Genomic DNA, 57284 nt, shown 5'->3' with positions numbered 1-57284 from the left:
TTAGCTTCGAATAAGGGATGACAAGACGACCATCCGCTCTTAGACAGCTGGCCGTGCCGAATCGTCGATCTTGGAATAGCTTTCGTTCTTTCAGACAAGCAAGCGTCGGCTTGCTTGTGCTGATCGCGACCATGTTTGGCGGCGCAATTGAAGCCACCGCCTGTGGTACGGAACTCGAAATGTCGATTTCGGTCGAATTCGTTGATCTGCAGTCTCCGACAAAAGATGAAAATCGCTCGGCCGATCAGCACGGGGTTTGCGCCCACGGGCATTGTCATCACGGACAACAAGCCACGGCGACACCTACGAAAGCATCGCAGACGATGGCTGGTTCGATTGGTGTCTTGCTCTCCAATGATGACTATCTAACCGATACCGATCCCAATCTTCTAAAGCGTCCTCCACGCGCCTGATCAATGACGTCCGTGCTGCTTGATGCGGCGCGTTCCTTTGTTGATCAGGAGTTTCCCAAATGTCAGTAATACGCGCGTGTCAGCGCCCCTTATTGGGTGCGCTACTCGCAATAGTCGTGGCACCTGCCGCATCCGCGCAGGATGAATCTCTTACACTTTCCCAAGCCTTGGAGCTTGCTGGCGCATCACCATCCGTCGATGTGGCCGAAGCGCAGGTCGATATTGCACGCGGCAACCAGGAGCAGGCGGGACTGCGGCCAAATCCCGAAATTTCTTTGGAAATCGAAAATGTAGTCGGAACCGGCCCGTTCCGAGATTTTCGGTCAACTGAAACCACGCTGGCCATTGGTCAGCGGCTTGAACTTGGCGGTAAGAGAAGCACGCGTGTCGAAGCGGCACGCGCCGAAACGAGCGTCGCGGCGATCAGGGCAGAGATCGCGCGGGCGGACCTGATTCTGTCGGTCCGGCAGCGCTTCGTCGATGCAGTCGCTGCCCGGCAGCGACTGCGGCTCGCTGAGCAGGCGTTGGAGCGCTCGCGAGAGCTGGCACGCATTGCCAGTGTACTGGTCGATGTGGGCCGTGACCCGCCGCTCAGAGGGTTGAGGGCAGAAGCAAATCTCGGCGAAGCGGAAGCGGAACTGGCCGAGCGGCGCGCCGAAGACGAGAACGCCCGGCGCTCGCTGGCCGCGCTCTGGGGCGATCCGATGCCGCCCGCACAAGTCGATGAAACGTCCATTTCACTAGATAGACGTTCGGTGCCTGTCGAACCGCTGTCCCTACTTGCGATTCGGCTCGCAGACGCTGAGGTTTTTGCCGCGCAAGCCATTATCGACCGGGAGCGCTCGCTGCGCACGCCCGATCTGACGCTCTCGGCCGGAATACGCCGCAACGAGGAAGCCGATGCGCGGGGCTTCGTCGCCGGCGCATCGTTCACACTGCCTTTCGGCAATCGCAATCAAGGGGCCATCGCCGCTGCCCAGGCAGCCGCGAGAGTCTCCGAAGCCCAGCGATCACTGCTTGTCGTCGAGTCAGTGCGAGGTATTGCCAGCGCTCGCGCTACTTTGGCAGCCGCTGATGAGCGTGTTGAAACGCTCGAAAACCGAACGGTTCCGCAAGCCGAGGAGGCGCTGCGGCTGGCCGATATCGGTTATCGGGCCGGACGTTTCAGTCTGATCGAACTGCTCGACGCCACCGAAGCGCGCGACGCGGCGCTCAACGCCCTTATCGATGCGAGAGAGGCTCGGGATACCGCCACCGCAGTCCTGGCCCGCGTGACGGCACAATGAAGGAAGCCCTAGTTATGAAGAACAAATATATCATCGGAGCATTCGTCGCCGTCGTCATGGCTGCCCTCGTCATTGCCGTGATGTTCCCACCTGGCTTTGGGTGGGAGCAAACGGCGCCGACCGTCAGTGAAAGTGAAGAAAGTCACGCCGAAGAAGAAGGGGTCGTTCGCCTCACCGGAGACCAGATCAGCACATCCGATATCGAGATTATTTCGGTAGAGGCTAGTTCGCTCGATGCCGAGATCATCGCGCAGGGCAGTGTCGTACCCTCACCGCAGGGACACGCGGTGCTTAGCGCCGGCGCAGAGGGGCGCGTATCGCGCATCAACAAGCGCCTGGGCGATGCCGTTGACAGGGGGGAGGTCGTCGCGACGATTGAAAGCCGCGAAGCCGCCGCGATAAGTTCCGACGTGTCGTCAGCTGCGTCGCGAGCCGAACTCGCTCGGACACGCTATGAACGTGAACGGAGGCTGTTTGAGGAGCGCGTGACGGCGCGCGCCGATCTTGAGACGGCCCGCTCAGAACTTCAACAGGCTGTCACAGAGGCCGATCGGGCACGGCAAGCCGCCTCGGCATCAAGCGTTTCTGGCCGCTTCATAGCCATCCGGTCTCCGATCAGCGGTAGAGTGACGGCTGCGCCGGCAGTTCTTGGTTCCTATGTCACGCCGCAGGATGAGCTTTTCCGTATCTCCGATCCGAACCAGATTCAGATCGAAGCGGCCGTACCTCCAGAAGATGCTCGCAAAATCGCGCCGGGCGATCCGGCAAGCGTCGAAACGCCCGAAGGAGAGATTGTTGCAAGGGTTCTTGCCGTCACACCGGCCGCGGACTTGGAGAACCGGGCTGCGATCATCGTGTTATCTCTTGGGGCGAACGCCGACTTGGTGCCAGGTGAATATGTTCGCGCGCGTATCCGCCCGCGAGCCGATGGTACAAGATCATCTGTTTTGGTCGTCCCCTCCGAGGCCGTGCAGTCGATCGAGGGCCGCGACGTCGTGTTCGTTAGGACTCCCGAGGGCTTTCGTGCCCAACCCATCCGGACCGGCGCGCGCAGCGGAGATCGTGTCGAGATTGTTGAGGGCATCGCCCCCGGAACACGCATTGCTGGCCGTAACGCCTTTCTCCTCAAAGCCGAACTCGGGCGCGGAGAGGCGGAACATTGACTTACAAACTTAATTTGGAGCCGCAGTCATGATCGCGCGTCTTGTCGAACTCTCTGTTCGCAATCGATTTATCGTCGTATTTCTCATCGCAGCAGTCGCGGCATTGGGCATCTACAATCTGGTCAGGCTGCCGATCGATGCAGTACCCGACATCACCAACAACCAGGTTCAGATCAATACGATCGATCCGTCGTTGGCTCCGCTCGACATCGAACGGTTAGTGACGTTTCCGGTGGAAACATCCCTCGCTGGTATTCCTGGCCTGCAGACGACCCGTTCGATTTCACGCAACGGCTTTTCGCAAGTCAGCGCGATATTCGACGATGATGTCGATATCTATTTTGCCCGCCAACAAGTGGCCGAGCGACTGACAACTGTCCGCGAGAATCTACCCGACAGTGCTGAACCGGCGATGGGGCCGGTTTCCACGGGCTTAGGCGAAGTGTTGATGTGGACGGTCAGCTATGCCGAGCCAGGAGACGGCGAGGCAAGTACCGGACCGGGTTGGCAGCCTGACGGTTCTTATCTGACGCCGGAGGGTGAACGACTTACCGACGAAGTGTCGCGGGCCGCCTATCTGAGAACCTTGCAGGATTGGGTCATCGGTCCGCAGATGCGCAACGTGCCGGGCGTAGCCGGCGTCGATTCGATCGGCGGTTATGCGCGTCAATTCGTGGTCACGCCTTCTCCAGCGAGGCTCGCCTCCTACGGGATCGGATTCGACGATCTGGCCGAGGCGCTTGAAAGAACCAACCTTTCGGTAGGCGCCAATTTTGTACAACGCGGCGGCGAGGCATTCCTGGTCCGCGCCGACGCGCGCATTCGCACGATCGACGAGATAGAGAATGCCATCATTGCGCACCGCGAACGAATTCCCGTGCGCGTTCGCGACGTTGCAACCGTTGCCAATGGGGGTGATCTTCGTACCGGCGCGGCGACAGAAAACGGCAATGAGGTTGTCGTCGGGACCACCTTAATGTTGCTGGGCGAGAACAGCCGTGCGGTGGCTGCTTCGTCCGGCGAACGTTTGGCGGAGATCGGCGAATCGATGCCGCAGGACATTGAGGTTGAAATCGTCCTCGATCGCTCGAAACTCGTCAACGCGACGATTTCTACGGTTGAAAGAAACCTCACCGAAGGCGCTTTGCTCGTCATCGTCGCATTGTTTCTGCTGCTCGGCAATTTCCGGGCGGCGATCATCACTGCGCTCGTCATACCGCTGTCCTTCCTGATGATGGCGATCGGAATGAATCGCTTTGGCGTCTCGGGCAATCTGATGAGTTTAGGCGCGCTCGATTTCGGGCTGATCGTTGATGGTAGTGTGATTATAGTCGAGAATTTCCTCCGCCGAATGGCAAACCGACAACATGAAGAAGGACGGTTGCTGACGCTGGGCGAAAGGCTGGAAGAGGTTATCGCCTCGACCCGCGAGATGATCCGGCCTTCGCTCTTCGGCCAAGCGATCATCCTGCTTGTGTTTGTCCCGCTCCTGACATTCCAGGGTATCGAGGGGAAAACCTTCTCACCGATGGCGATCACGGTCATGCTTGCGCTAGCCTCCGCCTTCATTCTTTCGCTGACGCTCGTTCCTGCGCTGCTCGCGCTGCTCATTCGCGGACGCGTGGCCGAGAAGGAAGTCCGTCCCGTGAGCTGGGCCAAAAGCAAATACGAGCCCGCCCTGCGTAAGGCACTAGCCTTCCCCAAACGCACGGCGATAGTCGGTTTTGCAATCTTCGCCTTTTCGCTTGGCGTGTTCAACTTTCTCGGTAGCGAATTCATGCCGCAGCTCGACGAGCAGGATCTCTCGGTTCAGTCGATCCGGATTCCATCTACCTCGCTCGCCCAATCGGTCGAGATGCAACGGCAAATCGAACGCACGATCTCGCGTTTCCCACAGGTCCGGTACATGTATTCGAAGACGGGTACGGCCGAAGTGGCCAGCGATCCGATGCCACCGAATATTTCTGATGCTTTCATCATCCTGCACCCGCGGGAGGAATGGCCCGACCCTTCCCTTCCAAAGGCTGAGTTGGTCGAACAGATGGAGGAGGCATTGGCGGGCTTGATCGGCAATGATTTCGAGTTCAGCCAACCAATCGAAATGCGGTTTAACGAGCTGATCGCCGGCGTACGCGGCGACGTCGCCGTCAAGGTGTTCGGCGACGATCTCGAACAGCTCACCGCGATCGCCAATCAGATCGCAGGAGTGTTCTCGAACATCGAAGGAAGCGCCGATGTCCGGGTCGAGCAAACTGAGGGTTTCCCAACGCTCGACGTCCAGTTTGATCGTTCAGCGATCGCGGCGCACGGCCTGACAGTCGAAGAAGTAGCGGCAACTGTGAGTGCTGCGCTTGGTGGAGTCGAGAGTGGCATCGTTTTTCAGGGCGATAGGCGGTTTGACATCGTCGTTCGTTTGCCGGGTGAAGTCCGCGACGATATCGATGCGATTGGTGCGCTTCCAGTGGTCTTGCCTGAAAATGGCTTTGGCCGAAGGGCATCGGTTCCGCTGCGCTCGCTTGCCACTCTGTCGGAGATCGAAGGCCTCAATCAGATCAGCCGGGAAAACGGCCAGCGCCGGGTTGTTGTTCAGCTCAACGTACGCGGTCGTGACGTCGGTTCACTGGTCGAAGAAGCCCGCGAGAGCATCGCCGAGCGGGTTGACCTGCCTCCGGGTGTCTTTCTGGAATGGGGAGGACAATTTGAAAACCTGCAGGCCGCTCAGGCACGTATCGGCGTAGTCGTACCGATTATTGCATTGCTCGTTTTCGGACTGTTGGTAATGGCGCTCGGAAACGTCCGCATGGCAATCGCTGTATTCACGACCGTTCCGCTCGGGATCGCGGGCGGTATCTTCTCGCTGGCGCTCACCGGGTTGCCCTTTTCGATCTCGGTCGCGGTTGGCTTCATCGTGCTGGCAGGCGTGGCGGTTCTCAACGGCCTTGTCATGATGACCAGCATCCAGGGACGATTGCACGCAGATATGCCCCTCGACGAAGCAATCTTCGAGGGCGCGGTCGAGCGGTTCCGGTCGGTATTGATGACGGCGATAGTGCCCTCGCTCGGTTTCGTACCGATGGCGATAGCCACAGGCACCGGGGCCGAAGTTCAAAAACCGCTCGCAATTGTCGTGATCGGCGGATTGATTACGGCGACCGCGTTGACGCTGTTCGTTCTACCTGCCGTCACGCGTCTAATTCTTGGCCGTGAAAGCGGCGATTGGACCGCGCGGCTCAAGCGCCGGATGCCGAGTCTGCCAGCACTGCCATTCACGCGGTGGACCCGCCGTCACCAAACCTGAGGCCCAGGCCTGCAAAACGAAAGGAAAGAATGATGACGATATCGCAGGATGCCATGCTGCTACGCATCTACACGGATGACGCGGCGATGCACGGCGACGGTGAGGTGGTGGACGTCATAGTGAGCCGCGCCCGGAAGGCCGGCCTGGCCGGCGCCACGGTGCTGCGTGGCAGGGCCGGTTTCGCATCGGGATCGGTCGTTCACAGGCATCATTCGCTCGGCATTGGCGACAATCCACCGATGGTCATCGAGCTGGTCGATTCCGAAGAAAATCTCCGGGCCTTTCTAAACATGCTCGAAGACCTGAGGGGAATCGGCCTTGTGACGCTCGCACAGGTCGAGATCGTCACGACTGGTTGGAGAGATTCACGATCATGAGTGCAGCCGATCTCGATCTCGGCTCCAAGGATAAGCGCAAAACACTTTGGGTCGTGCTCGCGCTCAATGTCGCTATCGCGATCGGATTTTTCGGAACAGGCGTGGTCGCTGATTCCAATGCGCTACTCGCCAACGGTGTCGACAATTCGTCGGATGCGATCGTCTACGCGCTGAGCCTGTTGGCGATGACGCGGCCGCGGACATGGAAACGTGGTGCCGCGCGTTTTTCCGGCATCATGCTGCTGCTGTTCGCCGCTGGCGTAATCCTGGACGCCTGCAGACGCTTCCTTGAAGGCTCAGAACCGGGCGGAATTACGATGATTGCGATGGCCGCGATTGCTGCGGTCGTCAATTTACTCTCGCTCTACTTATTGAAACGGTTGCGGAACAAGGACGTCAACCTGCGCGCCGCGACAACGTTCAGTTTCAACGATTTCGTGGCAAATGGCGGCATCATCATCGCCGGCGTCTTGGTCATGATGACGGGCGCGAACTGGCCTGATCTGATCGTTGGTGTCGCCGTTGCCGGTATTGCCATTTATGGCGGCATCGAAATTTTGCGCGACGCGCATCAGGATATTCATGACGAAAGAGGAAGCACGCATTGAGCACGGGACACGATCACGGCAGCAAAAATATGAGCGATGGCCGCCTTATTTGGGCGGTGATTGTCAATATCGGGCTGACGGTCGTCCAAATTCTGGGGGGTATAGTTTCCGGCTTGCTTGCGCTGATCGCGGATGCACTTCATAATTTCAGCGATGCGGCAGCGCTTGGCTTGGCTCTATTCGCCCGCCGAATTGGGCGACGTCCTGCCGATAAGTTGATGACGTTCGGGTATGCGCGTGCGGAACTGATTGCCGCGCTCATTAATCTCACCACACTCATCATCGTCGGCTTCTATCTAATAATCGAAGCGGTCACCCGGTTCATCGATCCTCAACCGGTTGAAGGCTGGACCGTGGTTATCGTCGCTGGTGTCGCTCTGATTGTAGATATTGTCACTGCTCTTATGGTTTATTCAGGTTCGAAGAAAAGTTTGAACATCAAGGCCGCATTTCTGCACAACGTGTCCGACGCGCTCGCCTCGGTCGGAGTTATCGTCGCGGGAATCTTCATCATTTTATATGATCTCTATGTCGCCGATCTCATCATGACCTTGGTGATAGCCGCCTATGTTATCTACCAGGGTTTCTCGATCATGCCCCGAACCATCCGGCTATTGATGGGTGCGGTGCCGGACGATATTGAATTCGACCGTATCGTAGAAGCGCTGGAAGCTGTCGACGGTGTAAAAACCATCCATCACGTCCATGTTTGGAATTTACACGAACATGAACGTGCGCTCGAAGCGCATTTGGTGCCTCTGGGACGGTCGCTAACAGACTTTGAGAACGTCAAATTGAGAGTGCGGGACATGCTCTCCGTCGATTTCTCCATACATCACGCGACGCTCGAAACATGTCTGGAACCCGAATGCGAAGAGCATCTCATATCACCCCATTCTGATATGCTCTCCAATCACGACCAATGACGAATGGAATGTTGCGTCGGACAACGGATTTTTCGGTTACCGTCTGGGTTAGGCGCGCATGCATCTGGCTGACATGATTGTACCCCATTAGCAGTCGATTCGGACAAACAAGAACGAACGAACAGTGAGTTGCCAAGCTAGCGCTTTTGGCTTCTAAACGACTAGTATGCCAAGTATACTGCATAACTCATTGTGGCGAGTTTGATGCACTAAGGTCATTGGTGGAGTGGCAGAACACGAGACTGGGACGATATGACTAACAAGCTAATGGTGAGTTTTCGAAGGGAATTCGCTACCGCTCGCGTGCATTTTCGGGTGGGAGAGTTTGACGCTGCCTTTTATCGGCTTGAGCGCGCTCATATTCTCGGACAACGGTTTTTTGTTCCGCATATGCGCACTCATTGGTGGATGCTCCAAGTAGGAATGATACGTGGAGACATAAAAGAGATTGTCGGCCAACTTTTTCGCTTGTTAGCCGTCATTCCTGGATATCTTTTCGGTTGGGTTCCAATTGGGAATACCGGCGGTGCCGATGTTTCAGCCATTCGACCTATGCCAATACCAGAGGACCTATCTCCGCGATTGGCACATTATGACATCAGGAGCGCTGTTGCTGAGCGCTTGAGGGCCTGGATACTTATTGGGTTGCTGCTTGTTTTGGCAGTGTCACACTAACTCGAACACGGGCCTAGTCTTCGCCATTTGCTCAATTTTCGGGGGGCAGGCCAGATATTGGGCATATCCGCTTGCGACCCAGTGTATGGCAGAAGACCGAAAATCTGACATTGCCTGAAGCTGACATCCCAGCACTACGCATTGACCAAATAGCACAGCTTTCAACCTACCTCTAACTGGCTCACTTCTACCGTGATGTGCGAAAGTCCAGCGACTTTGGCTAGTCTGTCACGGTAGGCCGCAGGGCTTTGGGCATTCTCTGTTGCGACGGCAACAATAGCGGCATGATGACCTGGGCCAAGCTGCCAGACATGCAGATCGGTGATCCGGTCTCCTGCCTCCAAGACTACCGAACGGATTTTTGCCTCGATCGGATCATTAGGCCGTCGATAATCCAACATGGTCGCGCCGGTGTCGCGCATCAGACCCCACGACCATCGTGCAATCACGAGCGCACCAACAATTCCCATTACCGGGTCAAGCCAAATCCATCCATACATGCTGCCCGCCACGAGGGCGATAATTGCAAGAACTGATGTCAGCGCATCGGCCAGAACATGAAGATAGGCCGCACGCAGATTCTGGTCCCGGCCATGATGTTCGTGCTGGTGCTGGTGATCGTGTTCATGATGGCCATGCCCGTGATGATGGTCGTGGTCTTCACGTAACAGCCAGGCGCTGACAAGATTCACGATGAGGCCGATAACGGCCACGAAAATGGCTTGCGGAAAACTGATTGAAATCGGGTTCGCCAGCCTGACGAGGCTTTCCCACCCTATCAGCAGAGCCACCAGTGCAAGGATGATCGCGCTTGCGAAGGCGGCAAGATCGCCTACCTTGCCGGTTCCGAACGTAAAGCGCGGATTTCTGGCGTTTCTGCGTGCAAATATATAGGCCAATGCAGCGATAAGCATTGCGGCGGCATGGGTGGACATATGCCATCCATCGGCCACTAACGCCATTGATCCGAAGATGGCCCCAGCGGTGATCTCCACAACCATCATTATCGATGTCAACGCAATGACGAACCACGTCCGGCGCTCGTTGCGTTCGTGATTATCGCCCAAGAATATGTGATCATGCTCATGACCGCTGCGCATCTCGCTGTCGGAAGCGATCATTTGAGATATGTCCTGACAACTTGGATAAGATCGGCAGCGCCCTGGGCGCGCGCTAGGTCGCTGTCCGTTTCAGGATTTGAGACATGCTCGCGGATATGATCCTCGATCAGTTCTGCCGTCAGACCATTTACGGCTCCGCGGACTGACGCCACGAGATTGAGTATCTCGCCACACGGCGCTTTGTTTTCCAAGCCTCGCTCGACGGCTTCGAGTTGCCCCTTGAGGCGCTTCACTCGCGCCAACAGCTTTTTATCATTAGTGCTAGTATGAGACATGGGATAGGGGGCTACCCTATATTATCATTTGAAGAAAGCCCAAAAGACGGTGTGCGAGTAGATTCGGCATCATCTTCTCACAATGTGCCGGAATTATACGCGCTACTACTTGGTGTAGACCGCCCGCTATTTTCGGTTCTTGCCTATGAGTGTACTGATCGTTCACCACCCATATGCGGACGTCGCAAGTTTCGAGAAAGACGGAAAAGCTGCATGCCCGCTTCCGTCCAGCGTCAGATACTGATGGGATTTCAAAACCACCTGAAATTTGGTATTCGACTTTTGAGTAGTGAAGGACAGCTAGCCACCCAAAGCCGACTAGAGAAAAGATATTCCGTGCTGGCGACATCCGTGGCTCAACAGGCATCGCCTTGACAGCCTATCTTGCCACGATCAGTGTCCTGCTATGAAGAGATATTTTCTCTCTATTCTAGTTGCGATTGCATTGTTCGGTGCGTCCGGCCCTTCCTTTGCCGCGTCTGCGCTCGGATGTTCGATGCCGGAAATGTCGGCGGATATGGATGACAGTCGCGATACAATGAATTGCTGCACGCTCGATTGCAGAATTGCGTGCCCTACTGCAGCGACACTGCTCGGCGAGATTGGTGCACGAGAAATCCATCTGACGTTAGAGATCACATCCGTTGCGGACGTTCTGCCGTTCGCGTCGATTGATCCGAGAGTTGTCGATCCTCCTCCACGGCACCATTCACTCTAAAATTTGCTCGACCGTTGCCACGGTCAATGCACCTTCAATTTCTGGAAATTGAACGCGAGGGCGATTGCCGTGGGGCGATCACCTATCTCGTCGAGCAATGTCCGTTGAATTGGCGTGAATGGAATATCCGACACATGAAACAATACTCTCAATTGCTTACAGCTCTCTTTGCGATGGCGGCTTTCGCTAGCCCGCTACCGGCGCAAGAGTTCAATATGCTCAGTCTGGACGAAGCGCTGCGTCTATCGCGCGAAAACCAACCGGGACTTTCCGCCTTCGACAGGACGGCGCGTGCCTTTGAGGAAGCCGCAGTGGCCGCTGAACAGTTGCCTGATTTCCAGCTCTTTGGCGGCGTCCGTAATTTCCCAGTGACAAACGGAGATGCCTTTAGCTTCAATGCTGAGCGCAGCACGGCGCGGTTTGTCGGCATTGGTCGACGCCAAACTCCTGGCGCGCGGCGGCGGGCGGATTCCGCACGCCTACTTGCAGAGGCCTCAGCTGCGGAAACGGAACGTGAGGTATTCCTGCGACAGATTGAACGCGAAGTCCTGATTGCCTGGACCGCCGTTATCGAAGCACAGGAACAGCAGGCAGTATTGCAGAACCTTATCGATCAGCGCGAAGCGCGGTATTTTGCGGCGGAGGCAAATATCCCGACTGGTCGCTCCAATGCTGCCGATGCTATTTCGGCGAGGGCGGAGATTGCCGCGATTCGTGCCCAGATTGCTGATGCTCTTGGAGCGGAAGCAGCAGGTCGCGCGGCTCTATCCCGGTGGATCGGGGAAGCGGCCAGCCGCCCACTTTCTGGACACTTGCCGGTTTGCCGACTGCAGAATCGCCAGCTAGCGCGAACATCGATTGAGAGTCATCCCCTCATCGAACTGGCACAACGCCGAAACAGTGTCGCTGATCGCGCGACCGATGTTGCACGCGGCGACCGCCAACCAGAATGGGGATGGTCGGTCGTTTACGGCAACCGGGCAGGGGGGCAGTCCGATCTTCTCGGGATAGAGTTATCGATTGACCTACCCTTCAACCGAGGGCGGCTTCAAAACCGGCGTGTAGCGCAGGCCGGTGAACTTGCTGCCGCCTCTCGCGCTAGGCTCGAGGACCGGCGCCGCGAACTTTTAGCATTACTCGAACAGGCGATGGCTCTTTTTGACGCGGCCGAGGCACGGCTGCGTACTACGGCCGAAGAAACCTATCCGGCCTTGCGTGCCGCTGAACAGGCGCAGGAAGCACGTTTCGAAGGTGGCGGCGGATCGCTTGAGAGCGTGCTTATTGCCAGCGACCGGACGACCCGCATCGCGCTCGATTTGGTCGAGCAACGGGCGAATGTCGCGAGAGCGAGCGCTGATCTCTTTTTCTATACAGACGAGTGTCCATCATGAACAGAAGCCAGATCCTCGCAAACATCCGCTCGGCCGATCGCCGCAAATTGCTGATCCTCCTCGGCGCAGTCGTTGCCGCCCTCGGCGTCGGTATCCTCGGCTATTGGCTGTTTACAAATGGTGGCGAAGGGACGTCCGACCCGTCCGTATGCGATGGCGAAGAGGTTCTCTACTGGTACGATCCGATGGCACCTGACCAGCGCTTCGACGAGCCGGGCCAGTCTCCGTTCATGGATATGGAGCTGCTTCCCAGATGCGCCAGCGAAGCCGCGGGCGGCGTGACGGTATCGCCGGCGATGATCCAGAATCTCGGTATTCGCGTGGTTGCGGCTCAGATGCGGGATATCGCCCCGACAGTCCCGGCGATCGGACGAGTTGAGATCGACGAACGGCTGATCGCCGAAGTGCAGACACTTACTGCGGGTTTTGTCGAATATCTCGCCGTCCGCGCCGAAGGCGAACCGGTCCGACGCGGCAGCAGGATAGCCAGTGTCTATTCGCCCGAGCTGCTGACGGCCCAGCATGAGTATAGGGCCGTGCTGGCGATGCCGCAGGATGTCGCTCCGCCAAGCCTGCGTGCTGCTGCACGCGGCCGCCTGACGTTGCTTGGTTTGCCGGACGTGCAAATCCGGCTCCTGGAGCGCGGCGGCGCTCCGCAGCGGACCTATCCGGTTCATGCACCCATATCGGGTGTCGTGACGCGCATTGGTGCGCGGCCGGGGGCGCAGGTCCAGCTGGGACAATCCATCGTAACAATTGCCGACCTTTCCCGCATATGGGTGATCGCCGAAGTCCCCGAAGCGTCGCTTGGCAACATTCGCCAAGGCCTTCCTGCCGAAATACGCTTCCCGGCCTATCCCGAAGATGTGCGCGAAGGCGTGATCGACTATGTCTTTCCCGCGCTCGATCCCGAAGCGCGGACAGCGCGGGTGCGCATCACGCTCGCCAATCCCGGCGGGCGTCTGCTCCAAGGGATGTTCGCCAATATCACAATCCAGGGCACCGGCGGCATGGCGCTCGTCGTACCGAGCGAAGCGGTCATCGATACCGGCCGCCGCAAAGTCGTGATCGTCGAGCGCGATAGCGGCTTCATTCCGGTCGAAGTGCGGACTGGCCGCGAAGCGGGGGAATGGACGCAAATCCTCGAGGGCGTCGAGGCGGGCGACGAAGTGGTGACGTCCGGCCAGTTTCTGATCGATTCCGAGGCTTCGCTTTCGGGCATTATCGAGCGTCTTTCGGCGACTTCAGCTGAGTCTGCGCCCAATCCCGAAATGGCGTCCGCCACCGGCCGGATCCGGGCGATCAACACGCCGCAGGATACGGTGTCGATCCAGCACGGCCCTGTTCCGGCTATGAATTGGCCGCCGATGACGATGACTTTCAGTATCCGCGAGCCGCGACAACTGCGGGGGTTGAGCACCGGTGACCGAGTGCAATTCCGCTTCCGGCGGAGACAGGAAGGTGATCGGTACATCATCGAACAAATCGACCGGGCGACAACGCAATGATCGAGGGAATCATCCGCTGGTCCGCAGCCAATCGGTTGTTGGTGTTGTTCGGCGCAGCTTTCCTGGCGATCGCCGGCACCTATGCGGTGATGCGAACGCCGCTTGACGCAATTCCTGACTTGTCCGACGTGCAAGTCATCATCCGGACACCCTATGCGGGTCAGGCGCCTGACATCGTTGAGGCACAAGTGACTTATCCGCTCGCGACGACGATGTTGTCAGCACCGCAGGTCAAGGATGTGCGGGGGTTCTCCTTTTTCGGCGACAGCTATGTCACGGTCATCTTCGAGGATGGTACGGATCTCTATTGGGCGCGGTCGCGCACGCTCGAATATCTGAGTCAGGCGACCGATCAGCTTCCCGCCGGTGTAACGCCGACGCTTGGCCCCGACGCGACCGGAGTCGGCTGGGCCTATCAATATGCGCTCGTCGATCGCACGGGACAGCATGATCTCGGGCAGTTGCGTGAGCTTCAGGACTGGTATCTGCGGTTTCAGCTGCAGGAGGTGGAGGGCGTCGCCGAGGTGGCGAGCGTCGGCGGCATGGTCCGCTCCTATCAGGTACAGGTCGATCCTGAGCGGCTGCAAATCTACCGTGTCTCGGTCGGTCAGGTGATCGATGCGATTAGCGAGGCCAATCAGGAAAGCGGCGGTTCCGTCATCGAACAGGCCGGGGCGGAATTCATGGTCCGCGTTGGCGGCTATCTCGAAACGCTTGATCATTTTCGCAACATCCCATTGACGGTGAGCGGCGGCGGTACGCCGGTGACGGTGGGCGATGTAGCGCGCGTCCAACTCGCCCCCGATTTCCGCCGCGGTATTGCCGAGTTGAACGGTGAGGGAGAAGTCGTCGGCGGGGTTATTGTCGTCCGGCAAGGCGCAGATACGTTGTCGGTGATTGAGGAGGTCAAAGAGCGGCTCGAAGAATTGCGCGACGGCCTGCCGCCCGGCGTCGAGGTCGTGACGGTCTATGACCGCTCGGCGCTTATCGAGCGTGCAGTAGACAATCTCTGGGAAAAGCTTGCCGAAGAATTCATCGTCGTCGCGCTGGTTGTCGGGCTTTTTCTCCTGCATTTCCGGTCTTCTCTGGTGGCGATCCTGATGCTGCCAATCGGCGTGCTTACTGCATTTATCGTCATGTATCTGCAGGGCGTGAATGCCAACATCATGTCCCTCGGCGGCATCGCGATCGCAATCGGCGCAATGGTCGACGCGGCCATCGTGATGATCGAAAACGCTCATAAGAAACTCGAGCATGCCCGTAACGACGAAGGCTCCATCAGCGAAGAGCGGCGGCGCCAGATTCTCACCGAGGCTGCGGTCGAGGTCGGGCCGGCGTTATTCTTTTCGCTGATGATCATCACGCTATCCTTCCTTCCCGTCTTCACACTCGAAGCACAGGAAGGGCGGCTATTCCGCCCGCTTGCGTTGACCAAGACCTATGCGATGGCGGCAGCGGCGGGTCTATCTATAACGCTCGTCCCGGTTCTGATGATACTGCTCATTAAGGGACGGATCAGATCTGAACAGCAAAACCCCGTAAACCGCTTTCTGATCGCCGCGTACCGACCCGGTCTCAAATGGGTTTTGCGCTGGCCCAAGCTGACGCTTCTTATCGCGGTAGTCGCGCTGGCCGTCACGATTGTTCCGGCGACCCGGCTTGGCGGCGAATTCATGCCGCCGATGGAGGAGGGGGATTTACTCTATATGCCCACCGCGCTGCCGGGACTCTCGGCCGCGCGCGCCTCCGAACTGCTGCAGATTACGGATCGGCTGATCATGAGTGTGCCTGAAGTCGAAACGGTCTTCGGCAAGGCCGGACGCGCGGATACGGCGACCGACCCCGCACCGCTCGAAATGTTCGAGACGACAATCCAGCTGCGTCCGCGTGAAGAATGGCGACCGGGCATGACAATCGACACAATCATTGAGGAGCTGGATTCACGGCTGCAAATTCCCGGGCTCGCCAATGTCTGGGTCCAGCCGATCCGTAACCGGATCGACATGCTAGCGACCGGCATCAAAAGCCCGGTGGGTGTAAAAATATCGGGTCCGGATCTCGATACCCTCGACAGGCTGGGTAGCGAAGTAGCCGAAGCAGTCGGATCCATCGCTGGGACGGCTTCGGCCGTATCGGACCGCATCGGCGGAGGCCGTTATATCGATATCGATGTGGATCGCATGGCCGCGGCCCGTTACGGGCTTTCGGTAGCCGAGATACAGCGCACGGCGGCCACCGCGGTCGGCGGCACACCGGTCGGTGAACAGATTGACGGCCTCGCCCGTTTTCCTATCAACGTCCGGTTTCCGCGCGAGATGCGCAACAGCACGCAGGCGCTGGGCCGCTTGCCGATCATCGCGCCTAACGGTGCGATCGTTCCGCTGTCCGCGGTCGCCAGCATCGACATCGTTAGCGGGCCGGCGATGATCAAAAGCGAAAATGCTCGGCCTTCCGTCTGGGTATACGTCGATGTCCGCGATCGCGATATCGTCGGCTATGTGAACGAGGCGCGTGAGGCGGTTGCAGGCGCGATCGACCTACCGCCCGGCTATTCGATTTCCTGGTCGGGACAGTTCGAATATGCGCAGAGAGCGGGCGAACGCCTCAAATGGGTCGTCCCGGCAACAATCGGGATCATCTTCCTGCTCCTTTTTCTCGCCTTCGGGCGCGCGCGCCAGCCTCTGATCATCTTGCTCAGCCTGCCCTTCGCGGTGATTGGCGGGATATGGCTGATCTATCTTTTGGGTCACGCGATTTCGGTGGCGACAGTGGTAGGGTTTATTGCGCTGGCGGGCCTTTCTGCGGAATTCGGTGTTGTCATGCTCGTCTATCTCGATCGCGCGATCGAGGAACGCATCGAAGAGAAGCGCTTCGCAAAGATCGAAGACTTGGACGAAGCTCTTGTGCTGGGTGCAGCGTTGCGCGTTCGTCCCAAAGCGATGACTGTAGCGGTCATCCTCGCGGGACTTTTCCCGCTGCTCATCAGCACCGGCACTGGTTCCGAAGTGATGCAGCGCCTCGCCGCACCGATGATCGGAGGCATGATCACAGCACCATTGCTATCGCTATTTGTGCTCCCTGCGATTTACAAGTTGCTTGGGGTTCGAGGGTTCTCCAGCCAAGATTCAGATGAGCCGCAACCGCAGGGCGACTTACTGGCTGGATCCGAGATCAGTTAGTGACGGTTCCCGTTGGCAACACAGTATGATTTGTAAAATTGAAGCATGATTATTGGGCTGGCGGGAAATGGACTATGACGGAGTAACGAGAGGAATATTAATTATGACAAGCAATAGACTGATCGCCATTCCGGCAGCCATCGCCATTACGGCATCGGCTGCATGGGGAATCACTTTTCAGGAAGAGACAAGACCGGCAGCGGAAGTTGAACTCGTTTTGAGCACATATAAGGATGCGCTTGAATCTCTGGACGTAAGCGACACGCAATCTCTGTTTACCCAAAATTCGCGAATTTTCGAAACAGGGAAATATGAGGGCAGCTATTCAGATTATCTCGCGCACCATATCGGCCCCGAACTTGGTCATTTCGAATCTTTCACCTTCTCCGACTACGAAGTTGACGTCCAATTTGAAGGCTCGGTGGCGCTTGCTTCAGAGACGTACAATTATCGCATCGAGATTGAGGGCCGTGAACCGGTTGAGAGACAGGGCGTGGCAACCAGCGCGCTAGTCCAGGACGATGGTGAATGGCGCATCGCCGTGATGCACAATTCATCTCGGCCCTTAAACTGATCCACGATATTCGAGTTCGTCGTCCATCCGCCGACTAGGGAAATAGCAGAATGGGAATCCCGACCGATCAATTCAAAACGGCTAGCAACGGCGAGCGTAGCTGATCGTGAGCCCCACCCAAACGTTACAGCGGCGGTTCGTCTACAAGACCGCACTGGGATTTGAAGCGATCGATCCCGTACCAGCATAAGCCGATCGTGATAAACAGCTCTGTAAACTCACTGGCGTTGCCGACTTCCAGCATCCGCCCACCATACGTTAGGAATGTTCCCTGCGTGAAGACAATACCGGCAGCGAGAAAGAGAAACAGCGAAAATTCCCGGCGGTCATGCCTCTTCTTTGCCGCTCTCGCATAGATCAGCATCGCGAGAAGCGCGCAGAACGTCGTCACCTGGATTGGAATAAGATTCCAGTGCCCGTAATACACCATCGCTACCGGCGCACTGATCGCAGCCACGCTACGGCTTGGCGCAAAAGCGAGCAGGCGATCAAACCACTCCGGTCCGCGAAATACAGTCTCCCGAACCAGCGGCAAGACCAGGAGGAAAAAGCCTACACCCGTATAATAAACAGTTTCAGACAGGTCGGTTTGCAAGTTGTGGAAATTGAATTCGCCTTGCCAGTTCATTTGCTCGATCTCTTCGGGTGTATCGAACTCGAACAGGCGTTGGGCCCAGGAAATCTCCTCCATTGCGATCAGGAACAACACAAGCGCCATGCCAACGGCAATTGCGAGTTCGAACTTAGCAATCCAGTCTCTGCCCGGTCCACTTTGGATCCGACGGAGAGTTTCCGCGACGAAACAGCCGCTCCCTACGATAAGAAGTAGCGCCGAAGCCCATTCTATTAAAGTGTCTTCCTGCGTGATTTCCATGAGGATCGCAGGACTGGCGAGAAGTAAGGCTGCGAAGCCAAATCCAAGAATCATCGTCCAGACCGCGATCCTTTTGGCCGTCGAGTCCAGTTGGCTGGTTTTCAAGGATGAGTAGGGGACTGCGAAGCGATAGAGCGTCCCGATCAACGCAATTGAGACGATTATTGCAAAAACGGATCTAGCGAGAAAATATGGGGTGAATAGGGCTGGCTCTTCACGAACCGGGTAGAGATCGAGCGCGATGAATTCGTAAAGCGTCAATATCGCCCACGCCAATCCCACCAGGACCAACGTTATGGCAAAACCGGTCAGTGGCGGACCACCAATCGTTCTATTGTCTCTCCCGTTCACAATCACATCCCGACAATTTGCAGCACCGCACAACTAAATGGAAAACGTAAACTTTTGGTAACGATTTTGTTAACGGGCGGCGGTTAAGCACGGTCGGATTCGGCGCTCACGATCGCCAAGATGATAGCCGCACCGCCCTGCGGATCGGATTGGGATCAGGCATGGGCATCGTGCGCGCCCTGCCGTTCCCGGTCGCGGATGGGGCGCAGATAGAGTTTCTCGAAACCGAATATGAGGACAATGCCGCCCAGCGAGATCGCGATGATCATAGGATCACTCGCCACTTTCATGATTAGAAACGCACTGAGCACGACCAGATCGAGCAGGATTGCCGTAAGCAGAACCGCCCGGTTGGCGTTCACGTCTTCATGGAGATTTCGATAGACCCCCCAGTGAATGATAATGTCCATGATGAGATAGAATATCGCTCCCATGGCCGCGATCCGGCTGAGGTCGAAAAAGGCTGCGAGCAGTCCGGCTGCGACGACCGTGTAGACAAGTGTATGCTTTTGAATATTACCCGGCATACCGAAATGACTGTGCGGGATCAGCTTCATATCGGTGAGCATGGCGAGCATGCGCGACACCGCGAAGATGCTGGCCAGGACGCCGGATGCCGTCGCGATGATCGCGATGGCGACCGTGAACCATAGACCATATTGCCCGATCGCCGGTCTGGCGGCTTCGGCAAGGGAGTAATCGCGGGCCGTGACGATTTCGTCGATCGTGAGCGTCGAGCTGACGGCGAGAGCGACCAGAATGTATACGACGAGACAGATGGCAAGCGAGATCATGATCGCCCGTCCAACATTCTTCTGCGGATCGACGACTTCGCCGCCGCTATTCGTGATCGTCGTGAATCCCTTATAGGCGAGGATTGCGAGTGCCACCGCCGCGAGAAATCCGGTTGCCGAACCATCGGCAGCTGCGCTCGCGGACTCGGCAGCTTGAAAACTGAACCCCGCAGCCCAGAGCGCGACGAGCGCGAAAATCAGTATACCGCCGATCTTGATGACCGCCGTGACCTTCGAAACGGTACCGATGACCTTATTGCCGGCGATGTTGACCAGAAATGCGGCAATGATCAGTCCGACGGCCAAAATCGGAACCAGCAGCGTATCTTTGCCCACATCGAAGAGCTGGAGCGTGTAGGCCGCAAAGGTTCTTGCCACCAGACTCTCGCTGATGATCATCGAAAAGGCCATCAGAAGCGCTGCCGCGCCGGTGACGGTAGTTTCACCATAGGCTTTCTTGAGGATCATCGCGATCCCGCCCGCCGATGGATATTTGTTCGAGACCTTGATGTAAGTGTAGGCGCTAAAACCGCAGATGATCGCGGCCAACAAAAAGGCGAGCGGAAAGAGTGCGCCAGCGAGCTCGGCTACTTGCCCGGTCAGTGCGAATATCCCCGCACCGATCATGACACCAGTCCCCATTGCGACTGTGCCGAGCAATGTCAGGCTGTCTTTGTTGTATGGAGTATCCACTGTTTTCCTTTGTCTGGGCGACGTCGGATTACCAACTTAGATGTCTTTTTGAGTTTTCCAATTCGGAGTAGCGCGGAATAGAGAAATCGATCCGGTAGCGGTTTGAAAGACCTGCGTTTCCACCGCCTCTAGTCCGACCTCATCCATGATGCGGGACAAAACCCCATCGGCATTGGGCTGGGTATCCTTGATACCGTCGAGCAGCTGTACCGTCATGCGAAACAAACTCCGCATTAGAAAATCGCGCTGCAAACCATAATCGGCGATATGAATTTCGCCGCCGATATCGAGCATTTCCCGCATGGTCGAAAGAATGTCGCCCTTGGCGGGCAACGGCACCTGATGGAACATCAGACTCGACACGATCTTCGTCGGTTTCCATCCATCTGGGAGTCCCGCATCGCCCAGGAATCCGTGTACAAAGGCGATAGCTTGTCCCGCTGACTTAGCTTTGTCCCTGGCTTTCGTCAGTGCACGAGAATCGGGATCAACACCGATTATGTCGGCTTCCGGTGCCGCGCGCTTGAGCGCCAGTGCTAGCGTTCCCGTGCCGCATCCGACGTCGAGAATCCGGTCATAAGGCGAAGGCGCAACCTGCCGGACTAATGCGGATCGCCAAACATTTTCGCGCGTCAGGCCGCGGATCGCCAGATCGTATAGCGGGGTCAGCGCATCATGGCCGAGTGGCGGCGTGTATGATTTATCCGTCATCGACGATCACAGTCTTGCACGGCGTAGACGCAGCGCATTGCCGATCACCGAGACCGAGCTGAGGCTCATGGCTGCGGCGGCGATCATCGGACTCAGGAGTAGTCCAAAGACCGGATAGAGGATGCCAGCAGCCAGCGGCACGCCGAGCGCGTTATAAACAAAGGCGAAGAACAAGTTCTGACGGATGTTGCGCATCGTTATGCTGCTCAACCGCCGAGCTTTGGCGATCCCTGACAAGTCGCCTTTCACCAGCGTGATGCCAGCACTTTCCATCGCGACATCGGTGCCGGTGCCCATCGCCACGCCGATATCGGCCTCGGCGAGCGCGGGCGCATCGTTGATGCCATCGCCGGCCATGGCGACGACCCGGCCCTCGGCGCGCAATTCCTTGACGATCCGGTTCTTGTCTTCCGGTGAAACATTGGCGCGGACCTCATCTATCCCGACCTGGCGGGCGACAGCATTGGCGGTGCCCTCGCTATCGCCGGTCAGCATAACGACGCGAATGCCGCTTTCGTGGAGCTTAGCGATCGCGTAGGCGCTCGTCTCTTTGATCGGATCGGCAACGGCGACGATCCCCGCAGCCTTCCCGTCAACGGCAGCGAACATCACGGTTCTCCCGAGAGCGCGGCCCTCATCTGCGCGCTTGATAAGCGCTGGATCTGCTGCGCCTACGCGCTCCATCATCTTTTCATTGCCGATGGCGATGATCCGACCGTCGACTAAGGCCTGGACACCGGCACCGGTCATGGATTCAAAATCCAGCGTATCGGCAAGATGCAGTCCCTGCTCTTCCGCGCCCTCGACGATAGCGCCCGCCAGCGGATGCTCGCTCGCGCGTTCGATCGAGGCGATCATTCTGAGAAGTGCGCTTTTCTCGAACCCGTCGGTTGTTTCGACAGCCACCAGCTTGGGCTTGCCTTCGGTCAAAGTGCCGGTCTTGTCGACGACCACGGTATCGACCTTCTCGAAGGTTTCGAGCGCCTCGGCGTTTTTGATGAGGATCCCGTTCTGCGCCCCCTTGCCCGTCCCGACCATGATCGACATCGGGGTGGCGAGGCCCAGTGCGCACGGGCAGGCGATGATCAGCACGGCGATGGCGTTGACAAGCGCATAGGCCATGGCGGGGCTAGGGCCCCAAATCGACCAGATGATGAAGGTCACGACTGAGATGCCGACAACGACAGGCACGAACCAGCCGGCGACGGTATCCGCGAGCCGTTGAATCGGTGCGCGGCTGCGTTGCGCTTCGGCCACCATCCGCACGATCTTGGCGAGCAGCGTGTCCTTGCCGACCCGTTGCGCCTCCATCACGAAAGCCCCGGTCTGGTTGACGGTGCCGCCGGTGACCTCGCCGCCCTCTTCCTTGCGAACCGGGATCGGTTCGCCGGTGACCATCGCTTCGTCGACCGTGCTCGCGCCCGATAGGACAACACCATCGACCGGGATTTTCTCGCCGGGCCGGACGCGCAGGTGATCGCCAGCCTTGACCTCTTCCAGCGATATTTCGGATTCCGAACCGTCTTCGGCGATCCGGGTCGCGACTGGCGGTGCTAGTTCAAGAAGTGCCCTGAGCGCGCTAGAGGTCTGGCCCCGCGCTTTCAGTTCGAGAACCTGACCCAGCAACACTAGTGTCGTGATAACCGCCGCCGCTTCGAAATAGACGCCGACTCGGCCGTCTGCATCGTGAAAGGCAGGCGGGAAGATATGGGGGGCTATTGTCGCGATGACACTGAAGGCATAGGCGACGAACACGCCCAGACCGATCAGCGTGAACATATTGAGGTTCATCGTACGCACCGACTGGACACCGCGCACGAAGAACGGCCAGGCGCCCCACAGGACGACCGGCGTCGCGATAATCAGCTGCACCCATTGCGCCCAGACCGGCTCAATCAGATCCGCGAAAGGCTGTCCGGGAATGAGGTCGCCCATTGCGTAGATGAACAGAGGTATCGTGAAGATTGCGCTCACCCAGAAGCGGCGGCGCATATCTAGATATTCGGGATCAGGGCCGGTATCGAGCGAAACCTCTTCCGGCTCCAGCGCCATGCCGCAGATCGGGCACGAGCCCGGACCGACTTGCCGGATCTCCGGGTGCATCGGGCACGTGTAGATTGTGCCCGCGGGCACATCGTCCACCCCGCCTCCGGACTCTTTCGAAAGATACAGTTCCGGATCCGCGACAAACTTGTCATGGCACCCTGCCGAGCAGAAATGAAACTCATCGCCCTCATGCTGCGCATGATGATCCGTCTTGTCCGGCTCAACGGTCATCCCGCAAACGGGATCGGTTGCCTTGGCATCGGTACTGCTACAACAATCGCTCATCTGACATCCTCGAAAACTGCAAGCTCTATATACCCTAGCACGGTATACTAATTTGAAAAGGGCCCGGTTGGCGGTAGGCGGCCGTCAGCCGGGCATGGGGCCTAAGCGCTCTCTGCGCCCCGGTTGAAGAACCGATGAAGCGGAACGATGATCAAAGCCGCGTACCAGCCATAGAGATACGCGCCGAGAAGGCCGATCAGGAACGAATGAAGGGAAATCCACGTAAATCCTGGCAGAAGGTTTTGCCAAGCCTGATGCATATGCAGATTTTCCGGAGCAACTAGTCCCCAGGCCACGCAGAGTGCGAACGTGATCGCAAGAAACAGCGACAAGGTATTTCCAACTGTAATTATTTTCATGTCATCCTCCTGTTTATCAATCGCGTGCGGTATGACAACGCAACTCGCGCCATATAATACCTATAGGGGGTATATGCAAGGAAAAACGTCGCTGTATCTTTTACTGCAAAACCCGATTCAGACTATCGGGCTACTGTCATTCTTCGGAAAGGGCAGGCCCTGGCATCCGCGCCAACCATAATGCCGCAAGCGGAACGACTACCCACATTGCAATCGGAACCAGCCCTGTTCCGAATAGTGGGTCAAGCGGCATGAGGCCGCTATACCGCCAGCCAAAATCGAAGTTGATCGCAACATGTTCAACAATGATAGTGACGGCGAGGCCGGTGGCGACGTAGGCAAATATGGCGCGCGGAGGCAACGTTATGAGCCAGAGTCGCGATCTGGCAAGCCAAGCCGCAATGCGGTAGGCAAAGACCATGATTCCGGCATCGCCCAGCGATCCCAGCGAACACCCTTTCACCATATCCATGAATGTCATGCCGCTTTGGTCGTAAAAGGGCATCTGCCACATTTCCCACAAAAAGGCGGCGAGCGACCCGAACAGGGCAATACGGAATTCGGGGGCTTTGATGAGCATCGATCTTCTTCTTTCTACATATTTGCGCTTGTTTCGGGGTGAGAAGTCAGGCCGCATGGCTAGGGAATCAAGTTTGCCAATTTCGTAGACCGATTTAACTTGATTACCATACCCGTCAAGGGTATGCTGGCGTTAGTAAATGGATAGACGAGAAACGATGAACGAAAAGTTCTCCAAGGAAATAGCTCGGATGCGCCGTATTGAGGGGCAGGCGCGCGGTATTGCCAAAATGATGGAGGAAGGCCGCTATTGCATCGACATCATCAACCAGATGACAGCGATGGAAGCGGCGCTGCGTTCGGCAAAGGCGAAAATACTGTCGATTCATGCAGCGCACTGCATCGAAGACGCCGTGCAAAATGGTGACTCCGCCGAACAACGCCAGAAGTTCGACGAACTCATTAACTTGTTCGGAAAAGTGGGCCGCTGACATGAAGCGCTACCCTTCAGCCACAACAATATTCTCGCTAGGCCGTTTCTTGGATAAGTTCGGACGTCCCGTACGATCCCGAATTGTTGGCATCATCATGGCGATCGCCGTCACCATCTCGCCGCTTGGCATGGTAGGTATGGCAGAAGCGCATTCAATGACGATGGACCATGAGCCGACCCAAATGGTCACGATGGCGCATTGCGTTTCACAGATGGACGGTGACAACCAAAACCCATTCGAGAGCGCTGCGGATTGCATCGCCGCTTGCACGGGTGTCGCTGTATGTCTGCCCGCACTCATTATTGAGCTGACGCGGACGATTGAAACGCCTGGTCAGAGCATCGTCGCGACGCCGCACGAACAGTCCCCCGATTTCGAGCTACCCCCTCCCCGAACCTCCTGAGAATTTCGACACTTCATTCGAATTCCACAGGAGAATAGCCATGAAATATTTGGCAACCGCGATCGCATTGGCGATCGCAGCCCCCGCCGCCGCGTTCGACAATCACGAGGCCCATGGCGAAAGCCATGACCATATGGTGTGCTGCGATGGCACGACCGAAGAACGCGACGCATGCCGGGAACGTCACCAAGCGATGGGCCATGAAATGGCCGATTGCGACGGCGATCATCACATGAACCATGGTGATGATGCGAATGAGAGCGATGATGAGGATCATAGCTCTCATTCGGATGACCCGGCAGGCAGCGAATAGGGAGCGGCGGAGGCGGCCGTTCGCCGCCTCGCCTTTCAAAACTCACTCAAAATGGAGCGCCGGGATGCGAGTCCCGAGCGGCGAACATTATAGCTATGCAACCCATCGACCGCAGAACGATGCTCAAGACAGGCGCAATAGGCGTCGCCGGACTGGGCCTTTCCAGCCTGATGCCTGCTTGGGCGCAGACCGGCACGGCCGGTATCGGCCCAGAGATGCCAATGCTTTCGGGCGAAGATATCGCCATCGAGATCGGTGCGACACCCTTCACCGTCGGCGGACGCACGGGCCATGCGATCACGATGAACGGGACCTTGCCTGCGCCGCTGATCCGGCTGCGCGAGGGGCAGAATGTCCGCTTCGCTGTGACCAACACGCTCGACGTGGACAGCTCGATCCACTGGCACGGCTTGCTCTTGCCATTTGATATGGACGGCGTTCCCGGCGTCAGTTTTCCCGGGATCCGACCGCGCGAGACCTTCACCTATGAGTTTCCGGTAATCCAGGCCGGCACATACTGGTATCACAGCCATTCGGGCTTGCAGGAAGCGATGGGGCATTATGGGCCCATCGTCATTGATCCGGCCGATCCCGATCCGGTTCGCTACGACCGAGAGCATGTCATCGTGTTCTCGGACTGGAGCTTCATGCATCCGCACCAAATCATGGAACGGCTCAAGCAAAGCCCCGACTATTACAACCGCCAGCAGAACACGCTGTTCGACGGCCGTCCAATGACGGCGGGCGAGCGCGCGATGTGGGGCGGCATGCGTATGATGCCTTCTGACATCGCCGATGTGACGGGGGCGACTTACACCTATCTGATCAACGGCCATGGGCCGCAGGAAAACTGGACGGGCCTTTTTCGGCCCGGTGAGCGTGTGCGGCTGCGCATGATCAATGCGTCGGCAATGTCGATCATGAATGTGCGCATTCCTGGCCTTGCGATGACCGTCGTCAATGCCGATGGCGAGAATGTCCGGCCCGTCGCGGTGGACGAGCTCCAGATATCGGTCGCTGAGACTTATGACGTGATCGTCACGCCAACTGAGGACCGCGCTTACACGTTGGTCGGCGAGAGCATTGATCGATCGGGCATGGCCCGCGCGACCTTGGCCCCGCGCCTTGGCATGGAAGCCGAAGTCCCGCCTTTGAGAGAGCGCCCGACGCTCACCATGCGCGATATGGGAATGGCCGGTATGGCCGAGAGCGGCGACGGCGCAGTGGATCATGCCGCCATGGGGCATGATATGTCCGGCGATGGTGCGATGGAACATGGGATGCGCGACGGCTCGCTTGCGCCCGGCGTTGCGCTGACCCCCGGTGTCGAGATGATCGCGCCGATGCCGCAGGACCGAACCGGCGATCCTGGTCTCGGGCTGGGCAATGTTGGCCACCGCGTGCTGACCTACACGGACCTGATTGCACTCGACCCCAATCCCGACCCGCGTCCGCCTTCTCGCGAACTCGAAATCCACCTCACCGGCAATATGGAGCGCTATATGTGGTCGTTCGACGGGCGGCGCTTCAGCGAACAAGTTGAGCCGTTTCGGTTCGCACGCGATGAGCGCGTCCGCGTCAAGCTCGTCAACGACACGATGATGACGCACCCGATCCATCTGCACGGGCATTTTTTTGAAATCGTCAACGGGCATGATGGACACCAGCCGCGTAAGCATACGGTCAATGTACTGCCGGGCGGGTTCGTGCGGTTCGATTTCACGGCTGACGCGCCCGGAGACTGGGCGTTCCACTGCCATTTGATGATGCACATGCATGCCGGGATGTTCAACATCGTCACCGTGCGGCCGCTCGAAGGAGAAGGTGCATGAAGAGGTTGATCACACTCACGGCATTGCTCGCCGCCGCACCCGCACCCGCTGCCGCACAGCATCAGGGACATAATCAGCCAGTAACCGAAGAGCAGGGTGAGCACGATCCTTCGACCACCGGCGGTCATGCTGGTCAGGGGACGACGGCGGGGCAGCATGAGATCCATGGCGAGGAAGAAGGTGATGATCCGCATGCCGGGCATCACATGACGAACGACGACGCCCCAGATCACGATCATGGCATGGGTCAAGCCAGCCCGGATGATCCACCTATGGATCACACTGGGCATGCCAGCCATCGGACGGGCAGTGAGGGTTCTATCGATGACGGTCAAAGCGGTCATGCGATGCATCAGTCCGGCTCGCTAAGCAGCGGCGAAACCGATCCGCATGCCGGTCATCAGATGGACGAAGCGTCAGCCGCTGATGCCCATCAGGGCCATGACATGGGTGCTATGGATCAGGATTCGGCAATCCCGCAATCCGGCCCACCGCCTGAGGCATTCTCCGGCCCTGCTCACGCAGCCGATACGGTCTTTCCGCCCGAAGTCATGGCAGAGGCGCGCTCCTCGCTTCCACCCGAACTGGGCGGTGCCATGCACAGTCTGATCAGCATCGACCGGCTCGAAGCGCAGATCGCCGACGGCGAGGATGGCTATGTCTGGGAGCTCAACGCCTGGTATGGCGGCGATATCGACAAGCTCTGGGTCAAGAGCGAAGGCGAAGGCGAATTCGGCGGAGCTCTCGAAGAAGCCGAAATCCAAGCATTGTGGAGCCATGCCATTGGTCCGTATTTCGACGTTCAGGCCGGTATTCGCTACGATATCCGCCCTGAACCCGATCGGGCTCATGCGGTGTTCGGTATCCAGGGACTGGCCCCCTATTTCTTCGAGATCGACGTTGCGGGCTTCCTTTCCGACGAGGGCGATCTCACCGGACGGATCGAAGCCGAATATGATCAGCGCATCACGCAACGCTTAATTTTGCAGCCACGCGTCGAGCTGAATCTGGCAGCGCAGGACATTCCTGAGATTGGCATTGGGGCGGGTTTGAGCGCGTTCGAAGCAGGTTTGCGTCTGCGCTACGAATTCGTCCCGGAATTTGCCCCGTACATCGGCGTCGAATGGCAACAGCAGATGGGCGACACCGCAGACTTTGCCCGGGCGGCCGGAGAGGACCCGAGCCGCGTCGTCTTCCTCACAGGAGTAAGAATATGGTTCTAAATCGCATCATCATCGCGCTGTTGGCTGCATTGGCCTTTTCAACGGCAGCATTTTCTCCCGCATTCGCGCACCGCGATCACAACGCCGGCACAACGGAAGCCGCGCAGTCGGAACCGATACCCGAACCCGATCATTCGGCGGTCGAAGCCGACGGCGGGCACCATGCTGCCCCGGCAATGGCGGGAATGGATGAATCGGCAGAAACGCCGAAAGGATTTTTCGCCAAGCTGATCGACTGGTTGGGCCGCACCCACCCGATGATCGTGCATTTCACACTGGCACTTTTCCCGACGGCGTTGCTCGCAATGGTCGTCGCGCGGCGCCGGGCCGAGTGGAACGGCACTGCACGTTTCCTCATTCTTGGCGCCGGGATCGCCGCCGTTCCCGCCGCCTTGCTTGGGTGGTTTGCGGGTGGCTTTGCGCTGACCGGCGACGACAGTCTGCTTGTCGTCCATCGCTGGCTTGGCACCGGGATCGCGATTGCCGGAACCGGTCTTGCTCTTTCGGTATGGCGCGGCTGGACGGCGGCGTCGGGCCGGGCCGCCTTCGCATCAGTCATCATCTTCACAGCGGCGCTGGCCGTGCAGGGCTGGTACGGCGGCGCGCTGGTTCACGGTGCCGATCACCTCGCTTGGTAGGAGAAAGGGTTTGGTCCGATGAATTTGCACAAGATCACAATCACCGGCCGGGCCGATCGATCATGCGATGGGCCGAAAATCGTAACATTATGGCCCGCCCATCAGCAGGCTCCGCCAGCCGGCACGCTGGCCGACCCTATTGCCGAACGAGCCAATCGCGACCCGGAGACCGGCAAATGATTCGACGCAATTCGACTTTTCGACGGGCGTTGGTCGTTCTGTTCCCGGATTTCGCTCGAATACTCGGAGGGCCATTTTGGCGTTCCGTGACGAGACAATCATCCAAACTCAAAGGAGAAATACTATGACATTTTGGAATCGCCGCCATTTCCTGGCCGTGGTGCCTGCCGCTTTGATGGCGTGTAGTGCGCAGGCAACGCCCACTGAGATCGTCGTCCATAAATCGCCCAGCTGCGGGTGCTGTAACCTTTGGATCGATCACGTTCGCGCAGCGGGCTTTCAGGTGCGCGCCGTCGATGTTGCCGATACGACACCGATTGCGACGCGGCTTGGCGTTCCCGCCAATTTGCGCTCCTGCCATACTGCCGAAATTGGAGGCTATGTCATCGAAGGCCACGTCCCGGCTCGCGAAATCCGTAGACTTCTCACCGAACGGTCCGATGCCGCGGGACTTGCCGTACCCGGCATGCCACTCGGCTCTCCGGGCATGGAAATGGGCGACCGGCGCGAAAATTACGACGTGATCCTGTTCGATCGTGCGGGCGGCACGCGAATTTTCGCCAGTTACTAACCCGCGAATACCGGTCTCCGGCGCGACAAGCGACGGCATTCAACAAAATTGGCGCAACAATAAACTAGAACCAAGCGCCGTTAAAGTGAGGGGAAGTACCATGGCGCAATCGATAGCGTCCCGAATCCGAAGATCATTGGCACGCAACGGCGTCTGGGGAACAATCAAGCTGACATTCTATAACGTGTCCATACTGTTAACCGGCCAAGCGCATGATCATGGCTACGTGTATGACCGCAGTTTCGATCTCGAATACGGGGTCGATACGAGCGGCGTTGTTGAACTTGATGAAATGACAAATCCAGCCGGTTCGCTCGAAAATGCTGGACGCTATGAAGCCATCGATCCGGCCTGGTTTGATGATCTGGTTTCGAGAACCGGTATTGAAAATGTTAAGGAGTATCAGCTCCTCGACGTTGGTTCCGGTAAGGGACGCGTATTGATGCTCGGTGCATTGGCGGGGTTTAGAAACATGATCGGCGTGGAGATCGACGAAGGTCTGCATTCTTCAGCTATGAGCAATATGGAAACGTTCAACCAACGTGTTCCTCATGCCGATTTTGTTTTGCACAATGTCGACATTCGCGACTTCGACATCCCGCTGGGTCCTATGTTGTGTTTTGCCAATAATCCCGTTGGCCAGCCGCTCTTCCAGCAGTTCGTGACGAAGATCGCAGAGTCGCTTTCCGCTCATCCCAGGGTGTTCGTTTTCATCTATCTGCATGCCAATCATCCGGAAGCTTTTTCAGGTCGGAATTGGGTCGAAGTTGATAGCGGCCTTATGGACGATTCAGACAGGCATCCTTATTCTATCTACAGCTGGACATCCTAAGTCGCTTCAAAGCAACCTATTTGGCTGCGCGGCGGCGCTTTCGTCGCCGTCGCCAAGCGTAATATCCTAGCCGGCTGGGAAACATAACAAACCCGGTGAGGATGATCACAAGTCCAAGAAAAGTGACGCCTATCAGTAGCGGCGTGTTGAAATTCTCATGATTCTTGAAATCCATGATATGAAGCGACCACAGGAAATCGAATGTACGCCAAAGCGTTGATCGCCGCGCCGTCACCTGACCCGTGTCCGCGGCGACATAAACTGCGCGGCTCGCCTGCTCGAACTCGACGCGCCACGCCGGAAGCGCGCCCCGATATTCGGTAGATTCTTCCTCGACGAATGTTAAGCCGATTGCTTCGTCGTTTCCCGTGAGATGCGATTCCGCAATGGTCTGGGCAAATTCGCTCGTAACTGGCGAAAGCCGCTGTCCGTCGCCTAAGTCGTATAAAGACCGAGCGTCATCAACTGATGTCAGAACGACAACCGGACGATCCAAGAGCCTTCGGACTTCGAGCGTCAATGGCTGGTAACCTTCGGGAAGATTCAAGGCCGCGAACTGGGCGCTCATCTCATCGATAACGAGGGGCTCAACCTCTTGGTTCGCGATCCGATGCTCGCTGCGAACCGTCTCGATCGGCGCAATAGCGAAAAACAGACCGCTTACGAACCAGAACAGAATTTGAACGGCCATCAACAATGCGAGCCATTTGTGTATCCAGCTTGCCCATTTGGCCATTGCGTCTACTCCCCCGGATATTGGTACCTGAAACAGGATAGGACAAAGGAAGAGCCAAGTGCTTGCAGTGCCCCCATCTTGAACCGGTGTAAGAAGCATGCCGGGCGGCGAAACATCAAGCAACCGATTTGCGATCTGTGAGCTGCTATCCGTCTATCCGGTATCCCAATTCTCCTCTAGGCCCCCCATGGATCACCCTCGTACACATCTCCGGTCCAGTCCACACCGTCGCCGGTGTACAGTTCAGGCCCTGCATTGGGCGGCGTCCGGTACATGTCTTTCTCTTGCACCCAGAAAAGCAATTGGAAGAGTGCATCGACCTGATCATCGTGCCGCGATGCCGGGAATCCAAGTAACTCGTCCATAAGGTCGCCGAAATACTAACTTTGTAACCGGACTGCTTTCACCAAATCCCGTCAGCCAATGAATTCCTCCCAATCATCATCCTCGCTGGAATGCAGATGGCCGTAGCCGTCCGCCACAAAATAAATTGGCGCACCGATCATGGCCGGCTCATGCATCCAGCGCCGACGCGCCCAGTCGAGAAGCTGTGCTAGTGCATCGACCTGATCGTCGTGGCGGCAATTCGGGAACGCCAGCAACTCCTGACGAAAATCCGCCACCCAGTGCGCGTCGGCCGCCATGAAGACTTGTCCGGCTTCAACCATGCTGCTCACCCCTGCCGCACGGGCATATTTGTCGGCTTCGGGAGTTCGTCCGATCGGGCTAGGAACACCAGCCATGTCCTCTGCGCGAAGCGCCTGGATCAACTGCTGGCCAGACGCCTTGTCTTCGATGATGAGCGTTTGAGCGCCGTGCAATCGGGCAAGCTCGATAGCTTTGCGCCGCAAATCAGGGAATTCCAGTTTTCCTCGCCAGACATCGACAATGAAAAGGTCCTTCCCGCGTTTGCGGGCAGTGATGCATACGGAATAGTCATGACTGTCACCGGTTTTTATAGCGGTGTCCCAAGATTGCACCACCTCGCCATAGCCGTCGACGGCGAAGTCCGCGGCGTATGTCTTGAGCCAGTCGGCCTTGAACAGGTTGCCATCCGCAGGAACCGGATCCTGCTGATACTGTGCCTGGAACGCCAGGGAACCCATCGAGGCCTTCAGTTCTTCCAACACCTCGAGCGGTTCGCGAGCGGGATGAAGGACGTCGCCGACACGGCGATAATGTACCCCGCCACGTGCCAGAATGATTGATTGATCCTCGGTCGCGATTGCTGGCAGTGACAGGTGATCCCAGCCACCCTTCTCAAGCAGCATACCAGACAGATCATATTGGTGGAGACGTTGCATGACGCACAGAATTGCACCGGTGGCCTTGTCATTGAGGCGTGATGCCAATGTCGACTGGAACCAGTCGTTGACGGCATTGCGAGTTGTTTCCGAATTGGCCTCTTCGGGCTTGATGACATCGTCAAGGATGATGATATCGCCGCCGCGTCCTGTCAGCGTGCCGGTGACCGAGGTAGCAAGCCGGCCACCGCCCCGCGTGGTTTCAAAATCGTGCGATGCCGAACGCGACCTTGAGATGACTGTATGGGGGAAAAGTTCACGGTACCATGGCGCCTCCATGATCGCCCGGCAGTCGCGGGCCATTTTGCCCGAAAGTTCGTTCGAATAGCTGACGCAGACGAAATTGAGGGCCGGGTTGCGCCCCAGCATCCAGGCGACCCAGATTACTGATATGGTCTTGGATTTGCCATTGCGCGGAGGCAGGTTGATCAGCGAACGGCGGCTCTCTCCGCATTCGACCCGCTCCAGCTTGTGTGCGACCGCATCGAGATGCCAATTCCACTGCAAGAGCTCACCGCCACTGATCCACGGCCAGGCTTTACGCAGGAACGCGGTAAAATCATGACGGCACAGTTCTGTGAACAGGGCCTGCGGGTCTTCCATCGCAAGATCAGTCATCATTTTTCTTCTTTCCGGTTTTAGAGGATTTGTTGCTCGCGTCCGGTGCGGTGCGTCCGAGCAGTTCGTCGAAGATCTGCCGGTCCTGCGCAGAAAGCATTTTGCGGTCACCGCCTCGGTCTTCGGGCCCGAAGATCTGCATCACCAGATCGATGAGCGCCTTGATCGAGCGGACATCGCCGGCCGCTGCCCGCGCGGTCAACGTCTTGAGCATCAATTGCTGTTTGGTTCCGCTGACCCGCTTGCCGTTCATCTGGATTTCCATGCGCGAAACGAGTTCGGCATGGAGGTCCGTCTTCAACCCGCGCGAACCCTTGGGGCGTCCCCTAGGGTTGCCGGACTGACCCTTTTTCCAGCGAGAGTGCTTTGGCGGCTTGCAATAGCCAATGTCTTCATCGTCATTATCGTCCATGGCTCAGTTCCCCTTCGTATCGCGGTCGGCGGCGACCTGGTCGAAGGTGCGACCATCGCCGTGCAGGACAGGCGGCAGGCCGCTTGCCAGCTCGAGGCGCTTGAGCGCGGTGTCGACATAGCCGGGATCGAGTTCGATACCGGCGCCGCGGCGCCCTGTCCGGTGGGCGGCGATGAGCGAAGTGCCGGAGCCGAGACATGGGTCGACCACGAGATCGCCGCGGTGCGAGCAGTCGAGGATGAAGTCGGCAACCATGGCCGTTGGCTTGACCGTGCTGTGAGCAGCCAGATCGGCAGCGCGCCCTTTTCTAAAAGTATTCGCGCCGGCATGATCAACCACGTTTGTGCGATAGCGGCCGGTATCGCCGAGCCCGAAATTATTGATGTGTTTGGCTTTGCCGGCCTTGAACACGAAGACCAGTTCATGCTGGCTACGGTAAAATGCGCCGAGGCCGCCCACGCCCTTATTCCAAACAACGAGTTGCTTGAACTGGTCGTAAACACCGTCGGCGGCGTCCATCATCTCGCGCATATGGCGCCAGTCCATGCACTGATAGTGGATCGATCCATTAGTTGAGAAGCGAACGCAATTGCGGAAAATCACGCGCAGGAATGCGATAAATTCAGGCGGGCTCAGTTCGCCCGCCCCAACGATAAATTCACGGTGGCGATTGCGGCCGTTGCCTGAGACAAAACCGTCGATCGGGACGTTGTAGGGAGCGTCGCAAAACACAAGCGCTGCGCGATCCTCGCCCAAAAGCCTTTCCCAGCTAGTTACATCACGTGAGTCTCCACAATAGAGGCGGTGCGGGCCGATTTCCCACAGATCACCGATCCGAGAGACAGCCGGACCAGACTCGTCCGGCAGTTCGATTTCTTCGGGGCCGTCCTCCACTTTCGTTTCTGGCAGGGAGAAATCGAGATCAGCCGTGGTGAAGCCCGTGATCTCCAGCTCGTAGCCATCTTCGAACAAGCTGTTCAGCTCCTCGGCTAGCAGCGTGTCGTTCCAGCCGCTCAGATCAGCGAGACGATTTTCGGCGAGCGCAAAGGCGCGGCGGTCCCCATCGGTCAGAAAGTGCGCGCGGATAACAGGAACCTCGCGCAGTTTCTTCTTCATCGCCGCGCGCCAGCGGCCGTGCCCGGCGGCGATCATATTGTCGGTGTCGATCACGATTGGCACGAGCCAGCCAAACTGCTCTATACTCGTAGCGATCTGGATGATCTGTTTATCGCTATGGGTGCGCGCGTTGTTGGGATTGGGTTTCAGCGACGCGGGGTTGATAAATTCAAGGCGGGGGTGATTGATGGTCATGGTTTGGCTCCTTTTTTTGAGGAGCCCTTTCATTGACGATCAATCCAGGCTGATACGAAGAAAATTCTAAGGGCGGAATGGACGGCAATAAATTTATCCGCTCAATGGGGGGTGGCAACACCTCCCAGAAAAAGCTGATGCGCAAACATCGAAAGTGGGCCGTCTCCAGCCTCCTTACGAATATTTCCGATCCTATTGACGATCGTCGTGTCTTGCAGACTAGGCTGCGCCACCTTCAACAAAGCTGCGATTGCTCTTGCCTCGGGCGAATTGAGCTTTGGAGGTATACCTCGATCTGATTGGCGTTGCTGAACCTGGGCACGATTACCCGTCAGTTCCTCCAGCAACAGCATCAACCCGCCTATCGAGTGGCGTAGGATTTCATCCTTCTGCTTCTTGGCAAATTTTGTTTGGCCGAACCGCTCGGTGATTGATTTCAGAATATCCAGCTGATTCTTGAAATCCGACCATGATTTATCTGCGCCGGCCTTCTCCCCGAAGCTCACCCGCATCGCTAAATTGATCATCGGATTCTGTGCCTCCAGTTCCGTTTGCAGGCTCGTGATAAGCTTCGCGATTCTACGCGCTCGCGCCGAATCTTCATGCACGGTTGGATATCGCGACTGCAATAACCGGCCTATTGCGAAAGACTTCACATGAGCGGCAAAAAGCGCCTTGATTTCTTCCGCTTTCGGTGAATTTTGGAGGTTCAAATCGGCAAGGATTTGGTCGAGCAACTCTGCGCAAGGCACAGGCAGATCGTCTAGCGGTGATTGGCTGTTTGGTGACATTGAGTTGCCTCCTAGCCGCAGAAAATTCGCTGTTCGATCCGATAAGGAATTTGGAACCAAAAAGCCATGTTTGCCGACGGATAGACCGTCGGATTCTGGCCATGAGTGCGTTGAATCAGTGATTTTCCCTGTATTTTCCCTGCCTATCACGGAATTGACACCAGAGACTGGTTCGCTCTGGACTGCGTCGCGCACCATTCAGTTTTCTGTGCATGCGAGGAAAATCCGACCCTGGTTACATCCGGGCGAAATGTTTGATCAGAAATTGCCGGGATCGCTGACGAACAAGTGAAATCATGGTCTTCTCGGCGCCATCGGGGCCGCCTTGGCCCAGCCAGAGAGCGATGACGGCAATCCCGAATATCGCTGCGCCGAGAGGCGCCTTGATGGCCATGGCTGCGAGCGGACCGAGATTTCCCGTATCGAGGCTTTGTACCACCAGCATCATCAGGGTTGCTGCGGCAAAAGGCCGCGCGACGGCGGTGAGCAGGCCGACAATGCCGGTTTCGGCCTTGTGCGAGAGCAGCGCCAGCCCGCTTGCGAGAAGGGCGGTGGTGGCGATGAGCGCCCCAAGGGCCACACTGGCCGCGCCGTAACCGCCCAGACCGAGTGTCACGGTCACCGCGACGACCGATGCGGCTCCGGCGACCGAGAGAAGAGCGGCGGCGCGCGCGTCGCCCGATGCCTGAAGAGTGATGACGATGAGCTTGTATACGGCGTAGAGCGCGCAGGCCGGGGCAATGATCGCCAGAAGCGGCGCTGCGGCCGTCCATTGGGAGCCAAGCAGCAGGGGAAGCGCCTCGTCTGCGGTGGCGGCCAGGCCGAATCCAAGCGGCGCGGCGATAAGGCCATAGGCGCCGAGCATCGAAGGCAGTCTTTCCGGATCGGCGCTCAGCGGCCGCCCCGTCCGCGCGGTCGTCACGAACGTCACCCGGTTGAGCGCGGTGCCGATCTCTTCGGTGAAGATCGAGGAGAGATCGCGCGATACCGAGTAGAATCCGACAATATTGCGGCTCGAGATTCGGCCCACGACGATCTTTTCGATCTGGTTATGAACCGTCTGCGCTGCGGAGGCGAGGAACATCCACAGCGAAACGCCCAGCAACTCCTCGCGTTTGGCCAGCGAAAAGCGGGGCCGGAACGGGTGAAAGACATAGGATGCGACGGCATTCAGCGCCGACTGCATGACCGTGCCGATCACCAGGGCCCAGTAGCTCTGCAGGATCAACGCAGCCGAAACCGTCACCACGAATGAAGTCAACCGGACGCTCAACCGCATCCGCATATCTCGCCCGAAATCGAAATGGCGTTCGAAATCGATCACTCCGATATTGGCAAGGCCGTCAATAACGAAACAACTGGCCAGAACGGCGATCAGCAGGCCGAGCGCGGGTTCCTCGTAGAACCAGGCCGCCACGGGTCCGATGGCGACCAGAAGCGCAGCCAGAACGACCAAGACGAGGAGCTGTATTGTCCAGGCGGTGTCATAATGGGCGCGCTCGGGCACCGCGATCCGCAGCAATGCCTGGCGCAGGCCAAGCGCCGAAAAAATGTCGACAAGAGCGAGCACCGATGTCGCCAGCGCCACGATGCCGAAGTCCCTCGGCGTGAGCATCCGCGCCAGCACGAGCACGGAAATCAGGCCGATCAGCCGCAACGACCAGGCGATGGCGATGGCGGTGGCCGCACTTCGATATACGCCCTTGGCGGGTGCTGGCGGTTCGCCGGGAGCCCCTTGGCTAGGATTGGAGTTGTCGAGTGTCATGATGGGCTGTGGTGCCAGGGGCTGTTTGCGACATCCTCGATGCGAGCCGGTACAGGATTTCCCCGGACGGCAGGAAGGCTATCCGGCAATCTGGCGCAGTTTGCGTACCATTCTCCAGCTATAGGCTTTGGCGAGGTTTCTGCCGGGCCAACGCTCGGGAGCTTTCGGCTTCATCCCCATGCGCCGCACCATGCCGTTGAAGCAACGGGCATCGGATTCGATATAACTCCATTCCGAGCGCCAGGTGATGGAAACAGAGACCGAAACCTCGGAGCCGTTGGTGACATAATGCGGCGCCATGACGGGAACATAGATCGCCTCTCCGGGGCCGATCGGGCAGGCCGTGCCATGCTGGGCCATCTGTTCGCCCCAGGGCAGTTCGGGCCGTCCTCCGGCATGAAAAGCTTCATGGATTTCGTCGGCCGCGCAAGCCGGATTGCCGGCGGGAAAGACAGTCATGACCTTGGATCCGCGCAGCTGGAGAAGGATGTTGTGCTCGGGATCGAAATGATAGGGCGTGACACCGCCCGGAGAGGTCGCGAACAGAAAGCTTTGCAGGTTGATCATCGGCCCGGTTTTGGCTTCGATCCGGGGGCGCAATTCTTCGAGCAGCTCTTCGAGCAGTGCCGCATATTCAGGCTGTTGCTCCACATTGCGAAGACAGACCCAGCAGCCCGCTTCGCCGATGTCGAGAATAGTGTCGGCGGCCTGTTCGCGCATCTGTTCGGGCACCTGGTCGACGCCGATCGGCTGATCGCCGCGATTGCATTCGATCGACGCGAGCGGCAGGCGCCGCGCCAGATCGGCAAGCGCGTCCAGCTCGAGCAGCGGATGATGGTCGAGATTGTGCCGCAATATGTGCGGCGTTTCGGGATAGTTCTCGGCGAACTTATCCTGCGTGGATTGCGGAAATATGGTCATGCATTGGCTCCCAAATCGGCATTGGCCATTTCGCGGCGCAGGACCTGGCCAAAGGTGGCACGGCGCAGGGGACCGCCGATGGAGATCGACAGGCGGCCAAGCGGCCGGCGTTCCTGCCACATACGGTTCATCACGCTGTGATCCGGCGCGGCGCAGCTGTCGCACCAGTCGATATCGAAACGCTTCAACGCATCCAGAAACTCGCGCTCGAGCAACAGCCCGGGCGAGAAGCGCGCATAATCTTCATCGAAGGCGGTCTTGAAACCAAAAGCCCCCGGCGGCGTCAGAAAGGTTGAGAGCATCGCAATTGGCTTGTCATTCACCCTTAACGACAAGCGAGCGAGGCGCTGGCGTTCGGCGGCACCGGTCAGGCTATTTCTGAACAGGGTTTTGGTCGCCGTGTCGCACGCCAGGGCCGAAGCGGCTTCGCCTTTCCACCCGGCGGCCTCGAGCGCCAGGAATTCGTCGATCCAGGGTGCGATCCGGTCGGTTCCGGTTTCCCATTGGAAAGAGACTTTGCCGATTTCCGACAGTCGGCGTGCGCGGCGGTTGAGGTCTTTGCGTTTCCGGGAAGAAAGCGATTGTGCCAGATAGTCTTCGCCGGCAAGATCGGATGCAAGCAATGCGCGCTCCTTATCTTCCACGACGCCCCAGATGCGTCCGTCGCTGGCAAGAACCGATTCCAGGCTTTCAAAAACCGGCCCGGAGAGCGCAAACTCGTGCAGATGCAGGAAAAGCGACAGCTTCGTCTGGTCGTCGGCCCAACCGAGAAGGGCGCGCCAAAATTGCGTTTCCATCCCCCGGGCAACCAGGGGCGTACCAAAAAAGATATTGGGATGAAGCCAGTTGCCGATATGCGCGAGCGGCCATCCCTCATATTTCGACTCCCGCACAACCGGCATGAGCGCGCACAGTTTCCCGTGCCGGGTAAAGCGGAGGATGGAGATAGCGTTCCCGTCGTCAAAACTTGCGAGCGATGGAAGCAGATACCAGCTTTCGTAGAAGGGATTGGGCTCGGCGGCGCTCTGCGCCAGTTCGTCCCAGGCCTGGGTCTCCTCGAGCATCGCGCGCCATGGAACGCAGGTCAGTTCCCCGCAGGAAACCGACTGCTCGATCGTTTTTGGCTTGGGTCGTACCCTGCTGCCCATGAGTGCCCCTATTGAATATGCGCGCTAGCCAGAGGCAGTTACCATCCTAGTCTCACGATTTTGTTAATCACTAACGAAAAGAGAAACCCCGGCCATTCGCGGCGCGCACAAACGCTACGCTGAATTCCGGCGCAGACCCATGTCGCCCGGCTACTGCTGGTGGATTTCAACGTCGCGCTCGACAGGCCGCGCGCTTGCAGGATCGAAGGGGCTATCGTGCGTGTTCCGTGAAACGCGCGGGTTTCATGAATCTATCAAACCTTGTCGGCGTAGATCAGCCTTCCCGGGCCAAGCCGTTCGAGCACCTGCGCGATATCGGCCTGGGAAAAGGCGAAGCAGCCCTCGCTGCGCCCGAGCTTGCCCTGCTCCTGAACGACATTCGGGTTGGCGTACCAGGCGGAATGGATGACGATCGCCCGGGCCTCGGCATTGCTGTTCTGTGGATCCAGCCCGGCGAGCCGGCGCGACGCGCCATGGATACCGGAATAGGCCTGGCCTGTCAGATAGGCGCCCGACGATGTCGCATTGGATCCGGGAACGTTGGAAAAGCTCTGCAACCACCCGCTATGCGACGGATCCGATCCTCGTCCATGGGCCACCAGCAGCTGCTCGGTGCGCCCACTGGCAAGATCGACGATTGAAAAGCGGGGAAGGCGGGAAGGGACGTTGAAATCGGCAATGCCGATCACGTCGCGATGGACGATAGCGTCCTGATGCCGCTCCAGCGCCGCGCGGGCGCGCATCACGAGTTCATTGTCCGATTCGGTCGCTGGCGGCACGGCTGGCGGTGTAACTGCTGGCAGGGGCGCGGATGCGGCGGCTGGAAGGCTCGCTATCATCGCGCCGCCTGCGGCGAGGAAGTTCCTGCGGGATAATCGGGCCATCGATAATACTCACTCTGTCGTGGCTAAACGACAAATATCTGTATCCAGGGTCCGACTGCCTATAAGTATAAGCCCCTATTGGTCTGACTGGCCCAGTGAACGAGACAGAGCTGCATGAAAACGCTTATTTTTGTGATCGTCGGAGCAATGATCAATTTTGCCGTGCCGGTTCCTGCCAGCGCCCAGGCGGTTGGCGATCAGACAGGCGAAGAACCGGTCGCCCTGGAGCAAGCCGGGGAACCGGCCGCAACGACCGCGCTTGTCGGCCATCCTTATATCGATGCTCTTCAGGCCGCCTATGCCACGGAAACCGATCCGGTACGCCGGGCGACGCTTGCCTCCAATCTGGAGCGCTGGAGCCGGATGCCGGCTGCGCTCGGCCCCCGCTACCTGATCGTCAATGCGGCGGCCTTTGAAGTGTCGCTGTGGGAAGGCCGGCGCGAGATGGGGCGGTGGCGCGTGATCGTTGGCACCACGCGTACACCCACGCCGATTTTTCAGGCCGAAGTGTCCGGTGTGATTTTCAATCCCTGGTGGGAGGTGCCGGCGAGCATCGCCGCCGAAGGCATTGCTTCCATGGTGCGCAATCGCCCGGGAGTGGCGCGGCAAAGGGGCTATGTCTATCAGAATGGCCGTTATCGCCAGCGCCCGGGGCCCGGCAACGCGCTCGGGCTGATGAAGCTGGTAATGCCCAACCCTCACAGCGTGTTCCTGCACGACACATCGAACCGTTCACTGTTCGACCGCGATGTCAGAACGCTGAGCCATGGCTGCGTGCGGGTCGGGGATGCGCTGGATTTTGCAAGCGAATTGCTGGCCACCCGGCCGGGCTGGAACCGGGCACGCACCGACGAGGTGGTGGCGTCCGGGCAAACGATGCGGATCGATCTTCCAGAACCGATTCCGGTCTATGTCGGCTATTTTACGGCTGAGCCGGATGGCGACGGAGCGATCCGATATTTCCCGGACGTCTACAATCGGGATCGGCAGTCGGTTGCGATGAACGCCGCCGGCGCAGACCCGGAGGGCGCGGACCCGCGTTGTCGCCTGTCATAGGGAAAGCGCCGGCCTCAGCGGCCTAGCTGGCTGGCCAGAGCGCCCTGATCCCCGGCGGCAGGCTGGATTTGACGTCTTCGATTTCTCCTGCCGAAACATGCAGCGCGATCACCGCGAACGCGGCGCGCACCGCCGCTTCCGGATCCGCGTTGGGATCGGTATCGAAAGCCGCTTCGACGGATGCGATAAAGTCGGCGGCGCGCTTCTGATCCGTGCATGGCCGAGAGGGTTGCCAGCCTTCGTAGAAGATACCGCGGACAAGGGTCGGGAGCTGCGCTGCAAATTGCACATTCTCGTTAAGCTGTATGCGGTCACGCAGCACATGCAGCGTCGATCGGAGCAGGCGGTAGGCGCGTTGCTTGTCGTCCCAGCCGAGTTGTTCCATCACCTCGTCGAGCCAGACATTGGCATCCTGAACGGACTTGTCGAAAATCCTTAACCCGAGTGCGCTCATGTCGAACCTCCCTTGTCAGCTGGCCTGTTCAGCCGGTGCTCTCTCTCACACTGTTGCCGGGCAGCCGGAGCCGGAAGCAGGACTTGCGCCGACTTCGTCCGGTTCGTCCAGCGCATCTTCCTCGATAAAGATCGTTTTCCACTGGCCGCTCTCGCCGGGGAAATTGTCGAATATGGCTGCGACCAGATAGGGCATGATTTCGCTCATGCGATTACTGAGTCCGATGCTGGTGGCGCGCCCTTCGAACAAGGGTTCAGACTGGGGTTGGCCGGCTGGCCTTATGTCCATCCGAAGTTCGCGGACATATTGTGCGATCGTGGACACCGTCGGGGGTTCCCAGCAGCGATAGCCGTACCATTGCGGGTTGAAGGGTTCTCCGCTCCGATAATAGTAGCGATAGGAGCATCGCGGCCAGGAAGACATGACACGGGGCGCGCCTTCGCTGACGCTATACTCGATTTCGGCGATCAGCGTCGCTTCGGCCGTGTCAGCCACTGGCGTATAGCCCGCATTGCTCAGTCGTTCTTCAAACAGGGCCCGGTAATTCGCGAATTCCAGGCTGGTCTGCAGGTCGCTGTCCGCAGCTACAATCGCAACCGTTTCCCCGGTCGGCGCGGGCAACCGGTGCAGGCGGTATACATCGCATGATATGCCCGGTGTGCATCCGCTGGTTACAATCGCGATCAACAGGACGAGCAGGGCCGTGCGCAGGGACGGGATGAGGGTGTCTGCCATGGCCCGGTTATGCCAGCCCATGTCGCAGGAGAAATTGCGTTCGATCAAGTAAGCGGGTCTCGGGAACTGGCATGGTGCAGGCCATGATGCGGGACCGGTTTTTGGCCCGGACTGATTCAGGAAGGCAGTGGCAAATGGGGATGATGAAGGCGGCGATATTCGTTGAGCCGAACCGGATCGAAATCGCCGACAAGCCGATTCCGGATATCGGGCCGACCGACGCGCTGCTCAGGATAACAACGACGACGATTTGCGGGACGGATATCCATATCCTCAAGGGAGAATATCCGGTCGAACGGGGGCTCACTATCGGGCATGAGCCGGTTGGCATCATCGTGGCTCTGGGATCCGCAATTACGGGTTTCCACGAAGGCGAGCGGGTGATTGCCGGGGCGATCACGCCCTGCGGCCAGTGTTTTTCCTGTCTTGACGGGCATAGCGCGCAATGCGGCGGCGAAGCGGCCGGCGGCTGGCGTTTCGGCAACACGATCGATGGCGCGCAGGCCGAATATCTGCGCGTCCCCGACGCCATGGCCAATCTCGCCCGCGTGCCCGAAACGCTGAGCGACGAACAGGTGCTGATGTGCCCCGACATCATGTCGACGGGTTTTGCGGGAGCCGAGAGCGGCAAGATCCGCATCGGCGACACTGTCGCGATATTCGCCCAGGGACCTATCGGCCTGTGCGCGACGGCCGGCGCGAAACTGTCCGGCGCCACCCGGATCATCACGGTGGAAACCGTGCCCGAACGGATCGCCATGTCGCGGGCCATGGGCGCCGATACCGTAATCGATTTCAAGGCCGAAGATCCGGTTGAACGCATCATGGAACTGACGGCGGGGCGCGGCGTGGATGTCGCGATCGAGGCGCTCGGGACGCAGCAGACCTTCGAGGCTTGTCTGCGCGTGGCGAGGCCGGGCGGCACGGTATCAAGCCTCGGCGTCTATTCCGGCAAATTGTCCCTGCCGCTCGACGCTTTTGCCGCGGGGCTTGGCGACCATCGCATCGTCACGACATTGTGCCCGGGCGGCAAAGAACGGATGCGGCGGCTGATCGAGGTTGTCGGGTCGGGCCGGGTCGATCTGAAACCGCTCGTGACCCACCGGTTCAGCCTGGAAAATATCGGCGCGGCCTATGATCTGTTCGCCGATCAGCGCGACGGCGTATTGAAAATCGCCATCACGCCGTAACCGAACCGCGCCATTGCCGTCTAGGCTGCGAGCAGGGCTATCCTGCGCGGCTCGAGAATGCGGATACGGTCATGCTTTTCGATGCGGACCGTTCCGATATCTTTCAATTTCCGGAATGTGCGGCAGACGGTTTCCGGGGTCATTGCGAGATAGGCTGCAATGTCGGTTTGCGGCATGGGCAGCACGATTTCCTCATGGTCGCCCATCCTGGCGCATATATCGGCCAGGAAGGAGCACATTCTCACAAGCGCGCCCTGGCGGCCAAGCAACAGGCTGCGGGCATGGCCGGCTTCGAGTTCGGGTTGGACCGCACCGAACAAGGCATCGCTGAAGTCTCGTCTGCACCGCAGTTCCTCGCTCCAGCCTTTCAGGGTCTGTGCAGAGTAGCTGGTATTGGTCACTGCTTCGGCTGTGTAGCGATAGTCGCGATCGCGGGGCAGGCCGATGACATCGCCCGGAAAGAAAAAGCCCGTGACCTGCCTTTCGCCTTCAGCGGAGAAGCTGACGCTTCGCACAACCCCGGTTTCAATCCTGTATAGCTGTTTGGCCTCGTCGCCCTCCCAAAAGAGCGCCTGGCCGGGGGCAAGCTGCATCGAAAGCGAGCGTTGTTCCGAAAAATCCGGATGGAGCGGAACGACATTGTCCGTAATTCCGGGGCGCATGGCTTCCTCCCGACAGTTTTAGTCCAACAGGAGATATGTGGAGCGTAACGGCCGGCCGGGGGAGTCGGGGCTTATACCTATAGGGTTGTGTCCGGCAGGGCGGCCGCGGGCGCTAAATTTCAGGCTGAATGCCCAGCTGGATCGCCATACGGACAATTTCCGCGAGATTCTGCGCGCCCATCTTCGTCATCACCCGTGCCCGGTGAATCTCGACCGTCCGGGGGCTGCATCCCAGATTATAGGCGATGACCTTGTTGGGCTGGCCAGTGACCAGCTCCCTGAAAACTTCCACTTCACGCGGCGTCAGCTGCTCCGCCTTGGTCGCAAGGTCAGCGCGATAGCGCGATTCGTCGCGGCCCGTTTCGCGCCGCACAGCCGCCTTTTCGACGACATCCATCAAACGCGCGTCGGGAAAGGGCTTTTCGAGGAAATCCATTGCGCCTTTCTGGATCGCCGCGACCGCGAGATCGACATCGCCATGTCCCGTCATCATGACTACTGGCAATGCGGGGTCGCGTTTCTGCAGGCGCTCCAGCACCTCCATCCCGTCATGCTTCGGCATGCGGATGTCGAGCATGATGCAATCCGCCGCAGACAGGTCTGCACTGTCCAGAAACCGTTCGGCATCTTCATGGGTTTCGACCGCATAACCGGCAAGTTCCAGACGGCTGCCCAGGGCATCGAGGATTGCGGGATCGTCATCGACAAGGATTATTTTGGTCATGGCTGAATTTCGGTAGCCGCGGGAATGGCGAAACAGAAGCGCGCGCCGCGAGGGCTTGCATCTTCGACCCAGATCGTTCCGCCATGCGCTGTGACGATGGACCGACAGATTGCGAGCCCGATTCCGAGGCCTTCGCTCTTGCCGCTGACGAACCGGTCGAAAAGATCGTCGCGCAGGGCTGGATCAATGCCCGGTCCATTGTCTTCGAGGCAAATCTGGACATGGGTATCGCGGTGCGGCTTGGCGAAAATCCGGATATGCGGGGCCTCGATATCGGCGGTTGCCTCAATCGCATTGCGCAACAGGTTGTGCAGAACCTGCTGAATTTGCACCGGTTCGACACGGACTTCGGGAAGGGCAGCGGGGATATCCAGAGCAACCGTAATCCGTTTCCTTTCACTTTCCAGCAGCGAAAGGTCGACGGCCTCCCGGATCAACGGTTCCAGTGGGCAATGCCTTTTCTCGCCGCCCGTAAAGCGGACGAACTGGCGGAGTGACCGGATGATGTCGCTCGTCCGCTCGGTTTGCCGGCTTGCCTTTTCGATAAAGTTCAGAGCCGAACCGATATCCGGATTGTCCTCATTCAACTGATGCGTCGCGGCGCTCAGATACTGGTTGATCGCCGTCAAAGGCTGGTTGATCTCGTGGGCCAGCCCGGTAGCCATTTCACCCATCGACGCGACGCGGGACATGTGCTGCATTGCCGTGCGCATTTCCTGTTCGCGGTCCTTGGCCTGTTCTTCCTTTGTGAGATCGTGGACCATACCGACAAACAGCGGTTCGCCTCCATCCCAGACTTCGGCCACTCGCAGGTAGATAGGGATTAACGTGCCATCCTTCCGCAGCGCTTCGAGCTTTCGGCCGATCCCTATGATGTGCGCTTCGTGGGTCTCGACATAGCGTCTGACATTGGCGTCGTGCTGATCCCGGTACGGCGGCGGTATCATGATATTTACATTCTTGCCGACCAGCTCTTTATCGGCATAGCCCAGCATCGTGCTGGCTGCCGCGCCGGCCGACTGTATGATGCTGTGACGATCGATCGTGACGATCATGTCGGGGGAGAGGGACAACAGCGCCTTGAGCAGCAGGTCCCGCCGGCCAAGCTCCGTATCCGGTTCTTTCGGCGCCCTCATCGCTCGCTCTCCATAAGTGCATATCGCATGCCTGGCGGCATCCAGACAAGCTGCAGGTCTATCGCCGTGGGGGTTTTTCGCGGCGAAGCGCTTGACCGTAATCAACTTGCCAGGCGCGAAAAGCCTGCAGGATGACAATGCTCAGTTGAGGTAAGGCGATTTGTAAGAAATCGAAACCGGATAATGGGATCGGGCCGCGCCACACCCCTTGTATGGTGGCCGGCCTGATAGTGACGGCAGTCGGACCCGGTGCATCTATGCGGCCCTTGATGCGCCCGGCTGCCGTCTCTTTTCCCGCGATTGCGAACGTCCGGCGGCGGTCGATTGAACCGTCGGCCTTGAGCAACGCGATGGCGGTCGTACAAGTTTCGGAACGCTGGATATACGTGTACAGCATTGCCCATAAACTACAGAGATTCGCATAATTTTTTGCAGGAGGCCTAATTGACGGCAGCGACAATCCCCGATCCGGTTATCGACGATGCGAGCGCACTGGTCGAAGCGAGCAGGGCTGGGGCCAAGACAAAACCCACCGTCCACTGTTTTTTCGACGAACCCACTTTCACGGCCAGCTATGTCGTGCACGATCCGGAAACGAAAAAGGCGGCAATCGTCGATTCCGTTTTGGACTTCGATGCGCCGTCGGGCAGGACATCGCATGCTTCGGCCGACAAGATCATCGCCTATGTTCAGGAGCAGGGTCTCGAGATTGAATATCTGCTCGAAACCCATGCGCATGCCGATCATCTGTCGGCAGCTCCCTATCTCCAGGCCGAACTTGGCGGGCAGATCGCGATCGGCAGAGAAATTCTGACGGTACAGGAAACCTTCGGTACCCTGTTTAACGCGGGACCGGATTTTGCGACCGATGGATCGCAGTTCGATCGCCTGTTCGCGGACGGCGACAGATTCCGGATCGGGACTCTCGATTGCGTCGTCCTGCATGTGCCGGGCCATACTCCCGCCGATCTCGCCTATGTCATCGGCGATGCGGCCTTTGTCGGCGATACGCTGTTCATGCCCGACTATGGCACGGCACGGGCCGATTTCCCTGGCGGCGATGCCCATATCCTTTATCGCTCGATCCGGCGGCTATTGTCGCTGCCGGCGGAAACCCGTGTCTTCCTTTGCCATGATTACAAGGCTCCCGGCCGCGACACTTTCGCCTGGGAGACGACGATAGGCGAAGAGCATGCGGCCAATATCCATGTCCATAAGGGCGTCGGCGAAGACGAGTTCGTCGCCATGCGAACCGCTCGCGACGCCACCCTGGCGATGCCGACGCTGATCCTCCCGGCGATCCAGGTGAATATGCGCGGCGGGCATCTGCCTGATCCGGAGGACAACGGGACGCGCTATCTCAAACTCCCGCTGAACGCCGTCTAGCCATGATGCCGGACTATGCCATGCCCGTTCAGGGTCTGATCGGCGGCCTGATGATCGGGCTTGCCGCCGCTGTCATGCTGCTGGGGCTCGGGCGGATTGCAGGCGTTAGCGGATTGCTTGCCCGCATGATGCGGATTTCGGACAGCGGGCCGCCGCTCCTTTTGGCGGGGGCTTTCATTCTCGGCCTGCCGCTCGGCGCATTTCTGGTGTCCCAGTTCGTCGGGCCGGTCGTGACGCGCTTCCCGGAATCGTCGGCGGTACTGATCGTCGGCGGTCTGATTGTCGGGTTCGGGACGCGGCTCGGCAGCGGCTGCACGAGCGGTCACGGCGTTTGCGGCCTGTCGCGCCTTTCGAAACGCTCGATTGTCGCCACCGCCTGTTTCATGGGAGCCGGCTTTGCGACAGTCGCCGTCATGAATGCGCTGGGGTTGGGCTGGTGATCCGCCTGTTCCTCATCGCGCTTGGCGCCGGAACGCTGTTCGGCGCTGGACTGGCAGTTTCGGGTATGGCCGATCCCACCCGGGTACGCGGCTTTCTCGATCTGGGCGGACGCTGGGACCCGACCCTGGCCTTTGTGATGGCCGGGGCGATCCTGCCGATGGCGATTGCCTGGCTGATCCAGCGACGTCTTGCAACGCCCCTGGCGGCTTCGCAGTTCGCCGTGCCGGCAACCGGAAAACTGGATCGCCCGCTGATTGTCGGCTCGATCCTGTTCGGGATCGGCTGGGGCATTGCGGGCCTGTGCCCGGGGCCGGCCATTGCCGGTCTTGCGCTCAATCCCTCCGCAGCGCTGGTCTTTGTCATAGCGATGGTCGTAGGGATGACCGTACATCGCAGCTTCAACCGTTCAACCGCGTGACAAGGATGACATCATGACGACAGGAAAGCCTTCCGAACGCCACGACATATTGATCGTCGGCGGCGGATCGGCAGGGATCGCGGTCGCAGCCTCTTTGCTCCGCCGGGATGCGGGCCTTTCGATAACCATCATCGAACCACGCGACACCCATTATTACCAGCCCGGCTGGACGATGGTGGGCGGCGGAATTTTCGAGCGCAGTCAGACGCACCGTCCCATGGCCCGTGTCATGCCGAAAGGGGTACAGTGGATCAGGGAACGCGTCGCCCGGTTCGCACCCGAGAAAGACGAGGTCATCCTCGAAGACGGTACCCGCCTGGCCTATGGCGTGCTGGTTGTCGCCGCCGGGATCAAGCTGGACTGGGAGCAGATTGACGGGCTGCCTGGGACGCTTGGCAAAAATGGCGTGACGTCCAACTACACGTTCGAGACAGCTCCATATAGCTGGGAGCTGATCGAGTCCCTGAAGGAAGGTGGCGCCCTGTTCACCCAGCCGCCAATGCCCATAAAATGTGCCGGCGCGCCGCAGAAGATCATGTATATGGCCTGCGATTACTGGCAGGATAACAAGCGGCTTGGCGGGATTGACGTAGCCTTTCATACAAGCACGCCGGCCTTGTTCGGCGTTTCGGCCTATGTCCCTGCACTCCAGAGCTATGTCGATCGCTATGGCATCGACCTGCATCTCGAATCGCGGTTGATTGCTGTCGATGGAGAGAGCAAACGCGCAACTTTTGCCGAGGGCGACGGCGAGGTGACGCGCGACTTTGCCATGCTGCACGTGACTCCGCCGCAGGTTGCGCCGGACTTTATCGCCGATAGCCCGCTGGCTGCCGATAGCGGCTTTATCGCGGTGGATCAGGAGACGCTGCGCCACCCGCATTACGGCAATGTTTTCGCGCTGGGCGATGTCTGTTCGGCGCCAAATGCGAAAACCGCTGCGGCGGTCCGCAAACAGGCGCCGGTCGCCGCCTGGAATATCCTTGCCATGCTGAACGGTGCGGACCGGCATGCCAGCTATGACGGCTATGGTTCCTGTCCACTTACCGTCGAGCGCGGCAGGATCGTGCTGGCCGAATTCGGCTATGGCGGTGCCTTGCAGCCAACCTTTCCCAACTGGCTGATCGATCCCACCCGGCCCTCGCGCCTGGCATGGCATCTGAAGGTGTCGGCGCTGCCCTGGATTTACTGGAATGGAATGCTGCGCGGGCATGAATGGCTGGCGCGGCCGGATATCGAGCCAGGCGCGATGGAAGAACCGGCCGCTCTCGAGGCCGCGTCGCCAGCCTCGAATCTCGGTTAGATACGATCCCGAACCCGGCGATGAGGCTTTCCCGCTATTTCCCGATCCTCGACTGGGGTCGCCACTATACCGGCACGGCGCTGACCAGCGATCTCGTCGCTGCGATCATCGTCACGATCATGCTGATACCGCAGAGCCTCGCCTATGCGATGCTTGCCGGCCTGCCGCCCGTGGTCGGCCTTTATGCGTCGATCCTGCCGCTCGTCGCCTATGCGCTGTTCGGGACGAGCCGGACGCTCGCCGTCGGCCCGGTAGCGGTGGTCTCGCTGATGACGGCAACGGCGGCGGGCGCGGTCGCGGCGACCGGGTCGGCCGACTATATCGCCGCCGCCCTCATTCTTGCGCTGCTGTCGGGAATATTCCTGCTCGTCATGGGGCTGTTGCGGCTCGGCTCGCTGGCGAACCTTCTCTCGCATCCGGTGGTGTCCGGTTTCATAACCGCCAGCGGGATCATCATCGCCACCAGCCAGCTCAAATATATTCTGGGCATCGAGGCGGGTGGCCATACCATGCCTCAGCTCCTGGCCACGCTCTCTGCCAATATCGGCACGATCAACGTACCGACCCTGACGATAGGGGCGACGTCTCTGGCGTTCCTCTTCTGGGTCAGGAAGGGTTTGAAGCCGTTGCTGGTCAAGCTCGGCCTTGCCGACCGCCCGGCCGATCTTGTCGCCAAGGCCGGACCGGTTTTTGCAGTTGTCGCCACTATCGTTGCCGTCGTCCTGCTCGACCTGGAGGCCAAAGGTGTCAGGACGGTTGGCGTTATCCCGACCGGCCTGCCGCCGATCGGCGCGCCGCTTTTCGATGCGGACCTCTGGCTGGCGCTTGCCGTGCCGGCGCTGCTGATCAGCATCATCGGTTTTGTCGAGTCGGTGTCGATCGCCCAGACGCTTGCTGCCAAACGCCGCCAGCGCATCGACCCGGACCAGGAACTGGTCGGCCTTGGCGCGGCGAATGTCGTGGCGGGTTTTTCCGGCGGCTATCCGGTGACGGGTGGTTTTGCGCGGTCGGTCGTTAATTTCGATGCCGGCGCCGAAACCCCGGCCGCTGGCGCTTTTACAGCCGTCGGCATTGCCGTCGCCGCGCTCCTGCTAACGCCGTTTCTGGCCTCCCTGCCGCTTGCCACGCTCGCCGCAACGATCATCGTTGCGGTGCTCAGCCTTGTCGATTTGCGCGCTCCGATCGTTACCTGGCGCTATTCGAAGGCCGATTTCGCGGCGATGGCGATGACGATGCTGGGCACGCTGGTCCTCGGTGTCGAAACCGGTGTGATCGCCGGCGTCCTGCTCAGCCTCGCGCTCTTCGTCTGGCGTTCTTCACGTCCTCATGCCGCTGTCATCGGCCGTGTTCCGAACACCGAGCATTTCCGCAATGTCGAGCGGCACAAGGTCATCACTTTGCCGCATATCCTGATGATCCGGATCGACGAAAGCCTGACCTATCTGAACGCGCGCTGGCTCGAGGAATATGTACTCGAGCAGATGGCAGACCGGCCGGAACTCAAACATCTGGTGCTGATGTGTTCGGCGGTGAACGAGATAGACGCCTCGGCGCTGGAAAGCCTCGAAGCGATCAATCACCGGCTGGCCGACGCCAATATCCGCTTCCATCTGTCGGAAGTGAAGGGACCGGTGATGGACCGGCTGCAGAAGTCGGATTTTCTGGATGCGCTGACCGGCGAGATATTCCTGTCGCAAAATGGCGCCTTCGCCGAACTGGCCGGGCGCGGCGACGATGAAGGCGATCCGCTTCCGGTCGATCCCGATCCCTACGGGCCGCGCGGATTGATCTAGGAAGCGCCGGCGGGAAGAGCGCTATTGCGGGACGCCCCGATTCCTGTTCTCAATGGCGGATGGGCCGTTTGCACGCGCCGCCACAATGTCCAGCAGCAGGGAAATCACGATGAGCACTGTCCCACCGATATCACAAAATGCGGATATTCGTTTCCTGGGCGCGCTGCTGGGCGATGTTATCCGCGCCTATGGTGGGGAAACGCTGTTCAAGCGCACCGAATATATCCGGGCCGCCTCGGTCGACCGGCATCGCGGCGTTGCGGATTCCCACGCCATCGATCCCGGGCTTGGCGCGCTGACGCTGGACGAGACGCTCGATTTCGTGCGCGGCTTCATGCTGTTTTCCATGCTCGCCAATCTCGCCGAAGACCGGCAGGAGCTGCTGTCTGACAATGATGTGGACGTGGCCCGGGCGCTGGCCCGGCTCGAAGAGAATGGCGTTTCGCGCGAGGCGGTGCTGGCGATGCTGCAAGACGCGCTGATCGTCCCGGTGCTGACCGCGCATCCGACGGAAGTGCGCCGCAAGAGCATGATCGATCACCGCAACCGGATCGCCGAACTGATGCGCATGCGCGATGCGGGCAGGAGCGAAACGCCGGATGGCGACGGTGTCGAGGAGTCGATCTTCCGGCAGATCGCCTTGCTCTGGCAGACCCGGCCCCTGCGGCGCGAACGGTTGTTCGTGGCGGACGAGGTGGAGAATGCGCTTTCCTATCTGCGCGACACTTTCCTGCCGCTCCTTCCCGGCCTCTATAATCGCTGGGAAGAGGCGCTGGGCGGCATTCCCGCCAGTTTTTTCCGGCTGGGCAGCTGGATCGGCGGCGACCGCGACGGCAATCCCTATGTGACCGCGGAAACGCTCGGCCTGTCGCTCGGGCGCTCGGCGGAAACGGTGATCGTCAGCTATCTCGACGCCCTGCACGCGATCGGCGCGGAGCTCTCCATCTCCAGCGAGCTGGCCGACATCGATCCCGCCGTTCTCGCCCTGGCCGATGCGAGCGGCGACGATGCGCCCAGCCGCCGCGACGAACCCTATCGGCGGGCGATTGCCGGCATCTATGCCCGGCTCGCCGCAACCCATGAAAACCTTGTCGGCGGCCCCCCGCCCAGGCCCTCCTCGCTTGCCGCCGAGCCCTATACGACACCGGAAGCGCTGGAGACCGATCTGAGGACCATCGCCCGGGCGCTTGCGGAGAGCGGCGGGGAGACACTGGCCTCGAGCGGGGCGCTGGGCCGCCTCATCCGTGCGATCAAGACCTTCGGCTTCCATCTCGCGGCGCTGGACATGCGGCAGAACAGCGCCGTCCATGAACGCGTGGTCGGAGAGTTACTGCGCACTGCTGGCGTGGACGCGGATTATGAGGCGCTGGACGAGGAGGCGCGGGTCGCGCTCCTGCGCACCGAACTGGCTTCGCCGCGCCCGCTGGCCGTGCCGCATGGCTACTATTCCGACGAGACGCGCAGCGAGCTAGCCATCATGGCAGCGGCGGCCGAGGCGCACCGGCGTTACGGCGACGGCTGCATAACCAACTATATCGTCTCGATGACCGAGACGGCCTCGGATCTGCTCGAGGTGCATATCCTGCTGCGCGAAGCCGGTCTCTATCGCCCGGGCAACCCGCCCGCGGCGCCGGTGATGGCCGTGCCGCTGTTCGAAACCATCGGCGACCTGGAACGGGCACCGGATATCATGCGCTTCTATTTCGGCCTGCCGGAAATCGCCGGGCTGGTCTCCGCGCGCGGCCATCAGGAAGTGATGATCGGCTATTCGGATTCCAACAAGGATGGCGGCTACCTCACATCGGGCTGGGTGCTCAGCCGGGCGAGCGAGGCGCTTGACCCTGTGTTTCAGGAGGCCGGCGCCACCATGCAGCTTTTCCATGGGCGCGGCGGATCGGTGGGGCGCGGCGGCGGATCGGCGTTCGAGGCGATCCGCGGCCAGCCTGCCGGCACCGTGAACGGGCGCATCCGGATCACCGAACAGGGCGAGGTCATCGCCGCCAAATATGGCACACCTGACGCCGCACGCGCCAATATCGATTCCATGGTGTCGGCGACATTGTTGGCGACGCTGGAACCGGAAACGCTGGCACCGGCGGATCGCAGGCGCTTTTCCGCCGCAATGGACACGCTTTCTGCCACCGCTTTCAAAGCCTATCGCGGGCTCGTTTACGAGAGCGCGGGGTTCACCGAATTTTTCCGCCAGATGACGCCGATTTCTGAAATCGCGACGCTCAAGATCGGCTCACGCCCTGCGAGCCGCAAGACATCGGACGCGATCGAAGATCTGCGCGCCATCCCCTGGGTCTTCTCCTGGAGCCAGGCGCGGGTGATGCTGCCCGGCTGGTATGGCGTCGGCCATGCGCTCGCCGCATTCGAAGACAAGGGCCTGCTGCGCGAAATGGCCGAGGCCTGGCCGTTCCTCAAAATGACGCTCGGCAATATGGAGATGGTGCTCGCCAAATCCGATATGGGCATTGCGGCGAAATATGCGGGGCTGGTCGAGGATCGCGAACTGGCTGACCGATTGTTCGGCGATATCCGGGCGAGCTGGGACGTGACGCACGATACGCTGCTCGAGATAACGGACCAGACGCGCCTGCTCGAAAACGCGCCCAAGCTCGACACGTCGATCCGCCTGCGCCTTCCCTATATCGAACCGCTCAACCTGCTGCAGATCGAACTGCTGAAACGCCACCGCGCGGGCGAAGACGATCCGCGCATTCCGGAAGGCATACAGCTTTCGATCAACGCGATTGCGACTGCGCTGAGGAACAGCGGTTAGGGGCGTGCATAATCGCAAGACAGGGCCAGCCAAACATTGTAGGTAGTTTATCGAAACCGAAATTCAGGAGAACCCGATGCCCCTACCCGAAACCTATCTGCAGATGATGTCCACCGTGAGCGAAGGTGCTGAGCTTCGGATGGAACTGGTCGAGCAGCCCATGCCGACCCCCAAGGCCGGGGAGGTTCTCGTCCGGGTGGAGGCTTCGCCGATAAATCCTTCCGATCAGGGTGTGATGTTCGGCTGGGCCAGCATGGCCGAGTGCAGCTCCACCGGTGAAGGAAGCGCCACGGTGCTCACCGCCCCGGTGTCGCCGCAGGGGATGGGGGTGATGAAGGCGCGCATCGGCCAGCAACTGCCGGTTGGCAATGAAGGCGCGGGAACCGTTGTCGCTGCGGGAGAAGGCGCCGAGGCGCTGATGGGCAAGACCGTCGCGGTGATGGGCGGTGCGATGTATGCGGAATATCGCTGCCTGCCTGCCGCCATGTGCATGCCATTGTTGCCGGAACATACAGCGAAAGACGGCGCATCCTGCTTCGTCAATCCGCTTACCGCTTTGTCGATGCTGGAAACAATGCGGATGGAGGGGCATACGGCGCTCGTCCATACAGCGGCGGCTTCCAATCTCGGCCAGATGCTCAACCGAATCTGCCAGGCCGATGGCGTCGAGCTTGTGAATGTGGTCCGCCGTCCGGAACAGGCCGAGCTGCTGCGCGATATGGGCGCCAAATATGTCTGCGACAGCAGCAGCGAGACCTTTCAGGCCGATCTGACCGATGCCGTCCATGCGACCGGCGCGACTTTGGCCTTTGACGCGACCGGCGGCGGCGAACTGGCATCCAAGATTCTGAGCGCGATGGAAGCGGCCGCCGCGCGTACGCCGGGTGCCTACAGCATTTATGGTTCGGTCGCGCACAAGCAGGTTTATCTCTATGGCGGTCTCGATGTCTCGCCGACGGTGCTGAGCCGCGGTTACGGGATGGCCTGGGGTGTCGGCGGCTGGCTGCTGCCCAATTTCCTCGCCAAGGCGGGAGCCGAGGTCGGCGAACGGCTGCGCACGCGCGTCGTGGCCGAACTCAAAACGACCTTTGCCAGCCATTACACGGACGAAATCTCGCTGGTCGAGGCGCTGCAGTCCGATGTGGTCGCGCGCTACTACGCAAAGACCACCGGTGAGAAATTCTTGGTCTGTCCGCAAAAGGACTGATCGGAAAGAATGAAGGGCTCAGCCGCCGCCATCGCCACAGGGGCTGATGGCGGCGCGATGAGTTAGCGGGATGCGTTACAGGGGCTAGCTGCTGCTCAGCGCCACATGCCGTTTCATGTGATGATCGACATTGCCGAATTCGGAATCGAAGACCGTCAGGCGCTTGAAATAATGGCCGATGGCGAGCTCGTCCGTCATGCCCATGCCGCCATGGATCTGGATGGCTTCCTGCCCGATATGGTGCGCTGCCTGCCCGATACGGACTTTTGCGGCGGCCACGGCAAGCTTGCGGTCGCGGGAATCCTCGCCAAGTTTCAGTGTCGCGAGATAGGCCATGGAGACCGACTGCTCATATTCGGTGAACATGTCGACCATCCGGTGCTGGAGCACCTGGAACTTGCCGATCGGCGTGCCGAACTGTTTGCGCTGCCGCGAATATTCGACCGTCATCTCATGCGCGACTTTCATCGCGCCGCAGGCTTCGGCGCATAGCGCGGCAATCGCCTCGTCCGTGACCAGTCCGATAAGCGGCAGGGCCTTGCCCTCTTCCCCGATCAGCGCCTCAGCGGGCACGGCGACATTCTCGAAATAGATTTCCGAAGCCCGCCGGCCGTCCACTGTCGGATAATCGCGCGTGACGATGCCCTTGGCCGATTTATCCACCACAAAGACGGAAATGCCGTCGCGGTCGCGGCGCTCGCCGGACGTCCGAGCGGTGACGACGAGATGGGAGGCCCAGGGCGCGCCGATGACGACTGCCTTGTGACCATTAAGGACATAGCCGTCCCCGTCGCGCTTCGCCGTGGTTTCGAGGTCGGCAAGGTCGTAGCGGCCGCGCGGCTCCGCATAGGCGAAAGCATAGATCCGGCTGCCATCGACAATCCCGCCAATATGCTCGGCCTTCTGGGCATCGGTTCCGGCATGTTTGAAGAACCCGCCCGCGCAGACCACGGTCGGCACAAAGGGTTCGACGACAAGGCCTTTGCCGAATTCTTCCATCACGATCAGCGAATCGATCGCCCCGCCGCCAAAGCCGCCATCGGCTTCGGAAAACGGCATGCCGAGCAAACCCAGTTCGGCCAGCTGCGCCCATATTTCCGGCCGCCAGCCGCTTTCGCTTTCGATTGCGGCCCGGCGCGTTTCGAAGTCGTAATTTTCGCGCACCAGCCGGTTCAGGCTGTCGCGCACCATTGTCTGTTCGTCGGTAAAATTGAAATCCACAAATTTTCTCCCGGCTTCTCTGGCTTAGGCTTCGACTAAAGGCCGAGAATCATTTTGGTGATGATGTTGCGCTGGATCTCGTTGGACCCGCCATAGATCGATGTCTTGCGCATGTTGAAATAGGAACCCGCACTGTGCTGCGCATAGTCCGGCCCGATCGGATATTCGTTCGATCCGGCATCGGCGACGGCGCGGTAATAGGGGGTGCCGTAATGGCCGACCGCTTCGAGCGCGAGCTCGGTCAGGCGTTGCT

At 59.2% G+C, this 57284-nt stretch carries 55 protein-coding genes (1 of these 55 only partly in view); 30 read left to right on the top strand and 25 right to left on the bottom strand.

What is annotated here, in order from left to right; all coding sequences use genetic code 11:
- Positions 1-110 precede the first annotated feature (110 nt).
- The 8 genes from DFR46_RS08550 to DFR46_RS15020 all read left to right on the top strand — a co-directional run bounded on the left by DFR46_RS08550 (position 111) and on the right by DFR46_RS15020 (position 8746).
- The gene (locus DFR46_RS08550; protein ID WP_116236066.1) at positions 111-413 is read left to right on the top strand and encodes a hypothetical protein; all 303 of its coding nucleotides are present in this window, start codon (positions 111-113) and stop codon (positions 411-413) included.
- A gap of 59 nt (positions 414-472) precedes the next feature.
- Positions 473-1699 (top strand): TolC family protein, encoded by a 1227-nt coding sequence (locus DFR46_RS08545; protein ID WP_116236065.1) that lies wholly within the window; start codon positions 473-475, stop codon positions 1697-1699.
- A 14-nt stretch (positions 1700-1713) separates the two neighbouring features.
- Positions 1714-2862, top strand: coding sequence for an efflux RND transporter periplasmic adaptor subunit (locus DFR46_RS08540; RefSeq protein ID WP_162843437.1), 1149 nt, complete (start codon positions 1714-1716; stop codon positions 2860-2862).
- A 28-nt stretch (positions 2863-2890) separates the two neighbouring features.
- Positions 2891-6160 (top strand): efflux RND transporter permease subunit, encoded by a 3270-nt coding sequence (locus tag DFR46_RS08535; protein ID WP_116236063.1) that lies wholly within the window; start codon positions 2891-2893, stop codon positions 6158-6160.
- Positions 6161-6189: 29 nt separating this feature from the next.
- Complete coding sequence (locus DFR46_RS08530) at positions 6190-6537, top strand: DUF190 domain-containing protein (RefSeq protein WP_116236062.1); 348 nt, start codon at positions 6190-6192, stop codon at positions 6535-6537.
- Positions 6534-7145, top strand: coding sequence for a cation efflux transmembrane domain-containing protein (locus DFR46_RS08525; RefSeq protein WP_116236061.1), 612 nt, complete (start codon positions 6534-6536; stop codon positions 7143-7145). The genes DFR46_RS08530 and DFR46_RS08525 overlap by 4 nt, the downstream gene beginning before the upstream one ends.
- Positions 7146-7174: 29 nt before the next feature.
- Positions 7175-8071 carry a cation diffusion facilitator family transporter gene (locus DFR46_RS08520; protein WP_116237238.1) on the top strand — a complete coding sequence of 299 codons (897 nt, stop codon included), beginning with the start codon at positions 7175-7177 and terminating at the stop codon, positions 8069-8071.
- Between the two features lie 252 nt (positions 8072-8323).
- Positions 8324-8746: a DUF3703 domain-containing protein gene (locus DFR46_RS15020; protein ID WP_116236060.1), complete on the top strand. Its 423-nt coding sequence runs from the start codon at positions 8324-8326 to the stop codon at positions 8744-8746.
- Positions 8747-8907: 161 nt separating this feature from the next.
- Here the strand turns inward: DFR46_RS15020 and dmeF are convergent, their stop codons facing one another.
- Both dmeF and DFR46_RS08505 read right to left on the bottom strand, forming a co-directional pair.
- Positions 8908-9867 carry a CDF family Co(II)/Ni(II) efflux transporter DmeF gene (gene dmeF, locus DFR46_RS08510; protein ID WP_162843436.1) on the bottom strand — a complete coding sequence of 320 codons (960 nt, stop codon included), beginning with the start codon at positions 9865-9867 and terminating at the stop codon, positions 8908-8910.
- Positions 9864-10142 (bottom strand): metal/formaldehyde-sensitive transcriptional repressor, encoded by a 279-nt coding sequence (locus DFR46_RS08505; protein WP_116236059.1) that lies wholly within the window; start codon positions 10140-10142, stop codon positions 9864-9866. The genes dmeF and DFR46_RS08505 overlap by 4 nt, the downstream gene beginning before the upstream one ends.
- Positions 10143-11075: 933 nt before the next feature.
- Here DFR46_RS08505 and DFR46_RS08500 point away from each other — a divergent pair.
- The 4 genes from DFR46_RS08500 (at position 11076) to DFR46_RS08485 (ending at position 17512) form a co-directional block, all read left to right on the top strand.
- Positions 11076-12251: a TolC family protein gene (locus tag DFR46_RS08500; RefSeq protein ID WP_162843435.1), complete on the top strand. Its 1176-nt coding sequence runs from the start codon at positions 11076-11078 to the stop codon at positions 12249-12251.
- Entirely contained in the window at positions 12248-13759 is a 1512-nt protein-coding gene (locus DFR46_RS08495) for an efflux RND transporter periplasmic adaptor subunit (RefSeq protein WP_116236057.1), read from the top strand. Before DFR46_RS08500 ends, DFR46_RS08495 begins: the two co-directional genes overlap by 4 nt.
- A complete protein-coding gene (locus DFR46_RS08490; protein ID WP_116236056.1) occupies positions 13756-16938 on the top strand; it encodes an efflux RND transporter permease subunit in 3183 nt (1060 codons plus the stop codon). The genes DFR46_RS08495 and DFR46_RS08490 overlap by 4 nt, the downstream gene beginning before the upstream one ends.
- Positions 16939-17005: 67 nt before the next feature.
- Positions 17006-17512: a YybH family protein gene (locus DFR46_RS08485; RefSeq protein ID WP_245953759.1), complete on the top strand. Its 507-nt coding sequence runs from the start codon at positions 17006-17008 to the stop codon at positions 17510-17512.
- Positions 17513-17636: 124 nt separating this feature from the next.
- Here DFR46_RS08485 and DFR46_RS08480 read toward each other — a convergent pair whose 3' ends face one another.
- The 6 genes from DFR46_RS08480 to DFR46_RS08455 form a co-directional block, all read right to left on the bottom strand.
- On the bottom strand, positions 17637-18737 hold the full coding sequence (locus DFR46_RS08480; RefSeq protein WP_147297649.1) for a hypothetical protein: 1101 nt from the start codon (positions 18735-18737) through the stop codon (positions 17637-17639).
- Positions 18738-18892: 155 nt separating this feature from the next.
- A complete protein-coding gene (locus tag DFR46_RS08475; RefSeq protein ID WP_116236053.1) occupies positions 18893-20224 on the bottom strand; it encodes an APC family permease in 1332 nt (443 codons plus the stop codon).
- A gap of 36 nt (positions 20225-20260) precedes the next feature.
- Positions 20261-20935: a class I SAM-dependent methyltransferase gene (locus DFR46_RS08470; protein ID WP_116236052.1), complete on the bottom strand. Its 675-nt coding sequence runs from the start codon at positions 20933-20935 to the stop codon at positions 20261-20263.
- A 6-nt stretch (positions 20936-20941) separates the two neighbouring features.
- Positions 20942-23266, bottom strand: a complete 2325-nt coding sequence (locus DFR46_RS08465) for a heavy metal translocating P-type ATPase (protein WP_116236051.1) — start codon at positions 23264-23266, stop codon at positions 20942-20944.
- A gap of 101 nt (positions 23267-23367) precedes the next feature.
- Positions 23368-23625 (bottom strand): DUF5676 family membrane protein, encoded by a 258-nt coding sequence (locus tag DFR46_RS08460; protein WP_116236050.1) that lies wholly within the window; start codon positions 23623-23625, stop codon positions 23368-23370.
- 136 nt (positions 23626-23761) lie between these two features.
- Positions 23762-24205: a hypothetical protein gene (locus DFR46_RS08455; protein ID WP_116236049.1), complete on the bottom strand. Its 444-nt coding sequence runs from the start codon at positions 24203-24205 to the stop codon at positions 23762-23764.
- 157 nt (positions 24206-24362) lie between these two features.
- Between DFR46_RS08455 and DFR46_RS08450 the strand changes: the two genes are divergently transcribed.
- From DFR46_RS08450 to DFR46_RS08415, 9 genes are all read left to right on the top strand, one after another.
- Positions 24363-24635, top strand: coding sequence for a metal-sensitive transcriptional regulator (locus DFR46_RS08450; protein WP_116236048.1), 273 nt, complete (start codon positions 24363-24365; stop codon positions 24633-24635).
- A 97-nt stretch (positions 24636-24732) separates the two neighbouring features.
- Positions 24733-25041 carry a hypothetical protein gene (locus DFR46_RS08445; protein WP_147297648.1) on the top strand — a complete coding sequence of 103 codons (309 nt, stop codon included), beginning with the start codon at positions 24733-24735 and terminating at the stop codon, positions 25039-25041.
- 40 nt (positions 25042-25081) lie between these two features.
- A complete protein-coding gene (locus DFR46_RS08440) occupies positions 25082-25354 on the top strand; it encodes a hypothetical protein (RefSeq protein WP_116236046.1) in 273 nt (90 codons plus the stop codon).
- Positions 25355-25449: 95 nt separating this feature from the next.
- On the top strand, positions 25450-27186 hold the full coding sequence (locus DFR46_RS08435; RefSeq protein WP_116236045.1) for a copper resistance system multicopper oxidase: 1737 nt from the start codon (positions 25450-25452) through the stop codon (positions 27184-27186).
- Positions 27183-28409: a copper resistance protein B gene (locus tag DFR46_RS08430; protein WP_116236044.1), complete on the top strand. Its 1227-nt coding sequence runs from the start codon at positions 27183-27185 to the stop codon at positions 28407-28409. The genes DFR46_RS08435 and DFR46_RS08430 overlap by 4 nt, the downstream gene beginning before the upstream one ends.
- Positions 28400-29047 (top strand): DUF2231 domain-containing protein, encoded by a 648-nt coding sequence (locus DFR46_RS08425; RefSeq protein WP_116236043.1) that lies wholly within the window; start codon positions 28400-28402, stop codon positions 29045-29047. Before DFR46_RS08430 ends, DFR46_RS08425 begins: the two co-directional genes overlap by 10 nt.
- Before the next feature lie 18 nt (positions 29048-29065).
- Complete coding sequence (locus DFR46_RS14815) at positions 29066-29227, top strand: hypothetical protein (RefSeq protein WP_162843434.1); 162 nt, start codon at positions 29066-29068, stop codon at positions 29225-29227.
- A 124-nt stretch (positions 29228-29351) separates the two neighbouring features.
- Positions 29352-29798, top strand: coding sequence for a DUF411 domain-containing protein (locus DFR46_RS08420; RefSeq protein WP_116236042.1), 447 nt, complete (start codon positions 29352-29354; stop codon positions 29796-29798).
- Positions 29799-29898: 100 nt separating this feature from the next.
- Entirely contained in the window at positions 29899-30630 is a 732-nt protein-coding gene (locus DFR46_RS08415; protein ID WP_147297647.1) for a class I SAM-dependent methyltransferase, read from the top strand.
- A 16-nt stretch (positions 30631-30646) separates the two neighbouring features.
- On the opposite strand, the gene DFR46_RS08410 is transcribed toward DFR46_RS08415, so the two are convergent.
- The 10 genes from DFR46_RS08410 to DFR46_RS08365 form a co-directional block, all read right to left on the bottom strand.
- Positions 30647-31465 (bottom strand): PepSY domain-containing protein, encoded by an 819-nt coding sequence (locus DFR46_RS08410; protein ID WP_211306398.1) that lies wholly within the window; start codon positions 31463-31465, stop codon positions 30647-30649.
- A 77-nt stretch (positions 31466-31542) separates the two neighbouring features.
- A complete protein-coding gene (locus tag DFR46_RS08405) occupies positions 31543-31731 on the bottom strand; it encodes a hypothetical protein (protein ID WP_116236039.1) in 189 nt (62 codons plus the stop codon).
- Between the two features lie 51 nt (positions 31732-31782).
- Positions 31783-33273, bottom strand: coding sequence for a phage terminase large subunit (terL, locus tag DFR46_RS08400; RefSeq protein WP_211306397.1), 1491 nt, complete (start codon positions 33271-33273; stop codon positions 31783-31785).
- A 7-nt stretch (positions 33274-33280) separates the two neighbouring features.
- Positions 33281-33700: a DUF5681 domain-containing protein gene (locus DFR46_RS08395; RefSeq protein ID WP_116236037.1), complete on the bottom strand. Its 420-nt coding sequence runs from the start codon at positions 33698-33700 to the stop codon at positions 33281-33283.
- A 3-nt stretch (positions 33701-33703) separates the two neighbouring features.
- The gene (locus DFR46_RS08390; RefSeq protein ID WP_116236036.1) at positions 33704-35011 is read right to left on the bottom strand and encodes a site-specific DNA-methyltransferase; all 1308 of its coding nucleotides are present in this window, start codon (positions 35009-35011) and stop codon (positions 33704-33706) included.
- Between the two features lie 101 nt (positions 35012-35112).
- Complete coding sequence (locus DFR46_RS08385) at positions 35113-36000, bottom strand: hypothetical protein (RefSeq protein ID WP_147297645.1); 888 nt, start codon at positions 35998-36000, stop codon at positions 35113-35115.
- Between the two features lie 37 nt (positions 36001-36037).
- Positions 36038-37567: an oligosaccharide flippase family protein gene (locus DFR46_RS08380; protein WP_116236034.1), complete on the bottom strand. Its 1530-nt coding sequence runs from the start codon at positions 37565-37567 to the stop codon at positions 36038-36040.
- A gap of 78 nt (positions 37568-37645) precedes the next feature.
- Positions 37646-38488, bottom strand: coding sequence for a cupin-like domain-containing protein (locus DFR46_RS08375; RefSeq protein WP_116236033.1), 843 nt, complete (start codon positions 38486-38488; stop codon positions 37646-37648).
- On the bottom strand, positions 38485-39636 hold the full coding sequence (locus DFR46_RS08370) for a GNAT family N-acetyltransferase (RefSeq protein WP_116236032.1): 1152 nt from the start codon (positions 39634-39636) through the stop codon (positions 38485-38487). The genes DFR46_RS08375 and DFR46_RS08370 overlap by 4 nt, the downstream gene beginning before the upstream one ends.
- Positions 39637-39890: 254 nt before the next feature.
- Positions 39891-40520: a murein L,D-transpeptidase catalytic domain family protein gene (locus DFR46_RS08365; RefSeq protein ID WP_245953757.1), complete on the bottom strand. Its 630-nt coding sequence runs from the start codon at positions 40518-40520 to the stop codon at positions 39891-39893.
- A gap of 114 nt (positions 40521-40634) precedes the next feature.
- On the opposite strand from DFR46_RS08365, the gene DFR46_RS08360 reads away from it, so the two are divergent.
- The gene (locus tag DFR46_RS08360; RefSeq protein WP_116236030.1) at positions 40635-41576 is read left to right on the top strand and encodes a L,D-transpeptidase family protein; all 942 of its coding nucleotides are present in this window, start codon (positions 40635-40637) and stop codon (positions 41574-41576) included.
- Between the two features lie 22 nt (positions 41577-41598).
- Here the strand turns inward: DFR46_RS08360 and DFR46_RS08355 are convergent, their stop codons facing one another.
- Positions 41599-42030, bottom strand: coding sequence for a DUF2267 domain-containing protein (locus tag DFR46_RS08355; protein WP_116236029.1), 432 nt, complete (start codon positions 42028-42030; stop codon positions 41599-41601).
- Between the two features lie 45 nt (positions 42031-42075).
- Positions 42076-42765, bottom strand: coding sequence for a DUF4136 domain-containing protein (locus tag DFR46_RS08350; RefSeq protein WP_162843432.1), 690 nt, complete (start codon positions 42763-42765; stop codon positions 42076-42078).
- Positions 42766-42899: 134 nt separating this feature from the next.
- On the opposite strand from DFR46_RS08350, the gene DFR46_RS08345 reads away from it, so the two are divergent.
- Entirely contained in the window at positions 42900-43955 is a 1056-nt protein-coding gene (locus tag DFR46_RS08345) for an NAD(P)-dependent alcohol dehydrogenase (RefSeq protein ID WP_116236027.1), read from the top strand.
- A 20-nt stretch (positions 43956-43975) separates the two neighbouring features.
- On the opposite strand, the gene DFR46_RS08340 is transcribed toward DFR46_RS08345, so the two are convergent.
- The 3 genes from DFR46_RS08340 to DFR46_RS08330 form a co-directional block, all read right to left on the bottom strand.
- Positions 43976-44617 carry a Crp/Fnr family transcriptional regulator gene (locus DFR46_RS08340; protein WP_116236026.1) on the bottom strand — a complete coding sequence of 214 codons (642 nt, stop codon included), beginning with the start codon at positions 44615-44617 and terminating at the stop codon, positions 43976-43978.
- Between the two features lie 112 nt (positions 44618-44729).
- On the bottom strand, positions 44730-45341 hold the full coding sequence (locus DFR46_RS08335) for a response regulator transcription factor (RefSeq protein ID WP_116236025.1): 612 nt from the start codon (positions 45339-45341) through the stop codon (positions 44730-44732).
- A complete protein-coding gene (locus DFR46_RS08330; protein ID WP_116236024.1) occupies positions 45338-46477 on the bottom strand; it encodes a PAS domain-containing sensor histidine kinase in 1140 nt (379 codons plus the stop codon). Before DFR46_RS08330 ends, DFR46_RS08335 begins: the two co-directional genes overlap by 4 nt.
- 459 nt (positions 46478-46936) lie before the next feature.
- On the opposite strand from DFR46_RS08330, the gene DFR46_RS08320 reads away from it, so the two are divergent.
- The 7 genes from DFR46_RS08320 (at position 46937) to DFR46_RS08290 (ending at position 55810) form a co-directional block, all read left to right on the top strand.
- A complete protein-coding gene (locus tag DFR46_RS08320) occupies positions 46937-47863 on the top strand; it encodes an MBL fold metallo-hydrolase (protein ID WP_116237236.1) in 927 nt (308 codons plus the stop codon).
- A 2-nt stretch (positions 47864-47865) separates the two neighbouring features.
- Positions 47866-48303 (top strand): YeeE/YedE family protein, encoded by a 438-nt coding sequence (locus DFR46_RS08315; RefSeq protein ID WP_116236022.1) that lies wholly within the window; start codon positions 47866-47868, stop codon positions 48301-48303.
- Positions 48303-48722: a DUF6691 family protein gene (locus DFR46_RS08310; protein WP_116237235.1), complete on the top strand. Its 420-nt coding sequence runs from the start codon at positions 48303-48305 to the stop codon at positions 48720-48722. The genes DFR46_RS08315 and DFR46_RS08310 overlap by 1 nt, the downstream gene beginning before the upstream one ends.
- A 13-nt stretch (positions 48723-48735) precedes the next feature.
- Positions 48736-50025 (top strand): NAD(P)/FAD-dependent oxidoreductase, encoded by a 1290-nt coding sequence (locus DFR46_RS08305; RefSeq protein WP_116236021.1) that lies wholly within the window; start codon positions 48736-48738, stop codon positions 50023-50025.
- A 20-nt stretch (positions 50026-50045) separates the two neighbouring features.
- The gene (locus DFR46_RS08300; RefSeq protein ID WP_116236020.1) at positions 50046-51818 is read left to right on the top strand and encodes a SulP family inorganic anion transporter; all 1773 of its coding nucleotides are present in this window, start codon (positions 50046-50048) and stop codon (positions 51816-51818) included.
- A gap of 109 nt (positions 51819-51927) precedes the next feature.
- Positions 51928-54603 (top strand): phosphoenolpyruvate carboxylase, encoded by a 2676-nt coding sequence (gene ppc / locus DFR46_RS08295; protein ID WP_116237234.1) that lies wholly within the window; start codon positions 51928-51930, stop codon positions 54601-54603.
- Between the two features lie 76 nt (positions 54604-54679).
- The gene (locus tag DFR46_RS08290; protein WP_116236019.1) at positions 54680-55810 is read left to right on the top strand and encodes a zinc-binding dehydrogenase; all 1131 of its coding nucleotides are present in this window, start codon (positions 54680-54682) and stop codon (positions 55808-55810) included.
- An 84-nt stretch (positions 55811-55894) separates the two neighbouring features.
- Here DFR46_RS08290 and DFR46_RS08285 read toward each other — a convergent pair whose 3' ends face one another.
- Entirely contained in the window at positions 55895-57031 is a 1137-nt protein-coding gene (locus DFR46_RS08285) for an acyl-CoA dehydrogenase family protein (protein WP_116236018.1), read from the bottom strand.
- A gap of 35 nt (positions 57032-57066) precedes the next feature.
- Positions 57067-57284 carry the final stretch of an acyl-CoA dehydrogenase family protein gene (locus DFR46_RS08280; RefSeq protein ID WP_116236017.1) on the bottom strand. Its footprint extends 979 nt past the window's final position, so only the last 218 of its 1197 coding nucleotides appear in the window; its start codon lies off the right edge, out of view; the stop codon is at positions 57067-57069.

It is taken from the genome of Parasphingopyxis lamellibrachiae (assembly GCF_003385775.1).
GTDB lineage: Bacteria > Pseudomonadota > Alphaproteobacteria > Sphingomonadales > Sphingomonadaceae > Parasphingopyxis > Parasphingopyxis lamellibrachiae.
This window is presented reverse-complemented; position numbering and strand designations above follow the sequence as displayed.

Excerpts from the sequence above, each read along its gene's own strand:
- DFR46_RS08545 (WP_116236065.1), top strand. The coding sequence starts at position 473 with ATGTCAGTAATACGCGCGTGTCAGCGCCCCTTATTGGGTGCGCTACTC.
- DFR46_RS08540 (WP_162843437.1), top strand. The coding sequence starts at position 1,714 with ATGAAGAACAAATATATCATCGGAGCATTCGTCGCCGTCGTCATGGCT.
- DFR46_RS08535 (WP_116236063.1), top strand. The coding sequence starts at position 2,891 with ATGATCGCGCGTCTTGTCGAACTCTCTGTTCGCAATCGATTTATCGTC.
- DFR46_RS08530 (WP_116236062.1), top strand. The coding sequence starts at position 6,190 with ATGATGACGATATCGCAGGATGCCATGCTGCTACGCATCTACACGGAT.
- DFR46_RS08525 (WP_116236061.1), top strand. The coding sequence starts at position 6,534 with ATGAGTGCAGCCGATCTCGATCTCGGCTCCAAGGATAAGCGCAAAACA.
- DFR46_RS08520 (WP_116237238.1), top strand. The coding sequence starts at position 7,175 with ATGAGCGATGGCCGCCTTATTTGGGCGGTGATTGTCAATATCGGGCTG.
- DFR46_RS15020 (WP_116236060.1), top strand. The coding sequence starts at position 8,324 with ATGACTAACAAGCTAATGGTGAGTTTTCGAAGGGAATTCGCTACCGCT.
- dmeF (WP_162843436.1), bottom strand. The coding sequence starts at position 9,867 with ATGATCGCTTCCGACAGCGAGATGCGCAGCGGTCATGAGCATGATCAC.
- DFR46_RS08505 (WP_116236059.1), bottom strand. The coding sequence starts at position 10,142 with ATGTCTCATACTAGCACTAATGATAAAAAGCTGTTGGCGCGAGTGAAG.
- DFR46_RS08500 (WP_162843435.1), top strand. The coding sequence starts at position 11,076 with ATGCTCAGTCTGGACGAAGCGCTGCGTCTATCGCGCGAAAACCAACCG.
- DFR46_RS08495 (WP_116236057.1), top strand. The coding sequence starts at position 12,248 with ATGAACAGAAGCCAGATCCTCGCAAACATCCGCTCGGCCGATCGCCGC.
- DFR46_RS08490 (WP_116236056.1), top strand. The coding sequence starts at position 13,756 with ATGATCGAGGGAATCATCCGCTGGTCCGCAGCCAATCGGTTGTTGGTG.
- DFR46_RS08485 (WP_245953759.1), top strand. The coding sequence starts at position 17,006 with ATGGACTATGACGGAGTAACGAGAGGAATATTAATTATGACAAGCAAT.
- DFR46_RS08470 (WP_116236052.1), bottom strand. The coding sequence starts at position 20,935 with ATGACGGATAAATCATACACGCCGCCACTCGGCCATGATGCGCTGACC.
- DFR46_RS08465 (WP_116236051.1), bottom strand. The coding sequence starts at position 23,266 with ATGAGCGATTGTTGTAGCAGTACCGATGCCAAGGCAACCGATCCCGTT.
- DFR46_RS08460 (WP_116236050.1), bottom strand. The coding sequence starts at position 23,625 with ATGAAAATAATTACAGTTGGAAATACCTTGTCGCTGTTTCTTGCGATC.
- DFR46_RS08455 (WP_116236049.1), bottom strand. The coding sequence starts at position 24,205 with ATGCTCATCAAAGCCCCCGAATTCCGTATTGCCCTGTTCGGGTCGCTC.
- DFR46_RS08450 (WP_116236048.1), top strand. The coding sequence starts at position 24,363 with ATGAACGAAAAGTTCTCCAAGGAAATAGCTCGGATGCGCCGTATTGAG.
- DFR46_RS08445 (WP_147297648.1), top strand. The coding sequence starts at position 24,733 with ATGGCGATCGCCGTCACCATCTCGCCGCTTGGCATGGTAGGTATGGCA.
- DFR46_RS08440 (WP_116236046.1), top strand. The coding sequence starts at position 25,082 with ATGAAATATTTGGCAACCGCGATCGCATTGGCGATCGCAGCCCCCGCC.
- DFR46_RS08435 (WP_116236045.1), top strand. The coding sequence starts at position 25,450 with ATGCAACCCATCGACCGCAGAACGATGCTCAAGACAGGCGCAATAGGC.
- DFR46_RS08430 (WP_116236044.1), top strand. The coding sequence starts at position 27,183 with ATGAAGAGGTTGATCACACTCACGGCATTGCTCGCCGCCGCACCCGCA.
- DFR46_RS08425 (WP_116236043.1), top strand. The coding sequence starts at position 28,400 with ATGGTTCTAAATCGCATCATCATCGCGCTGTTGGCTGCATTGGCCTTT.
- DFR46_RS14815 (WP_162843434.1), top strand. The coding sequence starts at position 29,066 with ATGAATTTGCACAAGATCACAATCACCGGCCGGGCCGATCGATCATGC.
- DFR46_RS08420 (WP_116236042.1), top strand. The coding sequence starts at position 29,352 with ATGACATTTTGGAATCGCCGCCATTTCCTGGCCGTGGTGCCTGCCGCT.
- DFR46_RS08415 (WP_147297647.1), top strand. The coding sequence starts at position 29,899 with ATGGCGCAATCGATAGCGTCCCGAATCCGAAGATCATTGGCACGCAAC.
- DFR46_RS08410 (WP_211306398.1), bottom strand. The coding sequence starts at position 31,465 with ATGCTTCTTACACCGGTTCAAGATGGGGGCACTGCAAGCACTTGGCTC.
- DFR46_RS08405 (WP_116236039.1), bottom strand. The coding sequence starts at position 31,731 with ATGGACGAGTTACTTGGATTCCCGGCATCGCGGCACGATGATCAGGTC.
- terL (WP_211306397.1), bottom strand. The coding sequence starts at position 33,273 with ATGGAAGACCCGCAGGCCCTGTTCACAGAACTGTGCCGTCATGATTTT.
- DFR46_RS08395 (WP_116236037.1), bottom strand. The coding sequence starts at position 33,700 with ATGGACGATAATGACGATGAAGACATTGGCTATTGCAAGCCGCCAAAG.
- DFR46_RS08390 (WP_116236036.1), bottom strand. The coding sequence starts at position 35,011 with ATGACCATCAATCACCCCCGCCTTGAATTTATCAACCCCGCGTCGCTG.
- DFR46_RS08385 (WP_147297645.1), bottom strand. The coding sequence starts at position 36,000 with ATGGTGCGCGACGCAGTCCAGAGCGAACCAGTCTCTGGTGTCAATTCC.
- DFR46_RS08380 (WP_116236034.1), bottom strand. The coding sequence starts at position 37,567 with ATGACACTCGACAACTCCAATCCTAGCCAAGGGGCTCCCGGCGAACCG.
- DFR46_RS08375 (WP_116236033.1), bottom strand. The coding sequence starts at position 38,488 with ATGACCATATTTCCGCAATCCACGCAGGATAAGTTCGCCGAGAACTAT.
- DFR46_RS08370 (WP_116236032.1), bottom strand. The coding sequence starts at position 39,636 with ATGGGCAGCAGGGTACGACCCAAGCCAAAAACGATCGAGCAGTCGGTT.
- DFR46_RS08365 (WP_245953757.1), bottom strand. The coding sequence starts at position 40,520 with ATGGCCCGATTATCCCGCAGGAACTTCCTCGCCGCAGGCGGCGCGATG.
- DFR46_RS08360 (WP_116236030.1), top strand. The coding sequence starts at position 40,635 with ATGAAAACGCTTATTTTTGTGATCGTCGGAGCAATGATCAATTTTGCC.
- DFR46_RS08355 (WP_116236029.1), bottom strand. The coding sequence starts at position 42,030 with ATGAGCGCACTCGGGTTAAGGATTTTCGACAAGTCCGTTCAGGATGCC.
- DFR46_RS08350 (WP_162843432.1), bottom strand. The coding sequence starts at position 42,765 with ATGGCAGACACCCTCATCCCGTCCCTGCGCACGGCCCTGCTCGTCCTG.
- DFR46_RS08345 (WP_116236027.1), top strand. The coding sequence starts at position 42,900 with ATGGGGATGATGAAGGCGGCGATATTCGTTGAGCCGAACCGGATCGAA.
- DFR46_RS08340 (WP_116236026.1), bottom strand. The coding sequence starts at position 44,617 with ATGCGCCCCGGAATTACGGACAATGTCGTTCCGCTCCATCCGGATTTT.
- DFR46_RS08335 (WP_116236025.1), bottom strand. The coding sequence starts at position 45,341 with ATGACCAAAATAATCCTTGTCGATGACGATCCCGCAATCCTCGATGCC.
- DFR46_RS08330 (WP_116236024.1), bottom strand. The coding sequence starts at position 46,477 with ATGAGGGCGCCGAAAGAACCGGATACGGAGCTTGGCCGGCGGGACCTG.
- DFR46_RS08315 (WP_116236022.1), top strand. The coding sequence starts at position 47,866 with ATGATGCCGGACTATGCCATGCCCGTTCAGGGTCTGATCGGCGGCCTG.
- DFR46_RS08305 (WP_116236021.1), top strand. The coding sequence starts at position 48,736 with ATGACGACAGGAAAGCCTTCCGAACGCCACGACATATTGATCGTCGGC.
- DFR46_RS08300 (WP_116236020.1), top strand. The coding sequence starts at position 50,046 with ATGAGGCTTTCCCGCTATTTCCCGATCCTCGACTGGGGTCGCCACTAT.
- ppc (WP_116237234.1), top strand. The coding sequence starts at position 51,928 with ATGAGCACTGTCCCACCGATATCACAAAATGCGGATATTCGTTTCCTG.
- DFR46_RS08290 (WP_116236019.1), top strand. The coding sequence starts at position 54,680 with ATGCCCCTACCCGAAACCTATCTGCAGATGATGTCCACCGTGAGCGAA.